Origin of the sequence: Desulfobacula toluolica Tol2 (genome assembly GCF_000307105.1) — a bacterium.
GTDB lineage: Bacteria > Desulfobacterota > Desulfobacteria > Desulfobacterales > Desulfobacteraceae > Desulfobacula > Desulfobacula toluolica.
Window position 1 is genome coordinate 5056444 of record NC_018645.1, and the last position, 57671, is coordinate 5114114.

48 protein-coding genes and 1 tRNA gene (2 of these 49 only partly in view) are annotated in these 57671 nt (G+C 42.5%); 25 read left to right on the plus strand and 24 right to left on the minus strand.

Features of this window, described 5'->3' with window-relative positions:
• On the minus strand, nucleotides 1-709 hold the 5' portion of the coding sequence (locus tag TOL2_RS22625; RefSeq protein WP_014959606.1) for a tyrosine-type recombinase/integrase. 167 nt of this gene lie to the left of the window's left edge; only the first 709 of its 876 coding nucleotides appear in the window; its start codon is at nucleotides 707-709; the stop codon falls past the left edge of the window.
• A 197-nt stretch (nucleotides 710-906) separates the two neighbouring features.
• Between TOL2_RS22625 and TOL2_RS22630 the strand changes: the two genes are divergently transcribed.
• From TOL2_RS22630 to TOL2_RS22670, 7 genes are all read left to right on the plus strand, one after another.
• Nucleotides 907-1848 carry a toll/interleukin-1 receptor domain-containing protein gene (locus TOL2_RS22630; protein WP_014959607.1) on the plus strand — a complete coding sequence of 314 codons (942 nt, stop codon included), beginning with the start codon at nucleotides 907-909 and terminating at the stop codon, nucleotides 1846-1848.
• 852 nt (nucleotides 1849-2700) lie between these two features.
• Nucleotides 2701-3693: a ParA family protein gene (locus tag TOL2_RS22640; protein WP_014959608.1), complete on the plus strand. Its 993-nt coding sequence runs from the start codon at nucleotides 2701-2703 to the stop codon at nucleotides 3691-3693.
• A gap of 647 nt (nucleotides 3694-4340) precedes the next feature.
• Nucleotides 4341-4607 (plus strand): HNH endonuclease, encoded by a 267-nt coding sequence (locus tag TOL2_RS26150; protein WP_158406165.1) that lies wholly within the window; start codon nucleotides 4341-4343, stop codon nucleotides 4605-4607.
• Between the two features lie 302 nt (nucleotides 4608-4909).
• The gene (locus tag TOL2_RS22655) at nucleotides 4910-5521 is read left to right on the plus strand and encodes a hypothetical protein (RefSeq protein WP_014959609.1); all 612 of its coding nucleotides are present in this window, start codon (nucleotides 4910-4912) and stop codon (nucleotides 5519-5521) included.
• Nucleotides 5521-6579, plus strand: coding sequence for a hypothetical protein (locus TOL2_RS23945; protein ID WP_014959610.1), 1059 nt, complete (start codon nucleotides 5521-5523; stop codon nucleotides 6577-6579). Before TOL2_RS22655 ends, TOL2_RS23945 begins: the two co-directional genes overlap by 1 nt.
• Complete coding sequence (locus TOL2_RS22665; protein ID WP_014959611.1) at nucleotides 6576-7100, plus strand: hypothetical protein; 525 nt, start codon at nucleotides 6576-6578, stop codon at nucleotides 7098-7100. The genes TOL2_RS23945 and TOL2_RS22665 overlap by 4 nt, the downstream gene beginning before the upstream one ends.
• A gap of 12 nt (nucleotides 7101-7112) precedes the next feature.
• On the plus strand, nucleotides 7113-7307 hold the full coding sequence (locus TOL2_RS22670; RefSeq protein ID WP_014959612.1) for a hypothetical protein: 195 nt from the start codon (nucleotides 7113-7115) through the stop codon (nucleotides 7305-7307).
• A 298-nt stretch (nucleotides 7308-7605) separates the two neighbouring features.
• On the opposite strand, the gene TOL2_RS22675 is transcribed toward TOL2_RS22670, so the two are convergent.
• The 7 genes from TOL2_RS22675 to tatA all read right to left on the minus strand — a co-directional run bounded on the left by TOL2_RS22675 (nucleotide 7606) and on the right by tatA (nucleotide 14285).
• Nucleotides 7606-7680: transfer RNA gene (locus tag TOL2_RS22675), tRNA-Glu, on the minus strand.
• 58 nt (nucleotides 7681-7738) lie between these two features.
• On the minus strand, nucleotides 7739-7945 hold the full coding sequence (locus tag TOL2_RS22680; protein ID WP_014959613.1) for a PLDc N-terminal domain-containing protein: 207 nt from the start codon (nucleotides 7943-7945) through the stop codon (nucleotides 7739-7741).
• An 11-nt stretch (nucleotides 7946-7956) separates the two neighbouring features.
• Entirely contained in the window at nucleotides 7957-8829 is an 873-nt protein-coding gene (locus tag TOL2_RS22685; RefSeq protein WP_232508006.1) for a lytic murein transglycosylase, read from the minus strand.
• 302 nt (nucleotides 8830-9131) lie between these two features.
• Nucleotides 9132-10544 (minus strand): type I glutamate--ammonia ligase, encoded by a 1413-nt coding sequence (gene glnA, locus TOL2_RS22690; RefSeq protein ID WP_014959615.1) that lies wholly within the window; start codon nucleotides 10542-10544, stop codon nucleotides 9132-9134.
• 117 nt (nucleotides 10545-10661) lie between these two features.
• Nucleotides 10662-11000, minus strand: coding sequence for a P-II family nitrogen regulator (locus tag TOL2_RS22695; RefSeq protein ID WP_014959616.1), 339 nt, complete (start codon nucleotides 10998-11000; stop codon nucleotides 10662-10664).
• Nucleotides 10987-13620, minus strand: a complete 2634-nt coding sequence (gene glnD / locus TOL2_RS22700; RefSeq protein ID WP_014959617.1) for a [protein-PII] uridylyltransferase — start codon at nucleotides 13618-13620, stop codon at nucleotides 10987-10989. Before glnD ends, TOL2_RS22695 begins: the two co-directional genes overlap by 14 nt.
• A 473-nt stretch (nucleotides 13621-14093) precedes the next feature.
• On the minus strand, nucleotides 14094-14285 hold the full coding sequence (gene tatA, locus TOL2_RS22705; protein WP_014959618.1) for a twin-arginine translocase TatA/TatE family subunit: 192 nt from the start codon (nucleotides 14283-14285) through the stop codon (nucleotides 14094-14096).
• 235 nt (nucleotides 14286-14520) lie between these two features.
• Between tatA and TOL2_RS22710 the strand changes: the two genes are divergently transcribed.
• Nucleotides 14521-15372 (plus strand): AAA family ATPase, encoded by an 852-nt coding sequence (locus tag TOL2_RS22710; RefSeq protein ID WP_014959619.1) that lies wholly within the window; start codon nucleotides 14521-14523, stop codon nucleotides 15370-15372.
• Nucleotides 15373-15385: 13 nt separating this feature from the next.
• Nucleotides 15386-16579 carry a vWA domain-containing protein gene (locus TOL2_RS22715; protein ID WP_014959620.1) on the plus strand — a complete coding sequence of 398 codons (1194 nt, stop codon included), beginning with the start codon at nucleotides 15386-15388 and terminating at the stop codon, nucleotides 16577-16579.
• A gap of 84 nt (nucleotides 16580-16663) precedes the next feature.
• Here TOL2_RS22715 and TOL2_RS22720 read toward each other — a convergent pair whose 3' ends face one another.
• The gene (locus TOL2_RS22720) at nucleotides 16664-17449 is read right to left on the minus strand and encodes a TatD family hydrolase (protein ID WP_014959621.1); all 786 of its coding nucleotides are present in this window, start codon (nucleotides 17447-17449) and stop codon (nucleotides 16664-16666) included.
• Nucleotides 17450-17730: 281 nt separating this feature from the next.
• On the opposite strand from TOL2_RS22720, the gene TOL2_RS22725 reads away from it, so the two are divergent.
• The 5 genes from TOL2_RS22725 to TOL2_RS23950 are packed head-to-tail and all read left to right on the plus strand — an operon-like array spanning nucleotide 17731 to nucleotide 23152.
• The gene (locus TOL2_RS22725) at nucleotides 17731-18426 is read left to right on the plus strand and encodes a cell division ATP-binding protein FtsE (protein WP_014959622.1); all 696 of its coding nucleotides are present in this window, start codon (nucleotides 17731-17733) and stop codon (nucleotides 18424-18426) included.
• Between the two features lie 17 nt (nucleotides 18427-18443).
• Nucleotides 18444-19319: a permease-like cell division protein FtsX gene (gene ftsX / locus TOL2_RS22730; protein WP_014959623.1), complete on the plus strand. Its 876-nt coding sequence runs from the start codon at nucleotides 18444-18446 to the stop codon at nucleotides 19317-19319.
• On the plus strand, nucleotides 19286-20716 hold the full coding sequence (locus TOL2_RS22735; RefSeq protein WP_083863852.1) for a peptidoglycan DD-metalloendopeptidase family protein: 1431 nt from the start codon (nucleotides 19286-19288) through the stop codon (nucleotides 20714-20716). Before ftsX ends, TOL2_RS22735 begins: the two co-directional genes overlap by 34 nt.
• A 2-nt stretch (nucleotides 20717-20718) precedes the next feature.
• Nucleotides 20719-22089, plus strand: a complete 1371-nt coding sequence (locus tag TOL2_RS22740; protein WP_014959625.1) for a S41 family peptidase — start codon at nucleotides 20719-20721, stop codon at nucleotides 22087-22089.
• Nucleotides 22079-23152 (plus strand): divergent polysaccharide deacetylase family protein, encoded by a 1074-nt coding sequence (locus TOL2_RS23950; protein ID WP_014959626.1) that lies wholly within the window; start codon nucleotides 22079-22081, stop codon nucleotides 23150-23152. Before TOL2_RS22740 ends, TOL2_RS23950 begins: the two co-directional genes overlap by 11 nt.
• Before the next feature lie 55 nt (nucleotides 23153-23207).
• On the opposite strand, the gene TOL2_RS22750 is transcribed toward TOL2_RS23950, so the two are convergent.
• Nucleotides 23208-24113, minus strand: a complete 906-nt coding sequence (locus TOL2_RS22750; protein WP_014959627.1) for an NUDIX hydrolase — start codon at nucleotides 24111-24113, stop codon at nucleotides 23208-23210.
• 236 nt (nucleotides 24114-24349) lie between these two features.
• Between TOL2_RS22750 and TOL2_RS22755 the strand changes: the two genes are divergently transcribed.
• Both TOL2_RS22755 and TOL2_RS22760 read left to right on the plus strand, forming a co-directional pair.
• Nucleotides 24350-26548 carry an acetate--CoA ligase family protein gene (locus TOL2_RS22755; RefSeq protein ID WP_014959628.1) on the plus strand — a complete coding sequence of 733 codons (2199 nt, stop codon included), beginning with the start codon at nucleotides 24350-24352 and terminating at the stop codon, nucleotides 26546-26548.
• A gap of 186 nt (nucleotides 26549-26734) precedes the next feature.
• The gene (locus TOL2_RS22760) at nucleotides 26735-27970 is read left to right on the plus strand and encodes a DEAD/DEAH box helicase (protein WP_014959629.1); all 1236 of its coding nucleotides are present in this window, start codon (nucleotides 26735-26737) and stop codon (nucleotides 27968-27970) included.
• Nucleotides 27971-27986: 16 nt separating this feature from the next.
• Here TOL2_RS22760 and TOL2_RS22765 read toward each other — a convergent pair whose 3' ends face one another.
• On the minus strand, nucleotides 27987-29105 hold the full coding sequence (locus TOL2_RS22765) for a substrate-binding domain-containing protein (RefSeq protein WP_014959630.1): 1119 nt from the start codon (nucleotides 29103-29105) through the stop codon (nucleotides 27987-27989).
• 374 nt (nucleotides 29106-29479) lie between these two features.
• On the opposite strand from TOL2_RS22765, the gene modA reads away from it, so the two are divergent.
• From modA to modC, 3 genes are read left to right on the plus strand one after another with little or no spacing between them, the layout of a single operon-like run.
• The gene (gene modA, locus TOL2_RS22775) at nucleotides 29480-30274 is read left to right on the plus strand and encodes a molybdate ABC transporter substrate-binding protein (RefSeq protein WP_014959631.1); all 795 of its coding nucleotides are present in this window, start codon (nucleotides 29480-29482) and stop codon (nucleotides 30272-30274) included.
• Nucleotides 30274-30975: a molybdate ABC transporter permease subunit gene (modB, locus tag TOL2_RS22780; protein ID WP_014959632.1), complete on the plus strand. Its 702-nt coding sequence runs from the start codon at nucleotides 30274-30276 to the stop codon at nucleotides 30973-30975. The genes modA and modB overlap by 1 nt, the downstream gene beginning before the upstream one ends.
• A gap of 7 nt (nucleotides 30976-30982) precedes the next feature.
• Nucleotides 30983-31696 (plus strand): molybdenum ABC transporter ATP-binding protein, encoded by a 714-nt coding sequence (gene modC, locus TOL2_RS22785; RefSeq protein ID WP_014959633.1) that lies wholly within the window; start codon nucleotides 30983-30985, stop codon nucleotides 31694-31696.
• A 54-nt stretch (nucleotides 31697-31750) separates the two neighbouring features.
• Here modC and TOL2_RS22790 read toward each other — a convergent pair whose 3' ends face one another.
• From TOL2_RS22790 to TOL2_RS22820, 7 genes are all read right to left on the minus strand, one after another.
• On the minus strand, nucleotides 31751-32746 hold the full coding sequence (locus TOL2_RS22790; protein WP_014959634.1) for a radical SAM protein: 996 nt from the start codon (nucleotides 32744-32746) through the stop codon (nucleotides 31751-31753).
• 5 nt (nucleotides 32747-32751) lie between these two features.
• Nucleotides 32752-34167: an amidophosphoribosyltransferase gene (gene purF / locus TOL2_RS22795; protein WP_014959635.1), complete on the minus strand. Its 1416-nt coding sequence runs from the start codon at nucleotides 34165-34167 to the stop codon at nucleotides 32752-32754.
• Between the two features lie 4 nt (nucleotides 34168-34171).
• The gene (gene carB / locus TOL2_RS22800) at nucleotides 34172-37402 is read right to left on the minus strand and encodes a carbamoyl-phosphate synthase large subunit (RefSeq protein ID WP_014959636.1); all 3231 of its coding nucleotides are present in this window, start codon (nucleotides 37400-37402) and stop codon (nucleotides 34172-34174) included.
• The gene (gene carA, locus TOL2_RS22805; RefSeq protein WP_014959637.1) at nucleotides 37389-38531 is read right to left on the minus strand and encodes a glutamine-hydrolyzing carbamoyl-phosphate synthase small subunit; all 1143 of its coding nucleotides are present in this window, start codon (nucleotides 38529-38531) and stop codon (nucleotides 37389-37391) included. Before carA ends, carB begins: the two co-directional genes overlap by 14 nt.
• A gap of 340 nt (nucleotides 38532-38871) precedes the next feature.
• Nucleotides 38872-39258 carry a secondary thiamine-phosphate synthase enzyme YjbQ gene (locus tag TOL2_RS22810; RefSeq protein WP_014959638.1) on the minus strand — a complete coding sequence of 129 codons (387 nt, stop codon included), beginning with the start codon at nucleotides 39256-39258 and terminating at the stop codon, nucleotides 38872-38874.
• Between the two features lie 95 nt (nucleotides 39259-39353).
• On the minus strand, nucleotides 39354-41357 hold the full coding sequence (gene tkt / locus TOL2_RS22815; protein WP_014959639.1) for a transketolase: 2004 nt from the start codon (nucleotides 41355-41357) through the stop codon (nucleotides 39354-39356).
• 30 nt (nucleotides 41358-41387) lie between these two features.
• Nucleotides 41388-42257 (minus strand): radical SAM protein, encoded by an 870-nt coding sequence (locus tag TOL2_RS22820; RefSeq protein WP_014959640.1) that lies wholly within the window; start codon nucleotides 42255-42257, stop codon nucleotides 41388-41390.
• A gap of 226 nt (nucleotides 42258-42483) precedes the next feature.
• Here TOL2_RS22820 and htpG point away from each other — a divergent pair, with 226 nt between their 5' ends.
• From htpG to TOL2_RS22845, 5 genes are read left to right on the plus strand one after another with little or no spacing between them, the layout of a single operon-like run.
• Nucleotides 42484-44406, plus strand: a complete 1923-nt coding sequence (gene htpG / locus TOL2_RS22825) for a molecular chaperone HtpG (RefSeq protein WP_014959641.1) — start codon at nucleotides 42484-42486, stop codon at nucleotides 44404-44406.
• Entirely contained in the window at nucleotides 44403-45731 is a 1329-nt protein-coding gene (rimO, locus tag TOL2_RS22830) for a 30S ribosomal protein S12 methylthiotransferase RimO (protein ID WP_014959642.1), read from the plus strand. The genes htpG and rimO overlap by 4 nt, the downstream gene beginning before the upstream one ends.
• Complete coding sequence (locus TOL2_RS22835; protein WP_014959643.1) at nucleotides 45728-46711, plus strand: polyprenyl synthetase family protein; 984 nt, start codon at nucleotides 45728-45730, stop codon at nucleotides 46709-46711. The genes rimO and TOL2_RS22835 overlap by 4 nt, the downstream gene beginning before the upstream one ends.
• Before the next feature lie 5 nt (nucleotides 46712-46716).
• Complete coding sequence (locus TOL2_RS22840) at nucleotides 46717-47997, plus strand: hypothetical protein (protein ID WP_014959644.1); 1281 nt, start codon at nucleotides 46717-46719, stop codon at nucleotides 47995-47997.
• Nucleotides 47998-48044: 47 nt separating this feature from the next.
• Nucleotides 48045-50678: a LuxR C-terminal-related transcriptional regulator gene (locus TOL2_RS22845; protein WP_014959645.1), complete on the plus strand. Its 2634-nt coding sequence runs from the start codon at nucleotides 48045-48047 to the stop codon at nucleotides 50676-50678.
• 22 nt (nucleotides 50679-50700) lie between these two features.
• Here the strand turns inward: TOL2_RS22845 and TOL2_RS22850 are convergent, their stop codons facing one another.
• From TOL2_RS22850 to TOL2_RS22860, 3 genes are read right to left on the minus strand one after another with little or no spacing between them, the layout of a single operon-like run.
• Complete coding sequence (locus tag TOL2_RS22850; RefSeq protein WP_014959646.1) at nucleotides 50701-52152, minus strand: DUF1302 family protein; 1452 nt, start codon at nucleotides 52150-52152, stop codon at nucleotides 50701-50703.
• 16 nt (nucleotides 52153-52168) lie between these two features.
• Nucleotides 52169-53032, minus strand: coding sequence for an outer membrane lipoprotein-sorting protein (locus TOL2_RS22855; protein ID WP_051012505.1), 864 nt, complete (start codon nucleotides 53030-53032; stop codon nucleotides 52169-52171).
• Entirely contained in the window at nucleotides 53014-55566 is a 2553-nt protein-coding gene (locus TOL2_RS22860; protein WP_014959648.1) for an efflux RND transporter permease subunit, read from the minus strand. The genes TOL2_RS22855 and TOL2_RS22860 overlap by 19 nt, the downstream gene beginning before the upstream one ends.
• A gap of 259 nt (nucleotides 55567-55825) precedes the next feature.
• Here TOL2_RS22860 and TOL2_RS22865 point away from each other — a divergent pair, with 259 nt between their 5' ends.
• Nucleotides 55826-56830: a methyltransferase gene (locus tag TOL2_RS22865; protein ID WP_014959649.1), complete on the plus strand. Its 1005-nt coding sequence runs from the start codon at nucleotides 55826-55828 to the stop codon at nucleotides 56828-56830.
• A 64-nt stretch (nucleotides 56831-56894) separates the two neighbouring features.
• Here TOL2_RS22865 and TOL2_RS22870 read toward each other — a convergent pair whose 3' ends face one another.
• The 3 genes in view from TOL2_RS22870 to TOL2_RS22880 are tightly spaced (at most 40 nt apart) and all read right to left on the minus strand, a layout consistent with a single transcriptional unit that may run on beyond the window.
• Nucleotides 56895-57146, minus strand: a complete 252-nt coding sequence (locus tag TOL2_RS22870) for a DUF4276 family protein (protein ID WP_014959650.1) — start codon at nucleotides 57144-57146, stop codon at nucleotides 56895-56897.
• A 35-nt stretch (nucleotides 57147-57181) separates the two neighbouring features.
• A complete protein-coding gene (locus TOL2_RS22875) occupies nucleotides 57182-57520 on the minus strand; it encodes a hypothetical protein (protein WP_014959651.1) in 339 nt (112 codons plus the stop codon).
• Between the two features lie 40 nt (nucleotides 57521-57560).
• On the minus strand, nucleotides 57561-57671 hold the end of the coding sequence (locus TOL2_RS22880) for a hypothetical protein (protein ID WP_014959652.1). The gene runs 321 nt beyond the window's last position; the window shows 111 of its 432 coding nt (coding positions 322-432); its start codon lies off the right edge, out of view; its stop codon occupies nucleotides 57561-57563.

Sequence of the window (57671 nt, forward strand, 5' to 3'; positions counted from 1 at the left end):
CATGGCGGAAGACATGAGGGTGAACATGTTTTTTAAACTTCAGGCGTTTCAAAGTAGATCGCAAAACGCCTTGAACCCCACTGTCACTGACATGATTTTTGGCATATTGAGCGTCCTTACCGCCATTGCGGCCCAAAGCAGGGAATATCCATTTTGAATTGCGATGGGTTTTATAGTATTTGCGCAACGTCAACAGGGTTATTTTGAGTAAAGGCACCGTCCTGTCCATGGCACCCTTTCCACCGTGAATATGCACAAGTCCCCTGTCGGAAAGAATATCTTTGACCTGAAGTGTTGTTGCCTCCCTTAAACGCAGTCCCATGGAATATAATGTCAAATAAAATGCATGACTTTGCACAGTGGGAAGGGCATAAATAATCTTTCTGACTTCCTCCAGACTCAGAATAGTCGGTAAGGTCTGCTCACGCTTCCATTTGATGTCGTTGAAAATGTTCCAGGACCGGACCAGCGTTTTGGTAAAAAAATGCTGAATACCAGAGTAACTGATCCGCAGAGTAGCAGCGCTCCAGCCGAATTCATTCTGGCAGCAAAGCCAGTATTGACGGAGCTGTTCTTCAGTGATATCTTCTAATGGTTTATTGTAAAAGCGCTGTAGTCTTAAAACCGAACTGGTATAGGATTGAATGCTCCTTTTTGCATAACCGGCAAGTTGGAGATCTTCTTTAAAACGTTTGATTAAATTGCTCATGGTATCTTCCTTTTTTCTTTAACCTTGTCGGGTGAAGATACCGACCTGCAAGCCGGTAACAAGATACCATGAGCAATGGAATTGAACAATGATGATACGGCTTAATCTGCCGCGCAGCGGCTTACTTGAACAAGACTAATTCAGCCGACGCAAAAAACTGCGCCCATTGAAGAATGCGTTACCAATAAAGGGGAATTATGAATCCAAAAACATTCATAAGTCATGCAAGTGAAGACAAGGATCGTTTTGTAATAGATTTTTCAAGCAAATTACGGAGCAAAGGCATTGATGCTTGGTTAGATAAATGGGAAATGTTTCCTGGTGATAGCTTGGTTGATAAAATATTTGAAGAAGGCATTAAAAATGCTGATGCTTTTGTAATCATTCTGTCTCAGCATAGTGTAAATAAACCCTGGGTCAGGGAAGAGCTTAATGCTGGATTTGTTAAAAGAATAAGCATAAAAACTAAGATAATCCCGATTGTTATTGATGATTGCGAAGTGCCAGAATGCCTGAAATCAACATTGTGGGAAAGAATTCAAAATTTAGAATCTTATGATGAAAACCTTAATAGAATTGTCCAGTCTATTTTTGGTATTTCAGAAAAGCCTCAATTAGGAAAACCGCCAAAACATATTAAAACAGTAATTGATGTACTTCCTGGGCTAACGAAAGTAGATACTATTATTTTTAATCAATCTTGCAAAATAACTATAGAGAAGGGCGATAAAAATATTAATTTATCAGAAATATATGATTCGTTAAAAGAGTATGGGATTTCAGATGATGAAATAGAAGAATCACTGGAAATTTTAGATTCAAGAGGATTTATAAAGGCGCAAAGAGTTTTGAAAGGCCGAATTCCTTTTTTTTTAATAACTCAATACGGATTTGATTTGTATGCTCGAAAAAATATCAATGATTATGATCTTATTGTGAAAGAAGTTTGCTTAAAAATATTAAATGAAAATTTAATGGTAAACCACCAAATCGCTGAGGCTACTAACACTCCAATTGCATTAATAAATCATATTCTTGAGACAATTGAGAGAAAGGGTTTAGTTAAAACAATAAAGGCCCTTAATGGCCTTTATCAAGTTCACTATGTGTCTCCAGAATTAAAACGTATGTTTAGATAACAAAGTTGCTAATCAGGTAGTTGAGGGGGCTCTTTCATTACCCGCAACCCGAAATGAAGAATCTTTGTATTAAGCCTGATTCAGTATTTCAAATCGTTCTCATTTTCGATAATCAAAACTATCCCCGCCCGTTTCCCGGGATGCATGGAATAATAAAGCGATTGCCCCAGGGCTTTTTGACCTTCAATGAGATGAAAAGGGAGTCGCATTAGCTGACACCCCTGGGGTGGTTAAGAGTGTATCACAAAGTGACACCCCCAGGCCCGGCAAGGGGGTGCAGATATTACCCTCCCTGGGGGTAATTGGATCTGGTGATGAACCTGCCCTACCTAAATGGGAGATCAGCTTAAAGGGGGAGGATTCTCCCCTTTAAATAGGATTTGAATCCCCTTTAAATATCGGCACGAGATGCCGATTTGCTTCAGCCATATCAATAACTTCTTGATAGGCTTCATCGGGAACGTTGTTTTGGGCAAGAAGGTAAAGGGCTTTGGGTGCAATATCAAAATGCGCGACGTGTCTCGCATTTGGAAAGGCTTCAGCGGTTTAAATGAATTGCTGTGCAGTCCTTTCACTCCATCGAGACTCAGCCTTCAACCATGGCAGCCAGTTGCCGTGGGCGATGGTGTGATGCAAAAAAAAATGCAAAATTAAGGATTTTCCCTGATTTACTTATGTCGTTCGGGGTGATATGAGACTATAAATTGATTTTTTAGGTTGGGTATCATTCAAATTTACATGCTATCCAGGTCGGTAGAATTATTTTTTTATACTTTAATTTACAATTTCATATGTATTGGCGTATTAAGATATTAAATCAAACCCATTTACACATCAATATTGGAGCAATACATGAAAATTTTTTCAATTTTTAATAATAAAGGTGGAGTTGGTAAAACAACATATATGTATCACATTGCTCATCTATTAGCTAAAAAAGACTTTAGCGTATTAATTGTAGACTTAGACAGCCAATGCAATTTATCAGCATATTCAATTTCTGAATCCGATTTGGAAAAAAGCTGGAAAACAGATCGAGGAAATAGTATTTGGAACGCTATTGAACCTGTTTATGAACGTTTAGGTGATATACGAAAACGTCAACCTTCAATTGTAAATCCAGAATACCCAAACCTTTACATTATTCCTGGGGATGTTCTTCTCAGCAACTTTGAAGATTCATTAGGCGACTCTTGGAATAGCGCAAAAGGTGGAAACCCTGGTGATCTTAGAGTTCAATCCGCAATATATCGCTATATACTTTGGGCTTCTGAAAAAGTTAATGCTGATATTGTCATGCTTGACTTGGGTCCTAATTTGGGTGCACTAAATAGAGCCGTGCTTGCTATTAGTGATTACTTCGTTGTTCCAATGTCTCCGGATTTATTTTCTATCCGAGGGACACAGAATTTAGGCTCAAAGCTTTGTACTTGGCGTAAAGAATGGGACCAATGCAAATCTGCATATAACGGAGATGCAATTGAACTACCTACAGGCGCACCTGTTTTTCTGGGATATGTAATGCAACAACATAATATACGTAAAAATTCAAAAGGAATGACACGTGGCTGGTCAATTTTTGGCGATAAAGTTGAAGATGCTGTTAGACACAATATTATTGATCGATTAATGCCCTTAAATCAAGTACATGATTGGGGAACCAATAATTGGAATATTGGCAAAATACCAAATTTGCATAGTTTGATACCATATTCTTTGGAGGCGCGTAAGCCCGTCTTCGATTGTGCATACAAAGACGGTTTGACAGGGGCTCACATTACGACCGCAAAACAGTCAGTTAAGCATTTTGAGCCCATAGTTAATAAACTATTGGAAGTTGTATAATCGGGTAGTCCTCCACAACACCCTGCATGCGGATCTGCATAGCGTGGTTCATTAAGAATACCGGGCAGTGCAAATGTCCCCCTAATGCAGATTTTGTTTTCGGTTCATACTTGTGTTAACAAAGCACATATTAACAGGATTTACTTATATGGGTTTTTCTCCCCATAAGTTCACGTCCATGTCGGGCGTGAAAACAAATCGGGCGTGAAAACAAAAAAGAAAAGAAACGTATAATGGAAGAATCAGCATATGCTTTTAATCTAAAGCTCTTATGTGGCGGTTACGCATATTATTTAACATACACAATGTTTAATTCCTTTTCTAAAAACGCAAGGGAAGTACGAGAGCCTTCTCGGATTGACAGCAATCGTTTCATAGAGTCACTGGATGTTCTTGGGCAATCAACAATAATGATTAATAACGTAGAAGACTATAACACTTGGTTGTATTTGAAAAGGGCTGGGCATTAGTTCCAAGTGACTTAGCAAGAGCATTAATGCATCAATGGCTGAAAAAAAATCTTGTCTCACATCACCAGTAGGTATATTTACGGATGTCGAACTCGTATCTCCATCGAGTCTAAAAAGATCATACTCACAACAAAAAAAGGAATATGTGATTAAACGTGACGGAGGCACCTGTTTATTGTGTGGCGCACAAATAATCTAACCATACAGCACATTAGGCCTTATTCTAAAGGTGGTGAAACTTCATCAAGAAACATGGTTACACTCTGCAACGATTGCAATCAATCGCTCGGAGCCGAGCATCTTTATGAACTCTATCGCTTGGGCGGCTTGCATTATAATTATGATCCGTCTTTAATACATAAAAAGAAAATGGATAATACAGCCTTTTACAAGGCCGTTCAGTTTTCAAAGAATCTCATGCAAACACGGTGTGAAGTGTGGTAATCATGGCATGTGCTAATCGGGTAGACGGGGGGTTTTAATCCCCCCCCACTTGCTTTTATCAATTATCCCCATTCAGACCATTTAAATCCCAAATCCCAAAAACCCCTTGACACCCTGCCGGGAATCTAAGACAATAAAGACCTCTCAAAACGATGACGGTGAACCGGGCCGTAAATCCGGTATATTAATTTGTATGAGCAAGTCCAAATATAATTGGGGTATGGTGCCGGGAATCCGAAAGGACCGGAAAGGCTTTCATCGGCCTTGAGACACCTAACCCCCATTCTGTTTTGGAGTTACAAATGAACACTCATCACAAGTTCCAACCCTCTATTGATCAAGAGAAAACCGAATCCTCCACCAGTATCAAAGAAAACCTGTCTCAAGACAACCTCAGATACTACATGCTTTTTGACCGCAACCCGGAGAAACAAACGCTGAACAGGATTGACAAGCAGATTTTGAAACAGGTCCGGGGGGAGATCAAAAGCAAATACCCTGGGCAAGACCTTACTCCTTTTGCAAAGAAAATCTTTGAAGCGTACCGGTCAGGGTATGCGCTGGGGAAATCCTGGGTAACAAACAAAAACAAACGACTCAAGACAGACCATGACCCCGGTGGAATATTTCCGGGATCAGGAGACACCATGCATGACCGGATGCAGTTTGCCGAGTTTTTTATTCTGTATCTGGATGAGTGGTACCGTGAAGGCTACAAGCTGACTATAGGACCCAGGGAGGCCTACCATCTTTTCCGGGCGGATCTGCTGGCAAGCGAGGTCGAAGCCCGCAAGAAAGAGAACCTGGGGAAAGATGCCTATGAAATCAGCCGGGATGTTTTACGGTATCATTCAGCTTACATGGAGGAGAAAGCGTTGGCTGTCAAGGAAACTTTGAACAAGGGGGGTGTATAATGATTATAAGATTTGAAAAAAAAGGCAATTACACGACAATTCCCAATGAGATCCTGAACAACCCGAATTTAAGCGCCAAGGCCAAGGGAATCCTTGTGCAATTATTATCGAAACCAGATTCCTGGAGGCTCAATGTTAAATATCTGGTAAACACAAATAAAGAGGGGCACTATGCTGTCAGAGCTGCTATCAAAGAACTGGAAGATCAAAACTATATCCACAGGATTGTGACCAGGGAAAAAGGAAAGATCACCGGAACCGAATATCTTATCTGTGACCGGGTCACTTCCAGGGCGAATGCTGAGGCATTGTTTTGTGGATCTCCCTGCAATGAGAATATTGATCAGTACCCAGATTTAGGCAGTGGGAAAGAGCAAGCCCATCAGGAAAATGAACCCGCCGCATTGGATGAAAACTGTTTGGATTTGTGCAGTGATACCCCTTTACCGGGTAAAGAAGAAAATGAAACCGATATATCCCCCACCCCTGTGGAAATCACAGCCAGTAAAGAAACCCGCATTGAAGATAACCGCATTCAGGTTATTAAGATGCAGAAAACCACGCCTATAATAAATACTGATAATAAGCAAATACTGAGGGTAACAACTACTGCTACGCCGGAGCCGGAATCAAAACCGGATATCAAGACTGAAGCGGATCAGGTCAAGCAGCCGTCGTCGTGTTCATCGGAATCCCTTTGTGAACTTATTCCTGAAAAACACAGAAAGCCAATGGTGATGACTTTTGTTAACAGGGCCTTAAACGCCTATACAGCCCCTGAGATCAAAGAGGCCATTGCTTATACCGCCGGTAATGTCCGGGGCGGGTCTATGCAGTTTAAAGCATACCTGGATAAGACCTTGAAAAACAAATGGGCTGAAGGATATCTTGACTCCATACCGGATCAGCAGGAATTGTCATGGTGGGAACCGGGCGGCTTTAACGGTTTTTCCGGAAGAATGCCCAACGGGACCATAACCGGATCTGCCAGAACGGATTCCAACCTGATTGCATGTCAGCAATTCATTGAAAGTTACAGCAGGAGGGCCGAAGCATGAACAGCAAAGATATTGTAAGGTTTTCAGAAATCATGATGGGGCTTGCAGAGAACTATCCCGGTACAAACCTTACCCACATCGGCCTGCAGTTGAGATTTGAAGCCCTGAAAGAGTATGGCATTGACCATATCTCAAGAGCGGCAACAAAGCTTATCAAAACCCGGCGTTACCATTCCATGCCCACAACGGCGGATATCATTGAAGCCATGGACGGGGACCCCGGCAAGATAAGCATGGAGTACCGGGCAGAGATAGAGGCTGGGAAAGTTCTTGATCATTTGCGGGGGTATGGCAAAAATATTTTCCCTAAATTTAAAGATCCGATCACCAGACATTTGATGACCACCCGGTGGCGGTACAACTCATGGGCTGCATATGTGACGGAATCAGAGTTGAAGTGGTGGCAACGGGAGTTTGTCCGGGCGTATCTGGCCCATGCTGTCGGAGCCAGGGCGGGGTATTGTCTCCCTGGCGTGCCGGAACTCAAACGCCTTGCCCATGGCATTGGACAATTCATGTAATCGGAGGTGCATATGAACCTGTTTAAAATTACGCCCAAAGAGGCCGGAATATTGTACAGGGTTTTATGTGGTAATGATGCTGGTACCATGGACCCTGACCGGTATTATGATGCGGATCAATTAAACCGAACATTTGATAAGCTGCGGTTTGTGCTGATGGAGATCCGGGACCATGAAAAAATGGTATGCAGACATTGCAGACATTGAAAACTTAAAGTCTGCAAAAGAAAAAACCCGTTAATAAAGGCGATACAGATTTTGCAGACATTACAGACAATTTTTAGGGGTAATATTTAAAAAATATTCCCCATGCAAGGTAAGAGAGAATCAACCCGGTCATATTCTGGCCGGGTTTTTTATTGGCTGAAATAATATTGCGGATAGGGTTTGAAATGTTCAATATTTCCCAAAAACACTTCCAAAGGTTGGAAATGCGGTTGGAAAACTCAACACTACTAAAGCAAAAAGGGTTTCAGAAAGACCCTGAAACCCTTGATAGTCTAAGTGGTGATCCCACGGGGAATCGAACCCCGGTTTCCGGCGTGAGAGGCCAGCGTCCTGACCGCTAGACGATGGGACCACAAAAAAGTATCTATATCTATATCAAACTGACTTTATTGTCAAATAAAATTACCATCTTATACAAGTTTCTTTTTTTTGCCTTTTTTAAATCCGAAGATAAGATAAATCAGCCAACCAAAGATTGGAATAATGGCAATGAAATGCCAGATAATTTTTGCTTTTATTGACCCGAAATCCTTAAGGATAATATCAATCAAGGCCAGCATGGTCAGACCGAAAGATATGGCACAAATAAGCAGGATATAAAAAATGGTTTGGTCCATATATAAAATAGTTACCCTTTTAATTTGTCTGATATTTTTAATAATGTATCCACATAATAATTGCTGTGGTTGTACCGGAACAAGACCTTATGCTGTTTTTGTCTTGCAATTCCCGGTTTCCAGCCATGATGTTTCAGGTAATTGGCTACACTGAAAATGGCATCTGCATGGCTGAACAGATTTATTTTTCCGTCATTATTTCCATCTTTTGCAAGCTTCAGCGCATTGGAAGGCATAAACTGGGAAATCCCCATAGCTCCGGCATATGAACCCCTTATTTTTTCAGGCGAAATTTTTTCTTGTTCTGAATATTTGATGAGCGCTTTGAGTTCTTCATACCCCCATTGGGATCGCTGTTCAGCTTTTTTGATAAAGGTTGCTTTTTTGGGCTTTTTTTTGTCAGGGATGGCATTCCAAATTCTTTCCCTTAACCGTTTATCTGTCAAAGCAGCCATTGTGGCAAGCGTATTCATCACGATTCGTTTCCCAAGATATGTTCCAAGCCGTGTTTCAACAAGTAAAATAGCGGTGATAATAGTTTTATCAACCCCGTATATTTTTTGTGCCTGTTCAAGTGTTATTTTATGTTCGGTTATATATTTCAACGCATTCTTAATGGATTTTTTTGATGTAAACTGGTTATAATCAAGGCTTGACTCAGAATGGACAAAAAAAAGTGAGACACCGTCCGGATCAAAAAACACACTTTCCCTGGAAAACAAAGCATCCATCTTTTCTTTTTTAAACCCATCATGGATAAGCTGCCGTACCAATTTGTCAAACTCATTGCCTTTCTTTATTTCCTGCCCGGATAAAGGGGATGATAAAATGAAAAAAAAAATGAAAATCAAATATTGAATCAGCTTTGTTTGTAATGACGGCATCTTTATATCCATGGATATTTTGTCTGCTCCCCTTTTGTTTTTTACCCGAATACAGCGATCCGAGATTATCATCATAGGATCACAATTTATATCTTATATCTTATATTTTTTAGGATTGCATTAAAAAAATATAACCGGAAACGGCAGAAGGCTTTTTATAATCAGGACAAGCCGGAAACAGACAGGTTTTCTGATTTTCTTGCCAAAGCAACAGGAAACTTAGAGATTATACACTAAAAACAAACCACCCGGTTACGATAGGTGAACCGGGTGGTTGTAAGGTTTAGGCATGACAAAAAAGATTAAATGTCATAATAAAGATAAAATTCATGGGGATGAGGACGACTGATAACCGGATTGACTTCATTTTTCATTTTATAGTCAATCCAGTATTCAATAACATCTTTGGTAAACACATCACCTTTCAGCAAAAAGTCATGGTCTTCTTTTAACGCAACCAATGCTTCTTCCAGAGAACCGGGTGCGGATTCCATTTCAGCAAGCTCTTCAGGGGGCAGGTCATAAATATTTTTATCCATTGGATCGCCCGGATCAATTTTGTTCTGGATGCCGTCTATCATGGCCATTGCAATGGCTGAAAAGGCCATATATCCGTTGCATGAGGGATCAGGGGTACGAAATTCAATGCGCTTGGCCTTGGGAGATCCAGAATACATGGGCAAACGGATGGCCGCACTTCTATTTCTGCTGGAATATGCAAGATTAATAGGTGCTTCAAATCCGGGAACCAACCTTTTATAAGAGTTGGTTGTGGGGTTTGTTATGGCACACAGGGCTTTGCAATGTTTCATGATACCACCAATGGCGTAAAGTGCCTCATCAGACATTCCCGCATACTTGTTGCCTGCAAACAAAGGGTTCCCGTCTTTCCAGAAACTCATATGGGTGTGCATGCCGCTTCCATTGTCACCATATAAAGGTTTGGGCATAAAAGTGACAGTATGATCATATTTGGCAGCCACATTTTTAAGGACATATTTGAACCATGCAAGATTGTCGCCCATTTTTAACAGGGAATCAAACCGAAGGTCGATTTCAGACTGACCTGCTGTGCCGACTTCATGATGCTGACATTCCATGGTAATTCCAAGATCTTCCATTGTGAGCATCATCTCTGTTCTCATGTCCTGGTATTGGTCATTGGGAGGGAGAGGAAAATATCCCTGCTTGGAGCGGATTTTGTATCCAAGGTTTGGCATTTCATCAGCACCGGTGTTCCAATGGGCTTCCGGGGAATCAATCTCAAAAAAGGAGGCATGAGGTTCTGAAGCATACCGGATATTGCTGAAGATAAAAAATTCAGGTTCAGGGCCGACATAGATGGTATCTCCAAGTCCAGTGCTTTTTATGTATTGTTCTACTTTTTTGGCAATGCCCCTTGGGTCGCGGCTGTAAGCTTCCTGAGTGATGGGATCATGAATATTTCCGATAATGGCAAGGGTAGGCACCTTGAAAAAGGGATCCATTTTAGCGGTTCCGGCTTCAGGAATAACAAGCATATCAGAGTTATCAATGGCCTGCCATGCCCGCATGCTGGATCCGTCAAATCCAAACCCGTCCTCAAATGCGGATTCTCCAAATTCTCCAAGCGGAACGGAAAAGTGCTGCCATGTTCCGATGAAATCCATGTATCTGATGTCAACGATTTTTGCTTTGTTTTCTTTCGCCATTGCGATTACATCTTTTGGTGTCATGTCTAATTCCTTTCTTAACACGATGTTTTTTATATGAAAGAACTTATAACTGTTTGGAATCAAAGTCCTTTCGTTTTTTTTGTGGCGGCTCAATCTGCCATGGCCGGTGATATTATGTTAAAGTGCTTCTGTACCAGTTTCACCGGTTCTGACCCGGACCACCTGTTCAACCGGCAGGATAAAAATTTTTCCGTCACCTATTTTTCCGGTATTGGCCGCATTCCTTACAGTTTCAACAGCTTCATCCAGCCTTTCATCGCTGACAACAATTTCAATTTTTATTTTGGGTACAAAGTCAACAACATATTCTGCACCCCTGTATATCTCCTTGTGCCCCTTTTGCCGGCCATAGCCGTTAACTTCCGTAACCGTCATCCCATAGATCCCGATTTCACTCAATGCTTCCTTTACATCGTCAAGTTTAAACGGTTTTATGATGGCTTCAATTTTTTTCATTACTAACCTCCTTTGCAGCTATTTGTGGAAGACTTTTTAAAATAGCGTTTTTAATCTGCTCAAGTCCTTGTTTTGTTTCAATCTTTGCATCATTTTCAATGCTTTTAACATAAAAAACATCCACTACCTGATCCACCTTTGTGGATACCATGGCAACATTGACATTAACATTACTTCTATACAATGCATTTGTAATGGAAAATAAAAGTCCTGGAAAATCATAGGTAAAAACCTCAATGATAGTAAAAAAACTGGATGTTTCATTGTCGATCCGTACGGTGTTGGGTTCTGGGTCTTGACCGGATGAAACCCTGATTATCCGGGGTATTTTTTTAAATTCGTTATCCAGGAAATGATCGTCTTCAATGGCTTTGATCAAATCGTTTTCCGCTTTTTCCCATTTTTCTTTTTCAAAAATCCTGTCTTTGGGCGGGATAACTTTGAAAATATCCAGTACATGCTCTTCCCCAAGAGAATACGCCTGGGATGCTACGATATCAAGCTTATTAACAAAGAAAACCCCTGCGATTTTTGAATACAGCCCGGGTTTGTCCTTTCCGCAAATGGATACTGTACGAATATCCGATCCATTCTCTTTGGCTATTTGCCAGATAAAACTTTTATCACCAAGATGCCTGTAAAGATTTATGTGGTCAACAATATTTTGAACAGGAACATATACCAGGTATCTTCTGGACATGGAGTCAAGCTGTTTGTTTATTTCGTCCTCTTGCCATCGTTTTTTTAATTGCTGCAGAATATCTTTTTTCTTTTTATCAATGAGGTGCCGGGCTTTCCTGGATGCCAGCTCTCCTTTTTTAAGAATACCCATTGTTTTTAAAAACAAATCTTTTAAAAGATTTTCAGTCCAGTCGTTCCATGCTTTGGGTCCGGTTGCTTTGGAATCTGCCACAGTCAGCAGGTAAAGCATTCTTAATAATCTGATTTTTCCAATTTTGTTTGCCATGTAAACTGCTGTTTCTTCATCAGAGATATCTCTTCGGGTTGCAGTTTTTGCAAGAATCAGATGATTTTCAATCAGAAAAACAGCATCCTGAATTTCAGTTGAATTAAATTTAAATCGTTCCAGAATCGGCTTTGCTATGCTTGCTCCTGTTTTTGAGTGTTCTTTTGCAGGATTTGATTTGCCGATATCATGAAGCAGGGCTGCAAAAAGCAGAACATTTTTGTTCCTGACTTCCTTAAATATTGAATAATACAGTGTATATGCAGTTGGTTCGGCACGTTCTTTAAAGCTGTTGATAATCTGGACACATCGAATAGAATGTTTGTCCACTGGAAACAGATGGTAATGGTTATATTGAATCTTGTTCACAATAGCTGAAAATTCCGGGATAAAATTCTCCAGGATGCCTGTTGCCAGCATGACATTAAGGACATTGAATTCCCAGTAGGACATGGACAGGATTTGTTTGAATATTTTAATACAGGCAGGATTTGTTTTGAGTTCATCATCCACAAGATGTAAGAATTCACTGACAATCCTCCTGGCTTCAATGGATAAGGGAATTTTCCTTTTGCCGCTTTCAAGGAATATTTTAAGCAGAAGATCCGGTTTTTGCAGGATAACAATGGTGTTGGCAAAATTGAGTCTTCGTTTTTTAATAATCAAACCATGGGTTTTTGTGGGATAAGGCTCAGTGGTTCCTTTTTTGATGCGGCGATTGGCAAAAAGATCTTCAAAAGTAATCTGGTTGATCTGTTTTAAAAAATCCATCCGGTTATGAAGATCACCTAAAAATCTTTCAACATCAGGATTTTGTTTTTTTGAGCGATATCCTAACAGACCTGCTAGTTCAGTCTGGTAATCAAAATGAAGTGTGTCGCATTTTCTTTTTGTGATGTAGTGCAGAAAATTTCTGATTTTCCAAACATCGGTCAAAGCCTCTTTGAGTGATAAATATTCAAAATAGGATAAAAATCCATAATATTCCAAGTCTCTTCTGGTTTTGATATCGGATTTTATTTTTGCGTACCATAAAAGAGTATGATAATCCCGAAGTCCTCCAAATCCGGATTTTAAATTCGGCGCGATCAGGTAGGTTGAGTCGCCAAAATCAAAATGTCTTTTTTCTCCATGTTCGAACAAATAATTTAATGTGTTTTTCAGGTGCTTGGCCGCTAAATCCGACCTGAATTTTTCCATAAAGGAAGTATAAATCAAGGATGCGCCGCAAATAAATCTGGCATCCAGAATAGTGGTTAAAATATCAAACCGCTCAAAGGCCATCTGGAGACATTCGCTGATATTTCGAATGGCATATCCGACCTCAAAACGGGCATCCCACAGCGGGTAAAGCAGTTCCTGCACAAATGCTTCAACTTCCGGGGGAATCGTATCTTTAAACAGGATCAAAAGATCTATGTCCGAATGGATGCACTGCTCTTTTCTGCCATAGCCTCCCAGAGCGATTATGGCAAAGGGGGTTCCCGAAATCGTCATTTTCCTTGCCGCAATGCTTTGTTCAAATACCGTAAAAATGTATTCATCTATGACAACTGCATGCTTTTCAATAAATTCAGGTTCATCCCCACTGAGAAAGCGCTCTATCAGTGCTTCTCGTTTTTTGATTAATATGTCTGTTTTTGATGTATCCATATCTTTTTTATGTGAAAGTCTTCAAAAATTCAAACAGTGACTTTCAATCTTTGTTGTGGCAGACCAATCTGCCATGGCCGTTATTAAAAATGTTTTTGGTTTAACATATAGCAATGAATTAGCAATGAACGTGCCAAGGCATGTATGGCCTGGCTTTCTCTAATAAATGCCAGAAATATGAGCAGAAAATTATTAGAACACAAGTTTTTATCACAAAAATGTTATAAAACCCATTAATTAAGTTTCATTTTTGTAATTTATTTAAATAGTGCTATGACACGCAAATAATATGGCTGCCATAACTCCCGTGGCAATTTAAACAACCACAACAAAATATGAAAAGGAACTGTTCAGATTTTTTTAAGACTTTCATACAAAAGTATAAAGAAAATATAGATCTATGAAAAGGCGTGATGCAGCCACTATTTTATCGAAAGGCAGCTGCAGTGAAGGATATGAAATATGTTGTTTTATCAGTCTTTTTCAATTTTTTCCGGTTCGTCTTCTTCTTTGTCCTCAATCTTGGGCTCCCGGGTTGCTTTTTTGAAGTTTTTAATTCCCTTGCCCAAACCGGCACCGATTTCAGGAAGCTTTCCAGCCCCGAATATAATGAGGATAATCACAAGAATAATTATTAATTCCGGCATCCCAATCCCACCAATCATAGCACACTCCTATTCACTTCATTGTGTTGTTAAGTTTAATAAAAAGTATTAACATTAAGCGCTTAACGTGTCAATATTTTAGAATTTCCACCTCAAATCGAGGAGTTACAATTTTGTAATATATTTTTTGTAATAAACATTTTTTAATAAAAAGCTTGTGAAAAGCTATTTTGTGATTAAAATTAACCTCTAAACTTAAATTGTGAAAACTAAAAATTATATATGGAGACGTTGTATGTATCAGGAACCGACCAATGAATTTCAGGGTGCAAAAAAATATGTCCTGGATCAGGAACTTGCCTCAATCGTTAATATATCAATGAAGCTTGAAATGCCGCTGCTTCTCAAAGGAGAGCCTGGAACCGGCAAAACCATGCTGGCCCATGCCATTACCGAAAGCCTAAACATGCCATTAATCGTTTTGAATGTAAAATCCAGCATGAAGCTGGTAGAAGCATTGTATCAATATGATACGCTCACCCGGTTAAATGATTCCAGGTTTGGTGATTCACAAAGAAATGTGAGCGACATTGATGAGTATATCAAGATGGGAAAAATCGGCCAGGCATTTTGTGCCGAAGAAAAAACCGTTCTGTTGATTGATGAAATTGATAAAGCAGATACGGATTTCCAGGATGATATGCTGGATGTTCTGGACCAGATGCAATTTGATATCATTGAAACCGATAAAACCATAAAAGCCAAAAACAGGCCGGTTATCATTATTACCTCCAATGCAAAAAAAGATCTTTCCGATCCTTTTTTAGGCAGGTGCAATTTTCATCACATTGCTTTTCCCGATCCCAAAATGATGAGAAAAATCATAGAGGTTCATTTCGAGAATATTGATTCAAAACTGGCGCAAAATGCAATTGATGCGTTTTACAGTATGCGGGAGATTGATTCTATTGAGAAAAAACCGGCCACAAGAGAATTAATCAACTGGATGAGGGCTTTGAATGCAGATCCTGATTTCAGGGCAAAAGATCTTGTTAAAGGCAAGCTTCCGTTTCTGGGCGTCCTGTTTAAAAAGAGTCCTGACTATGAAAGAGCAAGGAATATAGCGTCACGAAGACGAATGTTTTAATTTAAGGTGCTGTATGTTTGTAAAATTTTTCTATACCTTAAAAGAGATCGGGATACCCGTTTCTCCCACCTCTTTTCTCACACTTCAAAAAGCTCTTAACCAGGGGATTATCAGCAGCCTGGATGATTTTTATACCTGTGCTAGATCCATCCTTGTTAAAAGTGAGAAATATTTTGATCTGTATGATCAGGTGTTTGCTCACCATTTTGAAGGGGTTCCTCTGCCTGAAAACGACGGGTTTGAAATTGATGAAATTGCCAGGGGCATGCTGGATGAATGGCTCAAAGACCCTAAAAGAATGGCAGATGCTTTGGGTGTTGATGAAGAACAACTCAAAAAAATGTCGCCTGAAGAATTGATTGAATATTTCAAAGAACGGCTCAAAGATCAGGAAGGCGAACACCACGGCGGCTATAAATGGATCGGCACCGGCGGATATTCTCCGGTAGGTCATTCCGGGTACAATCCCGGTGGCATGAGGGTCGGCGGACGATCCGGCAACAAATCTGCTGTAAAAGTTGCCAATGAGCGGCGGTATAAAGATTATTCAACTGCCGGTCCTTTGACCCAGGCAAAAATCGGTGAAGCCTTGAAACGGCTGAGAAACATGATCCCGTCCGGACCCAGGGACACCCTTAATATTGATGACACCATCAAGGAAACCATGAGAAATGCCGGTGAAATCGAAATGGTGTTTGACAGAGCGTTAAAGGACAGGCTCAAGGTAATACTGCTTATTGATAACGGGGGCTGGTCCATGGATCCCTATATAAGGGTGGTGCAAACCCTGTTTGATTACGCCAGATCCCAGTTCAAGGAAGTTAAGACCTATTTTTTCCATAACACCATTTATGATCATGTCTGGGAAGACACGGCCCGGTATAAGAAGCCCAAGAAAATCATTGAGTTTTCACGGCTGGATACTGAAACACGGCTGGTCATTGTCGGCGATGCCAGCATGTCTCCATATGAACTTTTGTCCCATGACGGCTCCATCCATATCTCTGAAAGAAGCGGCAAACCAAGTATTGAGCAGCTCAATTTTATGGCCAAAACATTTCCCCATGCTGTCTGGCTGAACCCGGTTTCAGAAAATATGTGGGGATACACACACACCATTATGGCCATCTCGAAAATTTTTTCCATGTATGAATTATCCCTGGATGGCCTTGAAAAAGCAGTGACAAAACTCATGAGCAGAAATTAATGAGTCTATATCATGATATGTATCAAAAGAATAAGCACGGGTTCAGATAGAATTTTCCTATTGAAACCCGTTGCTTAATCATGGTCATAAATCAACATTATAAAGCGTTCTGGTGTTGTTAAAGATGGTTTGTGCAAGTGCTTTTGGATCAGACTTTCGAATTTCTGCAAGCTTCAGCAGAACTGATTTTACAAATACCGGCTCATTTCGGCGATTCTTATTTTTTTGAGGTGCAGGTGTAAGATACGGGGCATCGGTTTCAATCAAGATACGGTCTTCAGGAATAAGCGGTGCAAGAGTTCTTAAATATTCCCCCCTTTTTTGCAGGGTCAATATCCCGGTAATTCCAATATAGTATCCCAGGTCAAGATATTTAAAAAGCTCTTCTTTTGTGCCGGAAAAACAGTGTATGACACCTTTACGGCTTTTCGGACCGTCGGATTTTAAAATATCATAAAATCTTCCCTTGGAATCGCGCTCATGGAAAATCAAGGGCAGGTCAAGGTTGTCGGCAGCTTCAAGCTGGGTTTTAAAACAGTCTTCCTGATCTTTCTCCGGTGAAAACATCCGGTTATAATCAAGACCGATCTCCCCCCAGGCCTTTACACAGGAATTTTCCATAGCAAGCCGGATTAAGGCATTCATGGTATCTGCTGAACATTGTTTTGCATCATGGGGATGAATGCCTACAGATGTGATGATATGGTCATTTTCACGGGCTATTTCAATTGCCTTCAGCGAGGTTTCGATATCAATGCCGACAATCATTATTCCCTGGATATTTTCAGCTTCCGCCCTATCAATAACATCTTGTCTGTCTTTATCATAGCAATTGTCATCAATATGACAATGGGAATCAAATAATATCATTTTTGTTTTTTTACCTTATTTCAATGGGTTCCGGTAGCATTGTTAACAACGCAACTTCAGGACTTGGGCCTGGCCTCATTCAAACATTCAAATTTTGCAAACTTCGAAAGTTTAGTTAACAATATTAAGCCTTCACTGATTGGAAGAAGCCGTTTTACGGTAACAGTGAAGGCTTAAATGTCAGGAAAACTGTTTTCAGCACTCCTTGACACATACAATTTATAACAGTAAATTCAATTTCAGTCAATTAAGGGCGATGCAGGGAACGTGAATGCAAAGATATGAACAACAATGATACTAAAAATTTAATTATACGGCTGTTTAATGTCAGCAAAAAATTTGGAGGAGTGCTTGCCTTAAAGGACATTACTCTTGATATAAAAAAAGGTGAATTTGTTTTTATTTCAGGCCCTTCAGGCGCAGGCAAATCCACTCTCCTGAAAATATTGTGCCTGGCTGAAAAGGCATCAGAAGGGCAGATTCTGATTGACGGCATGAATCTTTCCAGAATCTCTTCATCAAAACTTCCTTTTTTCCGGCGGCGGTTTGGCATGGTATTCCAGGATTTTAAATTGATCCCCAACCGAACGGTTTATGAAAATGTAGCTCTTGTTTTAGAAGCTGCCGGTGAAAAATCTTCTTACATCAAAAAAAAAGTTATGCAGGTGTTGAGAACCACCGGCATGGAAAAAAAGTTTAAAGCCTTTCCGCCGACACTTTCAGGGGGGGAGCAGCAGAGAGTTGCAGTTGCCAGGGCAGTTGTCGGAGAACCATCCATCATTCTTGCCGATGAACCTACGGGCAGTCTGGATTCAAAATCAGCCCAGATAATATTTGATTTTTTAATGGAATACCATAAAAAAGGGAGTACTGTATTGATTGTCAGCCACAATTTAAATCTTCTTGACAGTACTATTAAAGGCAGAAATATTGAAATCAGTGAAGGCACGATAAAACGGACCGCAACCATGCTCTAGGACAAAGAAAAAAAACGATGACTCATTTTTTAAAAAAAGCGGTTGCAGATATTCGATCAAATAATTTCCTGAACCTGATTACGATTATGACGATTTCCCTTTCAATTCTGGTGGTAAGCGTTTTTTTACTTTTTTTTGAGAATATCGACCGGGTTATTGAATCCTGGAACCAGGGTGGACGAGCCATGATTTACCTGAAAAAAGAGTTCCGCCCGGACATGCTGCCCGAGTTAACAGCAAAGATCAATGCCCTGGGTGAAATTGATGAGATAGTCTATATTTCAAAGACCCAGGCCCTTGATAAGCTTAAAAAAGAGATCGCATCCAAAAGCGCTTTTTTAAAGACCTTGAAAAATAATCCTCTTCCGGATGCCCTTGAAATAAGAATGAAACCCTATAAGCGGTTTGAAAAAATTCAAACTTTTGCTCAAAACATAAAAGCCATTAACATTGTTGAAGATGTTGAATACGGCCGGAACTGGCTTGGTAAATTTTTAAAAATTTTTAATCTGTTCAAAATTACAGGGTATGCCATGTGCAGCCTCTTTTTTTTGATTGCCTTGTTTATAACTGCAAATACCGTTCGGCTGGCGTTTTACTCTCGTAAATTAGAAATCGAAATCATGCGCCTTGTGGGGGCTACGGAAACCTTCATAAAAACGCCTTTTTATGTGGAAAGTCTTGTCCAGGGATTTTTAGGCGGTATTTTTGGACTGGCAGCCCTTTTGATTATTTACCTGACGGCTTCATCGGGAATTATGCAAAGCCTTGCAGCCTATGTTTATTTTGATATAAGGTTCCTGTCCGTTAAACTCATCATCTTAATTATTGCCGGAAGTACATTTTTAGGTTGGTTTGGATGTTATCTGTCCTTAAAACAAATATTAAAATAATTTTTTTTATCGGGTATTTTGTCTTGGTCGTATCAAATGCCGGATTTACTGATCAAAACAGGGTACTGTATAAAGGCCATGTGAATACATTCAAATTGAATATCCGGGAAACCCCTTCAAATAATTCCAGGGTTGTTAATGTTGCTGAAAAAGGTGAGACAATTGATGTGATTCAACTGCAAGGAGATATCGGAGGATGGCTGACCATAGTTTATAAAGGGAGTAAAGGCTATATCCGCAATCGCCCCCAGGATATTCAGCTGATACCGATACCGAAGCAACAACCGTTTGAGCAACCGGAGAAACAAAACAAAAAATTGAAAAAAATAAAGAATAAGGAAAACCAGAAGATCCAGGAAAAAATTCAAAATCAGGAAAAAATAGTTGAAACTTTTTCCCAAAAAGAGATTGAAATTATAGAAGGATTAAATGAAATTGATTATGCATTGAACAAAGCCCGGGCAAAAGCCCTGGCTTTGTCCACGGAAATTATGCACCTGGAAGAGAGAATATTGCAGCTCAAGCATGACAGGGAGGTCTTGTCCAAAGATATTGAAATAAACCGTGAATATGCCGGAGAAAGGTTAAAAGCGCTTTATAAAATGAAGATGATCGGCAGGCTGAATATTGCTGGAATGCCAAGCCCCATATTTGATTTTTTTCTGGAGCAGCATTCAATGAAGCTGATAATTTCAGCGGATTATGATCTCCTTGAAAAACAGAATCTGGCCCTTGAAAAGCTTGAAATACTTGAACAAGAGTTTCAAAAAGAGATCAGGACAAAAACCGGCCTTGAAACAGAACTCAACGATCAAATACGGATGAATAAAACCGAAACCCTGAAAAAGGAAATGATTTTAAAACAGATTCGTCAAAAAAAAAAATTATCCCTTGCTGCGGTTGATGCTTTAAAACAGGCAGCGCTTCAATTGGATAACCGGATCAACTGTTTGCAAAAAAGTTCTGTCCTGACTCCGGGGGACGGTTCATTTTTAAACTATAAAGGGAGGTTAATCATTCCGGCAAGAGGTGAGATTGTTTCAATCTTTGGTACTTCCGGGGCTGAAAATTACAAGTCCTTCACTTTTCAAAAAGGAATTGATATAAAGGTGGAAAGGGGCGAACCTGTAAAATCCGTGTTCAAGGGAAAAGTCATGTTTGCCCAATGGCTCAGCGGCTATGGAAATTTACTGATTATCAATCATGGTGATAATTATTACACCCTGTATGCCCATGTTGAAGAAATTTTTAAAAAAAAAGGTGAAACCGTTGAAACCGGTGAAGTGATTGCCACGGCAGGTGATACAGGATCAATAAAAGGGATGTGTCTGCATTTTGAACTAAGGCACCACGGCAAACCCGTAAATCCTATGGAGTGGTTAAGAAAAGGAGCGTGAAGATGAAAACCAGATCTTACAATATATTCAAGTTCGGATTTTCCGTGGCAATTGCCGCTTGTGTACTGATATCCATTGCAGGCTTTAATCCCAGCTTGCAGGCTGATGACAATACCTATAAGTCATTAAAGTTGTTTACGGATGTGCTTGAAGAGCTGGAGAAAAATTATGTGGATGATGTAAATTCTGAAGAATTAATTCACAATGCAATTAAAGGCATGGTAGAAAATCTTGATCCGCATTCAAGCTTTATGCCTCCCGAGGCATTTGATGAACTTCAGGATGATACAAAGGGAGAATTTTCCGGAATTGGTATCGTGATCACCATGAAAGACTCAATCTTAACCGTGGTCTCCCCCATTGAAGGAACACCGGCATATAAAGCAGGTATCCAGGCCGGTGACATCATTATCAAGATTGATGACAAGTCAACAAAAGGCATGGCCCTGTGGGAGGCCGTTAATATGATGCGCGGTCCCAGACATAAAACCGTTATGATCACTGTTATCAGGCAAGATGAACCTAAATCCATTGAATTCTCACTTAAAAGGGACTTGATCCCCATGGAAAGTGTCAGAAGTGTGATACTGGAACCGGGATATGGATACCTTCGGATTACCAATTTCAGAATGAGTACTCTGGACGATATAAAAAATCATATGGAGGAACTGGAGTCTAAAGATAGTGGATTAAAGGGACTTATCATGGATTTAAGAGATAATCCGGGAGGACTTTTGGATCAGGCGGTTCAAGTAAGCGATTTGTTTCTTTCCCAGGGAAATATTGTTTCCATTAAAGGACGGCAGGAAAGCAATACACAGGTTTTTAAGGCATACCCAAGCGATGAAGACCGTGATTATCCTATTGTCGTTCTGATTAACGGCGGATCGGCTTCTGCTTCGGAAATTGTTGCAGGTGCGCTTCAAGACCACTCTAGGGCATTGATTTTAGGGACAACCTCCTTTGGAAAAGGCTCGGTTCAAACGGTTCGGCCGCTAAAAGAAGGGTTTGGCATCAAATATACCATTGCCAGATATTATACTCCCAATGGAAGATCCATACAGGCCAAAGGAATTGAGCCTGATATCGAAGTGGAATATGAAATTCTTGAAAAAAAAGAAAAAAAATCGTCTACATTTGACAGAATGATAAAAGAGAAAGATTTAAAAAACAGCTTAAAACCTGAGAAAATAAAAAAAACGGAACAAACCAAAAAGTCGAAAAAGACAAATCAACCGGAACAAACCAAAAAACAAAACGAAAAAGATCAAAGACTTCTTGATAAGGATCAGCTTCAGCATGATGCGCAAATTAAAAGAGCCCTTGATATTTTGATAAGCTATGGAGTCTTTAGTAAATTAAATGGCAGCTAAAAAAAAGGTTAGCGTACAAAAAAAAGTTACAGCCAAGAAAAAAGTCGCATCAAAGAAACAAAAAAACCATCGAAAAAACAAAAAATTTGTTATCCGTAATGAATTTAAAAAGATTTGTGTGGGGATTGCTGTTCTTGTTTCAGTGTGCCTGACCATAGCAATGATAGCCGATATTGTTTTTCAACCCGGACGTGTTGAGAAACAAACGAAAAACGTTACACCACAGTCAGACAAACCCCAAAAAAAACCCGTTCAGAAAAATACCTCTGAGGTAAAAAACAAAAAAATACTGACAGGTCTGAAAAACAAATCAGACAAGCCGATAAAATACGAAATATTTGAAGATATTGATGAAAAAATCATAGAAAAGCCAAGAGTACAGGCAAAGAATCAGATACCCAAAATAGCTATTATTATTGATGATATAGGGTATGATAGAAAAATAGCATTGGCCTTGTTTGATTTGGATTCAAATATTACCTTTTCAGTATTACCCTTTGCACCATTTGGGAAATATATTTCTGAAACACTGAATGCAAAAGGGGCGCAATTAATGCTTCATCTGCCCATGGAACCGGTTGAATATCCCCATATTAATCCAGGACCGGGTGCTATTTTATCCGGCATGCCGCCTGACATCCTTTTGGATCAACTGAGAAAAAACATTAAGGATGTTCCCTATATTGTAGGGGCAAACAACCATATGGGATCAAAGTTGACCTCCCATTCCGACCAGATGAACCAGATCTTCACTATTTTGAAAAAAGAAAATTTATTTTTTATCGATTCTCGCACGTCACCAATATCCCAGTGCAAGGCATCGGCACGGCTTTTTAAGCTCAAGTTTGCACAAAGAGATGTTTTTCTGGATAACTTTCAGAATACCACATATATCACAGGACAATTTAATGAACTTATAGATCTGGCGAAAAAACATGGATCGGCAGTTGGTATCGGTCACCCTTATAAAGCCACTTTGCAGGCTCTTTCAATTGAACTGCCAAAGCTGAAAAACAAGGTAAAAATTGTTCGTGCCGGTTCTTTGACAACTGTTCCAGGATAATGTTGCCGCCAAATGGGTTCATGGGCTGATATTTTGATCAAGCACTTTTTTCCTGCTATATGCCAACCGGTTTCCAGATCCCTTTATCACACCAGATTCTTGAAAACCATGATCCCGGGAGAAGCACTTTGCTTGAAAAATCAGAGGTGTCTATTTTACAATCAGTATGACATTCAGTATCCCAGGGTTCCAGAATAACAGGGCCGTTTGAAGACTGCACAAGACGGGGTGAAACAGGCTCACCCCAGGAACGGGTTTGAATCTCCTGTTTGAGATCATAAAGATTCTTGAATTTTAACAACTGGGTCAATGTTACGACTGTTGGCGGACTCAATGGAATTTGAGCTTCAAGATTTTGTTCAAGTGCTATTTTAGGCGTAACCCAGATGCCGTGTTTGGTTTCCATATTATCAGGTATGCAGATTTGGTTTTCAGGCATAAAGGCAATGAAAAACCGGGTATCAAATCTTTTTTTCATTAATTCTGGTGTAATCCAGTGAGACCATTTTCCAAGACTTGAAAAGGACAAGGTCCAGTTTTCGTCCATTATTTTTGTTCGGAACCAGGATTTTGGAAGCCCTTTTTTTAATCTAAACTTACAGATATCTTCAATATCTTTTTGAGTCTTATTATTGACGGATGCAATAAAAACACCGGCTTCTTCAAGGGTTTCCCTGATGGCGGCGACACTGAATCCAAGAGCATCTTCATTTGAAAACAAATGCCCTCCAAGTTGTTTTTCAATTTGATCGGGAACCATATCTATGTGAGGGGACCAGGAATCAAAACCATTGTCTTCCGGGTCTACCACTCCGCCGGGGAAAACATATAATCCACCCATAAATCCTGATTTTGTACTTCTTCTTAAAAGATAAACCTCAAGCTCTTGATTGTTTTCTCTTACAAGAATTACAGTGGATGCTTTTCTTAACGGTGGCGGTGCAGTTTTTTTATCAGTCATTTTATTTCCTGTTTACAGTTATTTTTTAAACCGAACAGAGTATATCGACCCATATTATCAAGTGTCAATGGTTAAGCGCGATATTTTTCAATCCCGGCCTTGACATCCGCACAAAAAGTGATATCAGGAACCATTGAGCATGTCTGTCCCGAGAAAAATATTTTGGTAAAACAGTTGATATGGATTCGGTATCAACCGGTATTTTCAATATTGTATTCAGTGGAGCAAAATGACAAATGAAACAAACAGATATTCAAGAACTGATTGATGCAAAATTAAAATCTCTTGCCAACTGCATAGCAGAAGATGAGGCAAAAAAAATATTTACCGTATTTGATATCCCGGTTGTGAAAGAACAGCGGGAAACAGATCTGCCACGGATACTGGATGCTTGCAAAAAAACAGGGTTTCCAGTGGTGTTAAAAGGCATTGGAAAAACTATTCTGCACAAAACAGAATCAGGCCTTGTGCGCGTCGGACTGAACACGGAAGAACAAGTTATTGATGCGGTCAAAGAGATGAAAGACTCTGCCCAAGAGACTATAGATGCCTTCTTGATCCAGCCTGTGATATCCGGCAAAAGAGAATTTGTAGCAGGCATGTTCAAAGATCCCCAGTTTGGACCGGTCATTGTGTTTGGCCTGGGCGGGATATATACCGAGGCATTAAAGGATATTGTCTTTAAAATTGCGCCGTTAAATGATGCAGATATGGAAGACATGTTTGAACAAATATCTTCAAAAAAACTTTTAAATGCTTTCAGGGGTGAAAAAGCCGTTAACAAACAGACTCTTAAAAAAATCCTCAAGGGATTATCAGATATGTCCATAGCCTACCCGAATATCAAAGAGATGGATATCAATCCTCTGATCATACAGCCGGACGGGTCTCCTGTTGCCGTGGACGGATTGATTGTGCTGGAAGAGATCAGAAAGAAAAAACACAAGGTCTGTGACATTGATTTAAATGTATTGGGGTCCTGTTTTTATCCAAAGTCCATAGTTTTTATCGGGGCATCAGCCACTCCGGGAAAATGGGGACATATGCTGCTGACCAACACTTTGTCCCGAGACTATAAAGGAGAGGTTTATTTTGTGAATCCCAAGGGCGGAAAAATAATCGGTCGGCATGTGTATAAATCAGTGATGGAAATTGAAGCGGATATTGAGCTGGCTGTTGTGACCATCCCGGCAAATAAAGTGATAGACCTGATACCGGATTTGAAAAAGAAACATGTCAAAGGAATCTTGTTAATTACTTCAGGGTTCAGGGAAGTAGGAGCCGCCGGGATAATCTTGGAAGAACAACTGGTGAGAGCGGCCCATGATGCAGGAATATTGATTCTTGGACCCAACACCATGGGGATATGCAATCCCCATATGGATTTTTATTGTTGTGCCGCCCATGCTTACCCTCTGCCGGGTTCCACCGCTCTTGTCTGCCAGTCGGGAAACATGGGTATCCAGCTTTTGGCCTTTGCCGAGCAGCAGGATATCGGAATCCGTGCATTTTCAGGGTCGGGCAATGAGGCCATGGCCACTATCGAAGATTATATGGAGGCCTTTGAAATTGACGATCTGACAAGAACAGTTGTGCTTTATATTGAGAGTGTAAAGGACGGTTCACGGTTTTTTAAAAGCGCGGCAAGGGTATCCCGGCAAAAGCCTGTGGTCGTACTCAAGGGCGGCAAAACAAAAACAGGTGAAAAAGCAGCATCCAGCCACACCGGGGCCATGGCGTCAGACATAAAAGTTTTTGACGCGGCATGCAGACAGTCAGGAATTATCCAGGTGAATCAACCAATTGAACTTCTGGATTTGTCTGCCGTATTTTCATCTTTGCCTCTGCCCCGTGGAAACCGGGTGGCCATAATGACCCTTGGAGGCGGCTGGGGCGTTATCACGGCAGATTTGTGTGCGGAACAAGGGCTTGAGGTTCCGGAATTATCACAGGATATCATTAAACGGCTCAACAAGATTCTGCCATCCTTCTGGAGCCACGCAAATCCTGTTGATATTGTGGGAGAAAGTGATCCTGATATTCCCAGAACCTGTATGGAAGAAATGCTCAAATGGGACGGGTGTGATGCGCTCATTCACCTGGGTATTCATGGAAAACGGGTGCATGCCAACAATATGATTGACTCGGTGTGCAAAGCAGATCCTGACTTTGATAAAGCCCTGGCACAATCAATTAAAAATGACTTACTGCAGGTTGAAGATGCCTATACAAAGCATGTAATTAAATTAACGCAAAAATATGGAAAACCAATTCTGGGGGTGAGTCTTTTGACAGATGAAATCAGCAGAACCCTTTACCGGCTTGACGGATATGAGTATAAAAGTGTGTTTTTCCCTTCTCCTGAAAGAGCGGTAAAGGCACTTTGGGGAATGTGCAGGTATAATGACTGGCGATGTGCCAACTTACAGCCCTGACGCATGCTTTTTTTTAAATGATCAGGCCTGTCTTTCCGGAAAATCTTAAAAAATTTTTCCTGAAATTGAAAACTTACAGAACAATGACACTCTGATGAGCATGTTAACATATTTGACACCTGCGGTTGTTTTTTTTTAAAATACCCTGTATTTTAAGCATTTAACCTCAAGCGCAGAAAAGAATCCATGAAATTTGAAACATACCATATATCCTCAGCCATAAAGAGAAATTTGTCCGATCTCGGATTTAAACGTCCCACAGATATCCAGTACAAAGCCATTCCTTCCATCATGAAAGGAGAAGATGTACTGGCAATTGCCCAGACCGGCACGGGGAAAACAGCGGCATTTGCCATTCCCATAATTGACAACATCCACAGGGCAAAAAGCTCCAGGCGATCCTGGGGAATCAAATGCATTATCATGGTGCCCACAAGGGAACTGGCCGCCCAGATCGGCAATGTATTTGATGAACTTTCAAAACACACCAAGGTAAAAGCATATGCTGTTTACGGCGGGGTTGAGCAGGACCCCCAGATCAAAAAGCTTGGCAATGGAATAGACGTGCTTGTGGCAACGCCAGGACGCATGTTTGACTTGATCAGCCAGGGGGCGATCAGTCTGAAACATGTGGATACACTTGTCCTTGATGAAGCCGACCAGATGCTGGACCTTGGATTTATAAAGGATATCAGCGCAGTCAAAAAAAAGCTTATTCAGCGGCACCAGACCCTGTTTTTTTCCGCCACCATTAATAAAGAGATAAAAAAACTTGCCTTTTCCCAGGTAAAATCGTCTGCCATCCGAATTCAAATTTCCCCGGATGATCCGGTCTCTAAAAATGTATCCCATTTTGTTATATTTGTTGAAATGGATGATAAACGGTTTTTCTTGCGAAGATTTGTTCATGACAATCCAAAAACTAAAATCATTGTTTTTGTCAGAACCAGAGTCAGGGCCGAAAGGGTGGCCAAAGCCCTTGAAAGGGACAATATAACATCTGCAACCCTTCACGGAGAAAAAGACCAGAAAGACAGAACCAGTGTAATGAACCTGTTCAAGCAGGGCGGCATAAACATCCTGATCGCCACGGATGTCAGTGCCAGGGGCATTGATATCCCCGATGTTAAGTATGTCATCAACTATGACCTTCCTGAAAAAAGTGAAAATTATGTCCACAGGGTGGGAAGAACCGGCAGAGGCGTTAAAAAAGGCATTGCCATCTCCTTTTGCAGCACGGAAGAAAAAGAACGCCTGGATGCCATTCAGCAGTTTTTAAGCAAACCAATAGAAACCATTTCCATGGGCAAAAAAGATTATGCCGAAACACTCAAAGTCTCCAGAGAAAGACAAAGCATCAAGGAGTTGATCGCGGAACAAGAAGAGTGGGAAAAAAACAAGAAAAAACGAAAGAAAAAATAAAAAAAATCTTGTGATCTTAAAATTTGGCAATAATTTTTCCGGTACACGAAGCATCATAACCTGGAAGACAGCTTAATTCGTTTCGAAAACTGCTCTTTTGCATTGTATCAAGGGCTGTTTTAACACCTGTGTGGATTAAAAAATCATGGGGTATGACAAGATCACATCTGACCCGGGTGATGGGAACAAAGTCAAGATCAAAGGCGGTGGCAACAGCACGCAGACCAAGCGCAACATCACAAATTCCATGTATTATTTTCAGGGCACCCTGGGAATGAGTGTTAACAATATCATTATAATCATGAATTGCGGAAAATGGGATATTTGACTTTAAAAGACAATCATCCAGAAGAGTTCTGAGTGCGGCGCCCTTTTCCCTGTTTACAAAACAGATCCCATCTTGGGCAAGGTCACTTGGTTTTCTGATGTCAAAAGGATTGCCCCTGGCAACCATCAACCCTTCTTCAAAAAAAGCAAAGGCCACAAGAAGACCTTTAAAATTTTTCAATCCTTTACGGATAAACTCCTGATTGCCGTCAATGGAACCTGTGTCATGCATGTGAATTCCTGCAATATGCGTATACCCGTCAGCCAATTGACAAATGGATTTTTTACTTGATGCAAAGCGGCAATGAAGAGCTGCATCAGTACGGTTTTTATGAACGTGGTGTCCAAGGATTGAAAAAGCAGGGTCACACCCCAGAAGCAGGGCTGTGTTTTCCAGCTGTTCATTGGATTTTAAAATCATCACCCTGTTGTTGCCGGGCGCCAGAAGGCCGTCGGCTGCCTTCATTTCCTCCATAATGGAATTTTTACCGGAAAGAGAATAAGCATAAAGCTTGTCGCGTATCTTTGCAATACTGACCCGGGGGTCGGTTATGGTCTGCTCATCAACCAGAGCAACGGGTTGATGCTCCTGGAGTTTTTCATAAAAAATATCTTCCACACTGGTATCCAGAACCCTTGCAAGCCTAAGTGCCACAGATGTGTTGGGCAAATATCGGCCCGCTTCCATATCATATATGGCCTGTCTTTTCAGTCCCACAAGATCTGCCAGTTGTGTCTGTGTAAAATTTTTTTTATTTCGAATTTCTTTTAACCTGCAGATAATATCCGGGGATTTGACTGATTTCATGTTTTTATCCTGAATTTTTTGATTCCTGATTTTTTTTTGATTCCTTAGCTTTTATGTTTAATTGCTTACTGTTATGGCTGATAAAATTGATTTTTTTTCAGGCTGTTATCCTGTTCTTCCCAAACCAGACTCAATATACCACAATATATATATTAAAAAAATAAAAATGAAATGTAGCTTTCAATTATATCTTGACGTGTGCAGACATGATTACTATAAAGAAGCTTTTAACAACCGCCATGGGCAGACTTGATTTTTCGTTCAGGTTCACCCACAGCAAAGATTGAAAGTTTCTGTGTGAATTTTTCAAGACTTTCACATAAAACATTAGAACGTTTTTTTTTAATTTCATAACATTGAAGGATGGTATAAAAATGATTTTTTCAAAAACGGCCAACAAAAATTTTCCCGCTATTTTTCTTTTGATAATGATTATCAGCCTTGGATTTTTTCATCCGGCAACTGCCAAAGAATCAAACAAAATTCTGGTTTTTGCAGCAGCATCAACCACCAATGCCGTTGATGAAATAGGGCAGTTGTTTTCCCAAAAAGAATACGGCAGGTTTGTACCGTCATTTGCATCTTCCTCAACCCTTGCAAAGCAAATCGCTTCAGGCGCTCCGGCAAATATTTATATATCTGCAAATCCCAAATGGATGACATTTCTTGATGATAAACACCTGATTGAAAAGGGAACACGCCGGGATCTGCTTGGCAACAGGATTGTTTTGATTGCACCTGCGGCAAGCAACATAAAAATTGATATTCATCCTGGTTTTGATCTTTTGCCGATAATAGGCACAGAAAAATTAGCCATGGGTGACCCGGATCATGTTCCTGCCGGCATTTATGGCAAACAGGCTCTAATGAATCTTGGAGTGTGGGATAAAATTGCCCCGAAAGTTGTGAGAGCAAAGGATGTTCGCACGGCCCTTGTGTTTGTTGAACGTCAGGAGGTCCCCCTGGGAATAGTCTATGCCACTGATGCTGCAATAACAGACAAGGTTAAAGTCGCGGGGATTTTTCCTGAAAACTCCCATCCGCCTGTGACTTACCAGGCCGCAATTGTAAAGGGCAATGATACCAAAACCGCCCGGGCATTTTACAACTTTATGGAATCTTCTGAAGCAAAAGCAATTTTTAATAAATATGGATTTTTTGTCAAATAATGTCCTTTTTAAAACTTACACCCTTTGAAATAGAGGCTTTGCTGCTGAGTCTCAAGGTCTCTTTCTGGGCTGTGTTTATTTCTTTTGGTCCCGGTATCGCTGCTGCATGGCTGCTTGCCAAAAAAAAATTTCCAGGAAAAGCCCTGTTTGACAGTTTGATTCATATTCCCCTTGTTCTTCCCCCTGTGGTAACCGGATATTTTCTCCTTGTCTGCATGGGCCGCAAAGGAGTTCTGGGTGAGGCACTCTTTAACCTTACGGGGATCAGCTTTGCCTTTAACTGGAAAGGAGCTGCCCTTGCATCTGCTGTGATGGCCTTTCCCTTGTTTGTCCGGGCGGTGAGACTCTCAATGGAAGGCATTGATGCCGGCCTTGAAGATGCAGCCCAAACACTTGGCGCAGGCAAAATAAAAATTTTTTTCACCATCACCCTTCCATTGATCGTTCCGGGAATTTTAACCGGCATGATCCTGGCCTTTGCAAGAAGTTTAAGTGAATTTGGTGCAACCATCACCTTTGTATCAAACATACCAGGTGAGACCCGCACCCTGCCACTGGCTTTGTATACCATGACCCAGATGCCGGATGGAGACTCAGGTGCCATGAGACTGTGTATCATTTCCATTGTAACGGCATTTTTTGCCCTCATGGCATCAGATTATCTGTCACAGAAACTATCCAAAATAGTTAAAGGAGATTAGTCAAACCATGATTGACATCAATCTTGCAAAACAATACAAAGAGTTTGAAATCAAGGTCAGGTATTCATGCCCGGATATCGGTATTACAGCACTCTTAGGACGATCAGGCTCCGGCAAGACTTCGGTTATCAATATGATAGCCGGGTTAACCAGGCCTGACAACGGGCACATTATTATAAATGACCGATGTGTCTACGATTCCGGCAAAAAAATTCATATTGCACCTGAAAAAAGACGGTTCGGGTATGTTTTCCAGGAAGGAAGACTTTTTCCGCATTTGTCCGTGATGTCCAACCTGACCTATGGGATGAAATTAGTGCCTGTGGATGAGCGATATATAGAGATTGACCAGGTGGTTGACCTGTTAGACCTTTCAAGCCTTCTCAACCGCAGGCCCGCAAAATTGTCCGGAGGTGAAAAGCAGCGGGTGGCAATGGGCAGAGCCCTTCTGACAAGCCCTTATCTCCTGCTCATGGATGAACCTTTAGCCTCGCTTGATGAAGCAAGAAAAAACGAAGTGCTTCCTTTTATCAAAAGACTTTCAACCAATTTGTCCATACCGGTTCTGTATGTAACCCACAGCATGGATGAAATCTTAATGATTGCCAAAAAAATTCTTGTGTTAAGCCATGGCAGCCTCAAGGCAGCCGGAAAAACCAGGGATATTTTAAGTATGGATTATTTCCAGGAAATAACAGGGGCAATGGCCTTGAAAAATTAACGATACAATTTATTTGATTGTGTCGCTTGATTGTATCGTTAATTTTATCTGCCGTTAAATGGAAATTTCCTCTTTGAGCATGCAGCAGGCAATCTTATGTTCAGGATCACCTGATTCATTATATGCAAGGTTCTGGGGCTGGATCATTTTGTTCATGACACAGCCTTCGGGAATGGTAAGATCAAACAGGTCTTTTTCATTGATTTTTGGTGTGGCAACCAGTTTGTTATGTTTGATTTCATAAGAATGCAAAGGAAAATCTTCACAGACAGGGCATTGGTATACCCTGCCATTGGGAAAAACAAAATAATTATCCGCCACATGACCGGCGCATTGAAAAGTTTCATCCTCATCAAGAAACACCTTTGGATAGGTCACAATAATACCCTGGGCCGCGATTGTTTCCGCCACCCCGGGAATAATGTTCAGCCAGGTTTCTTTTGAGACCTGAAGCTTTCCATCCGTTTTTGAGGATTTGCCCCTGATGCCGATCACCTGGATAAAAAAGCGGTCAATGTCCAGTCCCCTGACAATATCCGGCATAAGCTCAAGTTCATGAATATTTTGATCCGACACCGTGTAGATCATTGAGCAGGAAAAATTTCTGGCCCGTGCTTTTTGAATACCCTCCATAACCGTATCATAGGTTCCCTCTCCCCGGATGGCATCATTGGTATGCCTTGTGGCACCATCCAGAGAAAACGACAGAAAATCAATATCGTCGCAGCAAATTTTATCCAGGATATCATGGAACAGGTATCCGTTGGTATCAATGGTAATGGATTTAAATCCAAGGCCTTTTGCCGATTTGACAGCCAGATGAAGATCCGGGTGAAGAGTAGGTTCACCCCCTAAGAAAATAACATTGGTCTGGGCGGCTTTTTTTGAAAAAAGTGCGAGCCAGTCCCTGATGGTATCAATATCAAGGGTGTTGGCCCCGTGCTGTTCCCTGTTGATATAACAATGGGTACAAGACAGGTTGCACCTGGTCAGGATATGAAAGAAAAGGTTGGAAGAATCTTTTGAAAATGCCACGGTTTGTTTTTGCATATTATCTACCCCATACACTGCTTGGTAAAATTCGGATCAAAGGCAACCGGGTAGTTTCCGTCAAAACAGGCTTTGCAAAAATTTTGCTCCGGGTTTTTCACCCCGGATGCTTCCAGCATGCCCTCAATGGAAAGGTAGTGCAGAGAATCAAGACCCAGGTAGTCCCGAAGTTCTTCCACGGATTTTTGGGCGGCAATCAATTCTCCTTTGGAAGAAAAATCAATGCCGTAATAACAGGGAAATTTATGAGGAGGACAGGAGATGCGCATATGAACCTTTTTTACCCCAAGCTCCCGCAGTGCTTTAACCCGGGTCTTTGCAGTGGTGCCGCGAATAATGGAATCTTCAATAATAATAATATCCTTGCCTTTGATCAATTCCCTGACCGGGTTGAGTTTCACCCGGACGGCAAAATCCCGCATGGACTGGGTGGGCTGTATAAAACTTCGCCCAACATAATGGTTGCGAATCATGCCCATTTCAAAGGGAATGCCCGATTCTTTTGCATACCCGATGGCCGCGTAATTGCCCGAATCCGGGAACGGCATGACAAGATCGGCCTCCACAGGTGCTTCCTGGGCCAGCCGCCTTCCATGGGCTTTTCTCATCTCATAGACATTTTTTCCGTCAATAGTGGAGTCGGGTCTGGCAAAATAAATATATTCAAAGATGCACAAAGATTTATGCTCGGCAGCCTTGGGATGTCTGATGCTTCTGATACCGTCTTCATTAATGATGACGATTTCTCCGGGATCAAGCTCCCGGATGAATTCGGCCTGGATCAAATCAAAGGCACAGGTCTCTGAGGCCAACACATAATGGCCGTTGAGTTTTCCAAGGGCCAGGGGCCTGAATCCGTTGGGGTCTTTTATGCCGATGATTTCACCCTTGCAGGTTAAAAGGACCATGGAATAGGCCCCTTCAATTTTTGAAACCGCCTTTAAAATCGCACTCTCATAATCCCCTTTGATAAGGTTCTTGATAAACAGGTGCAAAAAAACCTCAGAATCCATGGTGGTCTGAAAGATGGAGCCCTGCTCTTCCAGCTCTTCTTTAAGAATATGGGCATTCACCAGGTTCCCGTTATGTGCCACGGCATAGGATCTGTGCCTGTGGTTTGCCACAAAGGGCTGGGCATTGGTCAATACTGAATCCCCTGTGGTGGAATACCGGACATGGCCTATGGCAGAGCCGCCTTCAATTCTTTCCAGATCCTCCATGTTGAATATTTCAGGCACAAGGCCCATGCCTTTATGAGAAAAAATCGCATCATCAACCCCCCGGTTAACTGAGATGCCTGCACTCTCCTGCCCCCTGTGCTGGAGGGCATACAAGCCGAAATAGGTTATTTTGGCCGCTTCGGGATGTTTATACAACCCGAATACCCCACATTCATCTTTGGGTCTTTCTTGTTTTATCATTAAATCATGCATGCTTGTTTTCCAGGTGATAATCTTGAATGGGCTTTACAGACAGGCCTTCTTTTTTCAGGGCCTCAATGGCACTGCAAATGGCCTTAGTTCCGTCCGTTGTCGTGGCATAAGGAATCTTATACTTGATGGCGGCCCGCCTGATTTCATATCCGTCCTGTTTGGTCTGGCTGGATGCACCAGTGTTTAAAATCAACTGAATTTCATTATTTTTAACGGCATCCACAACATGGGGACGGCCTGCCGATACTTTTTTGATCAGCTTTGCGGGAACATTGTTCTCTTCAAGAAAGCTTGACGTTCCCCTTGTGGCCATGATGGTGAATCCCATTTCATGAAAACTTCTGGCAACCGGCAGGGCCGCAGCCTTATCCTTGTCCTGAACACTGATAAAAACCGTGCCTTCAGTGGGAAGCTTTTGTCCTGCTGCAAGCTGGGCTTTGGCAACGGCAGCACCCAGATCCTTGTCAATCCCCATCACTTCACCCGTGGATTTCATTTCAGGCCCAAGCACCGGATCAACATTGTCAAACCGATCAAAAGGCATAACAGCTTCCTTGACACAATAATAGTGAGGAATCACTTCTTTGGTAATGCCCAGTTCATCAAGGGTTTTTCCCAGCATGACTTTTGTGGCAAGCTTGGCCAGAGGAACGCCAATGGCTTTGGAGACAAAGGGAATGGTTCGCGAAGCCCTCGGGTTGACCTCAATAATATAGACCGTGTCATTCATAATACCGAACTGGATGTTCATCAGGCCCCTGACATTGAGTTCTTTGGCAATGGCCCGCGCAGCATCTGCCATTTCATCAATATGGGTTTGGGAAATAGAATAGGGCGGCAGCACACAGGCAGAATCGCCCGAATGAATACCAGCCTCTTCAATATGCTCCATCATGCCGCCGATAACGGTTTTTTCGCCGTCCGAGATCACATCCACATCCAGCTCAAAAGCTTCTTCAAGAAACTTGTCAATAAGGACAGGCTTGTCTGGAGACGCCTGGACTGCCAGATCAAAATATTCTTCAAGATCACTTTCATCATATACGATTTTCATGGCACGGCCGCCCAGAACAAAAGAAGGCCGAACCATGACAGGATAACCGATATCCCTTGCCACTCGCTGTGCGTCTTCATAGCTGAAGGCAATTCCGTTTTCAGGCTGCCTCAGTCCCAGTTTGTTGAGCATCTCCTGAAAAAGATCCCGGTCTTCGGCCCGGTCAATGCTGTCCGGGCTGGTTCCTATGATGGGAACACCGGCTTTTTGAAGATCCGAAGCAAGGTTCAGGGGAGTCTGGCCGCCAAACTGAACAATAACGCCGTATGGTTTTTCCTTTTCAACAATGTGCAGCACATCTTCACGGGTCAGGGGTTCAAAATAGAGCTTGTCAGAGGTGTCATAGTCCGTGGAAACAGTCTCAGGATTGGAGTTGACCATGATAGACTCCACGCCTTCTTCTCGAAGGGCAAACGAGGCGTGAACACAGCAGTAGTCAAATTCAATGCCCTGCCCTATCCGGTTGGGGCCGCCACCCAGGATAATGACTTTTTTCCTGTCCGACACCCTGGCTTCACATTCTGTCTCATAGGTTGAATAATAATAGGGCGTGGCAGCCCTGAATTCTGCGGCACAGGTATCCACAAGTTTGTACACCGGAACGATGCCAAGGTCTTTTCGGGTCTGCTCAATCTGTTTGTCCGTCAGCTTTGTCAGGTATGCCAGCTGCACATCCGAGAACCCGTATTTTTTCGCTTTTTCAAACAAATCCCTGGGAAGGTCTTTGCCGGCAAGCAGAATCTGTTTTTCAAGATCCACGATCTGCTTCATCTGGTTGAGAAACCAGGGGTCAATGCCGGTCATTTCATAGATCATGGTAATGGGCATGTCGTGTTCAATGGCATATTTCAGGTAGAACAGACGCTGGGAATTGGGCGTGGACAGCTTGTACTCCAGTTCATTGCCCGCAACACTTCCGGGCAGCGGATCTTTTCCATCTCCGCCAAAACCGGCCCTGCCTATTTCAAGGGACCGTATCCCTTTTTGAAGGGCTTCCTTGAATGTCCTGCCAATAGCCATGGTTTCACCCACAGATTTCATTGCAGTGGTCAAAACATCTTCGGTTTCAGGAAATTTCTCAAAGGTCCACCTGGGAATTTTGACCACGCAATAGTCAATGGACGGTTCAAAACAGGCCAGGGTTTCTCCGGTGATATCATTGGTAATTTCATCCAGAGTATATCCAACCGCAAGTTTGGCTGCAATTTTCGCAATGGGAAATCCCGTGGCTTTGGAAGCAAGAGCCGAACTTCTGGACACCCTCGGGTTCATCTCCACCACAATAATATCCCCGTTTTCCGGATTAACGGCAAACTGGACATTGGATCCGCCCGTATCCACACCAATTTCTCTGATAATGGCGATGGACGCGTCCCGAAGCTTCTGGTATTCCTTGTCCGAAAGAGTCTGGGCCGGGGCCACTGTTATGGAATCACCAGTGTGTACTCCCATGGCATCAACATTTTCAATGGAACAGATGATCACAACATTATCGGCATGATCCCGCATCACTTCCAGCTCATACTCTTTCCAGCCGAGAACGGATTCCTCCAGCATCACCTGGGTGATTAGACTTGCGTCAAGGCCGGACTTTGAAAGACTGAGAACCTCTTCCATGTTATAAGCCACCCCTCCACCGGTTCCGCCAAGAGTAAAACTGGGCCTGACAATGATGGGAAAGCCGATACGCCTTGAAACGGTTTCCACTTCATGCATATTGGTGGCAAAACCGCTTTTGGGGATTCTCAAGCCGATTTTATTCATGGCATCCCGGAAAAGTTCCCGGTCTTCGGCTTTGTTAATGGCATCTTCAGACGCCCCGATCATCTCCACATTATATTTTTCAAGAACACCTGCTTTAGCAGCTTCAATGGCCGTATTCAAACCGGTCTGGCCGCCCAGGGTTGGCAAAAGGGCGTCGGGCCGTTCCTTTTCAATGACCTTGGCAACGGTTTCAGGTGTGACAGGTTCAATATAGACCCGGTCGGCAGTTTCAGGGTCGGTCATGATGGTGGCAGGGTTTGAATTGATCAGTATGACTTCATACCCTTCCTCTTTCAGGGCTTTACAGGCCTGGGTGCCGGAGTAATCAAACTCGCAGGCCTGGCTGATAATAATCGGGCCTGCACCAATAATCAGGATTTTTTTAATGTCTTCACGCTTTGGCATCTTCAATCACTTTTGCAAATTGGTTAAAAAGATAGGCTGAATCATGAGGGCCGGGGGATGCTTCTGGATGATATTGTACGGCAAACGCCTTGATGGTGTCATTGCTAAGACCCTCAAGGGAATCTTCATTCAAATTAATATGGGTCATGACGGAATGATCCTTGCCGATTGTATTTAAATCCACGGCAAAGCCATGATTCTGGGAGGTGATTTCAACCTTGTTGGTGGAAAGATTTTTAACAGGCTGGTTGCCTCCTCTGTGACCGAATTTGATTTTCATGGTTTTTCCGCCCATGGCAATGCCTAAAAGCTGCATGCCCAGACAAATTCCAAATATGGGAACAAATCCAAGAAGTGCCTTTATGGTGTCAACAGCATAAGTCACAGGTTCGGGGTCTCCGGGACCATTGGACAGAAAAACACCTTCTGGCCTGAGACTCTTGATGATATCTGCATCCGTCCTGGCAGGAACCACAAGGACTTCACATCCTGCTTTTTCCAGACACCGGATAATATTGTATTTTATGCCGAAATCAAGGGCCACAACACAATGTTTCTTGCCCCTGAACCGCCAGATTAAAGGGTCATTCAATTTATTGGTATCAATATAATCCGGCTGGTTATATTTCCAGAAATAGGGTTTTTTTGTGGTGACTTTTTCCACAAGATCGCTGCCCTGCATGGAAGGTATCTGAACGGCCTTTTGAACCAGGGAAGCTGGATCAAAATCCGAGGTGGAGATAATAGCACGCATGGCCCCGGATTTTCTGATGTGCCTCACCAGGGCCCTTGTGTCCAGATCGTGGATACCCAGCACATGGCCTTTGATCAGATAATCTGCCAGGGTTCCTCTGGATCTGAAATTGCTGGGAAAATCCTGGTATTCTTTTACAATAAATGCCGCCGCCTGAATCCTGTCGGATTCAATATCCTCTGGGCAGACACCGTAATTTCCAATCAACGGATAAGTCATGGTGACCATTTGGCCATGGTAGGAGGGGTCGGTCAGGATTTCCTGATATCCTGTCATGCTGGTATTGAAAACAACTTCTCCTGTTGCTTCACCAGGTCCGGTAAAACTTCTGCAGGGAAAAATTCTGCCGTCTTCAAGGGCTAATAATGCTTTCATAAAAATTTACACCTGTTAACCTTATGTATTGATATAAATAATCCGGGCCGAACCCGGATCATCGTTGCATCCTGCCTTTGTAAATTCAACCTGTTTAGATAACATAATTTGTGTAATTTTGGCAAGTTAGTTCTTTTCAGGCCGGACATTTGACCGGACATTTGATAAAAATAATAACTTCATTGGCCTGAAGTTAATTTTACTCCTTAAGCGATATTATTGCCGAGGCCGGGAATGATTAAATACCGTCTTACACCGGTGGCAAAGATGATTTACTGATATCAGAACAAAAGTCGAATAGATTGGCCTTGCCAGCAAAAACAAGGCATCTGCATAGTTATCAGATGATTTTGATATTCACCTTCCGGTTTCTCGGGCCGTCAAATTCACAAAAATAGATCCCCTGCCAGGTTCCAAGGACAAGTGAGCCGTTTTCCAGTGGGATGATTTCCGACGGCCCGAACAGGCTGACCTTTATGTGTGCCGCAGAATTGCCTTCCATGTGTTTGAAATGGTCATCCCAGGGAATCACCTTGTTGATGGTATTTAAAATATCGGTTTCAACGGCAGGGTCTGCATTTTCATTGATGGTTACAGCTGCTGTTGTATGCATGGAAAATACATGGACAAGGCCGTCTTTTATCCCGGATTCTATTACCGCATCCCGAACCTGGGACGTAATATCAACCATCTGGGTTCGGGCATTTGTTTTGACGCTGATCTGCATCATCAACCTCCTTTTGCGATTCCGGCCCGATGTTGAAACCAGGTTTCAGCACCGGGCCGGGGTAATCATTTAACAGGGTAATTCTTGAACGCGGATTATTTTAACAGGTCAAGAGCGTTTTTAACGATATTTTCCGGAGAAAATCCATAGGCATGCAGAACGGTTGAACCGGGTGCGGATGCCCCGAATTTATTAATCCCGATGATTGTTCCTTCCGTGCCTGTATATTTTTCCCATCCCATGGAGATACCGGCTTCAACAGCTATTCTTTTTGTCACACCGGACGGCAGAATTCTTTCCCTGTAGGCGGCAGGTGCTTTTTCAAACAATTCCCAGGACGGCATGGATACCACGGCTGCTTTGATGTTGTGAGTTTCTTCAAGAATTTGGGCAGCCTCCACACAAATGTGGACTTCAGATCCTGTGGCAATGAGAATCATTTCAGGATCTGATATGGCTTTTACCGTATATGCCCCGTACTGAAATTCACCGTCCCGCTGGGATACATCCAGGGTCGGCAGCTTTTGACGGCTCAGGATCAATGCAGTTGGCGAATCAAGCGTTTCCAGGGCCTTTTTCCAGGCAAAGGCTGTTTCATTGGCATCGGCCGGTCTGACAACGGTAAGGCCCGGGATGGCCCGCAACGATGCCAGGTGTTCAACCGGCTGGTGGGTGGGGCCGTCTTCTCCTACAGCCACGCTGTCATGTGTAAACACATAAATCAGCGGCAGGTTCATCAAGGTGGCCACACGGATGGCAGGGCGCATATAGTCGGCAAACACCAGAAAGGTTCCGCCAAAGGGCCGGATGCCGGAATGAAGATACATGCCGGACATAATGCCGCCCATGGCATGTTCGCGAACGCCGAACCGGATGTTACGACCGTCCCGGGCTTGGTTTTGAAAATCGGTTGAGCAGTTAAGATAGGTTTTGTTTGAAGGAGCAAGGTCTGCGGACCCGCCCATTAATGTTGGCAGATTTTCTGCAATGGCGTTCAATACCTGGCCTGATGCAGCCCGTGTGGCAACAGGGCCGTCTTCAGGATTAAACTGAGGAATCTTGGCATCCCAGCCCTGGGTTAAAAATCCACTGATGGCGTCTACAAACTCAGCTGTCTGCTCAGGGTATTCAATCTTGTATTCATCAAAAATTTCCTGCCAGGTTCGTTCAAACCCTTCTCCATAGTTCAGGGCTTTTCTGCAGTTTTCCAGAACCTCTTCAGGGACATAAAAGCTTTTGTCTTCAGGCACTCCGTAAAACAGTTTGACCAGTTTTATTTCTTCTTCGCCAAGGGGTGAACCATGGGCATCCGAGCTATCCTGTTTGCTCGGGCTGCCATAGGCAATGTGGGTTTTTATCTGTACAAGGGTGGGGCGGGCAACCGCGTCTTTACCGGCCTGAATGGCTTTTTGAATTTCATCCAGGTCGTTGCCGTCTTCAACCGTAACCACATGCCAGTTCTGGCTTTTGAATTTTGCTCCGACATCTTCTGTAAATGCAATGTCGGTTTTTCCTTCAATGGTAATGGAATTGTCATCATACAAAAGAATCAGTTTTCCAAGCCCCAGATGTCCTGCAAGGGAAATGGATTCAAGGGCAACCCCTTCCATCAAATCACCGTCACCGCACATCACATAAGTGTGGTGGTTGATCAATTCTGTTTCTTCCATATTAAATCGTGCGGCAAGATGACGTTCGGCAATAGCCATGCCCACAGCATTGGCAATTCCCTGGCCCAGAGGGCCTGTTGTGGTTTCCACCCCGGGAGTGTCGCCGTATTCAGGATGTCCCGGGGTTCTGGATTTCCATTGTCTGAAATTTTTCAGGTCATCCAGTTCAAGCCCGTAACCAAACAGGTACAGAAGGCTGTAAAGCAGAGAAGATGCATGACCGCCGGACAGCACAAAGCGGTCCCTGTCAATCCAGGCGGGATTTTTGGGGTTATGCTTTAAAAAGCGTTTGAACAAAACATATGCCGAAGGCGCTAAGCCCATGGGTGCGCCCGGATGTCCGGAATTTGCTTTTTGAACCGCATCCATGCAAAGTGTCCGGATAGTGTTTACGGTTAACTGATCAAGATTTGTTTCGGCTTGGGCCATCGTGTGTTTCTCCTGTAAAATAATTTTGTGTTACAAAGCTCTCATGGATTCCGGTCTAAGTGCCAGTTTTCCATTAAGGGCCTGTGAAATCAGTTCAAGGGTTTGTTCTTTTTCTTCGGGCAGTTTCGCCCGGATTGGAAGATAGTTGGAAGCATGGTTTGCATGGAAAAATCCGTTTGAAAGATGGGTTGAAGCAAACATCAGACCCAGTTCTTCAAGCATTTGCTTTGGGGTTATAAGTTCAAACTCTCCTCTTTCATACTGATCATGAAGTTCAGTGCCGGGAGTCAGCATAAGACTTAACGCCCCCACAAAATCAGGATCAATTGCAGACAGGACCCTTCCGGTTTCGCTGGCATGGATTTCAGATCTTTTTTTGCCCCCGATACCAATAATAACAGTGACGGACAATTTAATGCCGGATGCTTTAACCCGTTTTCCCATTTTGATCATTTTAGCGGAATCCGCACCTTTTACTATATCCTTTAAGACTTGGTCATCCCCTGATTCAAGCCCCATATAAGCTATTTTTACCCCAAGATCATGCAGCTGTTTTAATTGTTCGTCGGTTTTCATGCCAATCCCTTTGGTGTTGGCATACAGCCCCACTCTTTCCACCCAGGGCAGCCGGTCTTTTATCTGTTTGAGAATTTTGACCAGTCTTTTCTGGGGAACGATCATGGCATCCCCGTCGCATATAAACAACCGGTTTTGTCTCTGGCAGTATTTTCTTGCAAACTCAATATCTTCAAAAATAATATCGTCTTTTTTGATATTAAATCGTTTTTCCCGGAATGTACCGCAGAATGTACATTTATTATGGGAACAGCCCAAGGTGACCTGTAATAAAATACTGTTGGCCTCACTTGGCGGCCGTATCATCATACCTTCATAATGCATGTTGCTATATCCCTTAAAATTTAAAGTTTTTTAATAACAGGTATCTGCAAAAAATTCAATATGTTGATTTGTTTTGAATCTGCCATGGCAAAACTTTGGAGGGAGACCCAGGGTTTGTTTGCACAGGTGAAAATACCCCTGACCCGCCTTGACATTTTACTTTTTGCACCAATTATTATGAAAAAATAATTTATACCTAAATGATAATTAAGAAACAGGAGTAAACATGGGAACAAAAGAGACACATCAATTTAAAACCGAGGTGCAGCAGCTGTTACACCTGATTATCAATTCTTTGTATTCCAACAGGGAAATATTTGTTCGGGAGCTGATTTCAAATGCGTCTGATGCCATTGACAAGGCAAAATTCAAAGAACAGACAGACCCGGATCTGTTTGCCGATGACAATGATTATCATATCCGGATCTCCCTGGATTCTGAAAACAAGACGTTCCAGATTTCCGATAACGGAATCGGAATGACTCTGGAAGAGGTTAATGACAATATCGGAACCATTGCCCAGTCAGGAACGGCCGCGTTTATGAAGGCGCTTGAAAATTCCAAAAAAGAAAACACTCTTTCCCCTGAACTGATCGGTCAGTTTGGTGTGGGGTTTTATTCGGCATTTATTGTGGCTGACACGGTCACGCTGGATACAAAGGCTCCCGGCCAGGACATGGGTGTTCGATGGGAATCGGACGGCAAGGGATCGTACACGGTTCAGGAGATAGAAAAAGAAAATCGCGGCACAACCATCACCCTTCATTTAAAAGCAACTGAAGACGGGGACCAGGATTTCACAGAAAGCTATACCATCCAGCATATTGTGAAAAAACATTCTGATTTTGTGACCTATCCTGTGATCATGGAAGTTGAAAAAAACGAACCCCTTCCTGAAAATGAAATCATTAAAGATTCAGACGGCAAACCCATTGGGGATACCTTTAAAAAAGTCAAAAAAGACGAGACCCTGAACTCCATGAAAGCCATCTGGTCAAAATCCAAAGAGGATGTGACCGATGAAGAGCATGAGGAGTTCTACAGACACATCAGCCACAACTGGGACAAGCCCATGGAGGTCATCCATAAAAAATTTGAGGGCGTAACCGAATACGATGTTTTGATGTATCTGCCGTCCAAAGCGCCCATGGATATGTTCCGGCCGGAAAGAAAAAATGGAATGCAGCTGTATTGCAAGCGCGTCTTTATCATGGATGACTGCAAGGAACTGTTGCCCGAATACCTGGGATTTGTCCAGGGAGTTGTGGATGCCCCGGATTTGAACCTGAATGTGAGCCGTGAGATTCTTCAGGAAGACCGCCTGGTTCGAAACATCCGCAAAAACCTTGTGAAACAGATTTTTTCCGTTCTGGAAGGCATGGAAAAAGAAAAATATGAAGAATTTTATGTTGAGTTTGGCCAGGCCCTGAAAGCCGGTATTCCCACGGATTTTCAAAACAAGGAAAAACTGGCATCTCTTTTACGATACAAAACCACCAAGTCGGACGGCAAATATATCACCCTAGATGAATATATTGAAAATATGCAGGAAGACCAGAAAGAAATTTATTATCTGACCGGTGAAAGCCTGACATCACTTATGAATTCTCCTTTGCTAGAATCCTTGAAAGCAAAGGATTATGAAGTCATCTTAATGGTTGACCCAATTGATGAATGGGTCACTCAGTCCCTGCCCGAGTACAAGGAGAAAAAACTCAAGAGTGCGGAAAAAGGGGATCTTGATCTGGATAAAGTTGATGATGAAAAGAAAAACGAATACTCAGCCCTTTTGTCTTTTCTCAAAGGAAAGCTTGAAGCAAAGGTCAAGGATGTTGTGGTTTCCAACCGGCTTAAAGATTCGGTTTCCTGCCTGTCCGGCGATGACTGGGGCATGAGCGCATACATGGAAAAAATCATGAAAGCCTCGGGCCAGAAAACTCCTGACCAGAAACGGGTGATGGAAGTCAATGTGAATCATCCGGTCATGGGCAAGATGAAAGAAATTTTTGAGACCGACACCACCAACCCGGTATTAAAAGACTATAGTGATCTTCTGTTTGATATTGCCGTTATCAGCGAAGGCGGCAAGCTGGACAATCCTGCAAGATTCTCCAAACAACTCGGAGACCTGATGGCCAAATCAATATGATTGTTTTCCTTGAAAATCTTGGATGCTCAAGGAACCAGGTTGACAGTGAAATAATGCTGGGAAAACTTGTGGCGGCGGGTCACAGTGTAACTGATGACCCGTCCTGCGCCCGGGTGATCATTGTCAACACCTGTGGATTTATATCAACAGCCTCTCAAGAGGCTGTTGATGTTCTTCTGGAAATGGCAACATTCAAGCAAACGGGAAAGTGTGAGCGGCTAATTGCAACCGGATGCCTTGCCCAGCGGTATAAGGATGACAAAGATCTGTTGTCCACCCTGCCTGAAGTGGATGCGTTTATAGGGACTGCCGCGTGTGACCAAATTGTGGATGTGGTTGAAAACAAACAAACAAAGCCTTTGACCCTTTTTCCAGATCCAAGCACAAGAGCGTTCCAGGACAGTTTTGAACCAAGAGAACTGATCACCAAAGATTATGCCTATATCAAGGTCTCAGAAGGGTGCAACCGGACGTGTACCTATTGTATTATCCCCAAGCTTCGCGGTATCCAGCGCTCAAGGCCATTGGATGATATCTGTAAAGAAGCCAGGGATCTTGTTTTAAGAGGCGTTAAAGAAATTATCCTGACCGCTGAAAACACAACGGATTACGGTCGGGACCTTGAGGATGATACAGGGTTTGAACAGGTTCTCAGGGCTTTGGCCAGCACTGTTGAAAAAGACCATGCCTGGATACGGTTTTTGTATACCCATCCTGAAACAATTACACAACCCATTATACAGGCGGTAAAACAGCATAAAAACATCTGTTCTTATTATGATGTTCCAGTCCAGCATGCCTCGTCAGGCATATTGAAAAAAATGGGACGCCCCTATACGCGTGAAGATCTGTATGCCCTGTTTAAAACCATCCGGGCAATTGATCCTGATGCTGCCTTAAGAACCACTATTATCGTGGGGTTTCCGGGTGAAACACAAGAGGATTTTGAGACGCTGATGACGTTTATCAAGGATATCCGGTTTGATCACTTGGGTGTGTTCACCTATTCTGATTCCCAGGACTTAAAGTCTCATCTGTTAAAAAATCATGTTTGTGCTGAAATTGCAAAAAAAAGACATGACCTGATCATGGCGGAACAGGCCAAAATTTCAGAATCAGTGAATGAACGCTATGTGGGCAAGACCTTTGAAGTTCTTGTGGAAGAAAGCCCGGAACAAGGCGTTTACATTGGCAGGACAATGTTCCAGGCCCCGGAGGTTGACGGAATGACATTTATTTATGCAGACAAGCTTGAAATCGGCACCTTTGTTAAGGTAAGAATTACAGATGCTTTTGAATATGATATTGCCGGGGAGATTGCATGACAAAAGGGATAAAGCAAAGACTTGTTGAAATGGTGGCGACTGATCTTGAAAAAATTGAAATCGCGCTTGAACATCATTTGAATCCAAACCTGGAACTGGTAAGACAGATTGCATCCCACCTTCTGTTCAGCGGCGGAAAACGGTTAAGGCCGCTGTTGATGATTCACAGTGCCAGGCTTTGCGGTTATCATGATGAATTCGAAATAGTATTTTCCACAATTTTTGAATATCTTCATGCTGCTACCCTGTTACACGATGATGTGGTGGATGAGGCTGATATCAGGCGCGGGAAAAAAGCCGCCCACACCAAATGGTCTGCAGCCAAAGTGGTGCTGACAGGAGATTTTCTTTTGGCCAGGGCTCTTGAAATTGCGGCAAAGACACGAGAACCGGATATCATCAGTATCATTGCAAAAATTACCAGGGACATGTCCCAGGGGGAAATCGACCAGCTGGGAAAAAAAGGGAAATCAGATCTTTCAGAACATGAATATCTTGAGATTATTGAAAGAAAAACAGCAGTTCTGATTCAGGGCGCCTGTCAAAGCGGTGCCATTCTTGCCAAGGCACCAAAAGAAAAACAAGAGGCATTGAACCAATACGGGTTTCATTTGGGAATGGCTTTTCAGATGGCTGATGATCTTTTGGATTACACGGCAAGCGCCAAGCAACTGGGAAAAAATCCAGGGGCGGACATGCGGGAGGGAAAGCTGACCCTGCCGCTGATCCACACTCTTGCCAACGCTTCTCCAGAGGATAAGGCGTGGATAAAAGATGCCATAGCCGAGACAAAATTTGATTTGGATCAGTTTGAAAAACTCAAACAAAAACTGGTTGCGTATAAGGGAATAGAATATACTGAAAATCGGGCACAAGATCATATAAAAAAAGCAAAAGCCTGCCTTGATTATTTTGAAGAGTGTCCATCCAAAGAATTCTTATGTCTGGTTGCAGACTATGCCATTGAAAGAAAGGTTTGAAAAGGATGTTTAAGAAAACAGCAGCTGTCGGTTTCATGGTTTTATTCATCAGCAGCATCAGTATGTCAATATGCTTTGCTGCAAAAGATTCCGGGGTTTTAACGGGTGTGACCACAGCCAGAAGCATGGTGATTGATAATAATCTTCAGCAGGCCAGGCAGAAAGCAGTATCAGATGCCCTGGAAGTTGCTCTGCAAAATGCCTTTGCCGAACTTGTATCCAGACAAATTTTTGCTGCCAACCTTGATTTTTTTTACGACCGGGTGCTTTCCCATACGTCGGATTATATTGTTACATATCGGGTGCTTGGCGGCATTGAGAGCAATGACTATTATCTGGTGGGGGTTGAGTCCAAAGTCGATCTTGCACGACTTGAAAAAACATTGACCAATGCCGGGATACTCAATGCAAGTCAGGATAAACCCGTGATCCTGTTTTTTATTGCGGAAAAAACCCCGTCTGATCTTCTGCCAAAATATTGGTGGGGGAAAAATCCCATTCCTTATCAGTCTGTTGCAGAACAAACGATTATAACCGAAATGACGGGGGAGCAAGACAGATTTATTATTATTGGCAATGGCAAGGACCGTCCCGACCCTTCTTTGTATAATATCAGGTTTGATTCCATTTACGACACGGCAGCAGCCAGAAAGCTTGGCAAAGAAATGAAAGCCGACATGATTGTTTTCGGCAAAGCCGTTGCATCAGAAGCCATTAACCGAATGGGTGATGAAAAAACCTTTCATGCCGAAATAAATCTTGAAGGATATAACCTTGAAACCGGACAAAAAGTTATTAACTCACAATTACAGGCCGTGGTTAAAAACAATATGGCACAGCAAGGAAATGTTCAGGCGCTTGTTAAGGCCGCCCGTTTGTCAGCCAGGGATCTGGGTGACAAAATCAATGAATACTGGACCCGGAATTTGAGAAAAGAGCATACCTTTGATGTCAGGATGGAAGGGGCTCAGTTTCTGCCGCGGTTTATCGCATTAAAGCAACGATTGAAACAAATACCTGGGATTGAAAACATGCAGCCCAAAGAGAATGGATCAAGTTATGCGATAATGGAGGTCTTTTATAAGGGGCGATCTTCTCAGTTTGCCGATGCCGTCATGCTGAAAACCTTTGATTCGTTTGGGTTGGAAATTTCAGATGTGACTGAGGATCATGTGAATATCAAGTTTATTGAAAAAGAGCAGTCTCTTTTGTCGGATGATTCCCAAGGCCTGGAAAATCCGATTGACATAAATCAGGTTGAGGAAAATCAGATTACAGGAGAATAAGCGGTATAAAAGAATGCATATAAAGGACGATTCCCTGAATTGATAATATGCAACTGCTTACAACAAAATTTCATATTCCCGGATTTAAGGCTGATGCCGTTGTATCACGTCAAAGAATCCGCCGTCTTATTGATGAAAACAGTTCTATTGTGATCCTCTCCGCTCCTGCGGGATTCGGGAAAACCACATTGCTCAGTGAATGGGTGGAACATTGCAAAACCCTTGTGGCATGGGTTTCCCTTGAACAAAGTGAAAATATTCCCAATGTTTTCTGGAGGTATATGATCACGGCGGTTGCATCTGTTTTGAACCGTTGCGGTCAAAATTCACTGGAACAGATCAAATCTTCCGGAACATCTTTAATTGAAAACATTCTGATCGAAATGATCAATGAGATTGCCGCAGAGGGAACAAAATTCACCCTTGTTCTGGATGATTTTCATGTTATCTCAGATGGAAAAATCCATGAAGGGATGGAATTTTTAATGGATCATCTGCCGTCCAATATGCGGATGATCATTGCAGGCAGGGAAGCTCCCCGGCTTTCAATTTCAAAATTCCGGTTGTCGGGAAAACTGGTTGAGATAAATGCCCTGCAATTTCGTTTTAATACTCATGAAACCGAAGATCTGCTGAACAAAATCCATGGTCTTGACCTGACCCAAAAAGATGTTGTTTCTCTCACAAAGAAAACCGAAGGTTGGATTGCAGGACTTGTGCTTGCGATTCTGTCGATGAAGGAACAGAAGAATAAGCGGTCATTTATAGATGATTTTACCGGAAGTCACAGGTATATAATTGATTATCTGGTTGAGGAGGTTTTGTCCGGCCTTGGGGATGAGATCAAAAATTTCATGCTTAAGATCTCGATCCTGGAAAGATTCTGCTCCGAATTGTGCCGGGCTGTGACAACAAATCCCGACAGCCGCAGAATTCTGATGGCCATGGAGCAGAATAACCTTTTTCTGATTCCATTGGATAACAACAGGGAGTGGTTCCGTTATCACCATCTGTTCAGAGAGTTTCTCTTGAAGCATCTCATGGAAAAAGATCCCGGCAAGGTAAAGCATCTCCATGCAAATGCTTTTGTCTGGCTGAAGGATCAAGGGGGGGTGAGCGAAGCGTTTCATCATGGAGTGCTGGCAAAAAATTACAGGGCTGCAGCAGACCTGCTTGGGCAAAATGCGCCTGAGCTGTTCAGCCGGTCCGGCGGATTTGTTTTGAAAACTCTTATTGAGCGTCTGCCTGAAACCATCGTCAGCAATAATCCTGAGTTGTGCAGTTATTCGGTGTGGCTGAATGTCCTTGCCGGTGATTTTGAATCCGTTGGTCTCCTTGGCCGGGAGGTTTTCAAAAAAGATAAAACCGTGTCAGGATTTCTTTCCCTGATAAAAGGGTATCGCTATTTCTACCAGACCGGGGAATTTGAAAAAAGCATCAAAGAGATGAAAGAGTGTCTTCAGGCCCTGCCGGAAAAAGAGGGCCTGGTCCGTGAAATGGGAGAGCTTGTCCTGGGGCTTTCCATGAAGTATAGCGGTGATATCGGATCTGCATATGAATATATCAAAAAAATATCACAAGGAGATGATATTCCTGCTTTAAGGGCCATCAGCTATGCCGATATTCTCTGTGTTATGGGGAAGCTGAATATGGCATTTTCTTTTATCGACACAACCATTGAAAAAGGAAAGAAGCGATACGGGGAAACGCTTGTGCCGGAATACGGGTTTCTTTATATCCTAAAGGCCGATATCCTGCGGGAACAAAATGAGATCGGAGAGGCATTGAAAGCATGCAAAAAAGGATTATACCTTGCCAGAAACAATGAGTATGTTGAAATCATTTTTTTGGGCAACCTGGAATATGCCAGGATTCTTGCGGCGGACGAAAACCATGAGGAATCAGAAAAAGCAATGGCGGTTTCCATTGAGGCTGCCAGGGTGAGTTCTACATGGGGAGAGTTCATGTCAAGGGCATACGAAATTCGAATGCAGATCGCCCAGGGGAATATGGATGATGCCCAAGAGCTTATCAGGAAGATAAACCTGCAGTACCTGCAATTAGATCAGAACCTGGAATTGGATCAGGATCTGGCAATTCCCTATCATAAATATCATCTGTATCTCAGCCTTTGCAGGTATTGGCTTTGCAAAAAGCAGACCAGACATGTACATGGGATCACTGACGCCATGATCCGGGAGGATCTGCCGGTCAAGGGAAACGGGCGGTTGATTGAATGTTACGTCCTTAAGGCGATTGCATATCATGTGGAAAATGATATGGATAATGCCCTTAAAATTTTAAAAAAAGCATTTGTGCTTTCTGAAAAACAAGGTCAGGTAAGGGTTTATATTGACGAAGGGGAAGCTATTCTGACCTTGTTCAAACAAGCTTTGAAGCGGGGGATATTGCCGGAGTATCTGAAAAAATATATTGACCGTCCCAAAGGCAGTTGTGAACTTAGATCTGTGATGATCAATGAATTTAAAGAGACGTTTAATGACCGTGAAATCGAAGTTCTCAAATTGATGAAAAAAGGAGGCTCAAACCAGGATATAGCCGACACTCTTTTTCTTTCGGTCAATACCGTGAGGTGGTATGCAGGTCGTATTTTTGCAAAACTCAATGTGAAAAGACGGGGAGAAGCAGTTGCCTTTGCTGAAAAGTATGAGCTGATCTGACAAGTCGACAAGTCGACGGACTTTAAAAAAAGCTTTTAATTTCAAGGCTGATGCGGTCTTCCTTTTGATATTGCCACATCAGGCTGTCTTTATCCCTGGCATTGAAAACGGTATAATCAGCTATTATTTCAAGGCTGTCAGTCAGGTCATAGGTGAGTTGAAACCGATGGAACCTGTCTTTTTTTTGGACATGGCAATAAAAGTTATACTCAAAATCCAAGGTCTGATTTAAAAAATCTTTTTGAAACATATAGTAAAAAGCCGAATCTTTTTCATCACAATCTTGTGTCAGGCCTGATCCCCCTGAACGGATATGCCGGTTGGACAGCTCCACACTCATTTGGTATCGATCATTTGCATTGTATTCAACACCGATTGCAGCATCAATCACGTCTTTTTTTTCAACCCGAAAAAGCCCGTCTGCATCATTTCCCTGCAAGGCAAATCCAAACTTATATGCCAGTTCCATCTTGAACAAAAACTGCTGCCATGCATGGCTCAATGCCGCTCCCGCCATGGTGTAGGCGGGGTATGTCTTGGTTGCCACCGGTTTTGCATCCAAATCATATCCCTGATACGCATACCGGGCTGAATTGGAAAAAAACCGGCCGGCCATAAGGGAGACATCGGTCTTTGAAATAATTTTATCGATTTTCACCCCGAACTCAGAGTCGCCGAATTGGGGAGACTTTTCCAGGACGACAATCGTGTCTTGGCTTTCAGGCGCTCTGTCATACCTGGAATTTGTGGCCGGCTCCCGGTCTGTTTCCGGCAGGGGGCTGTAAAACAAAAAGGTATTAAAATAACGGGAATAAAAATTTCCCGAAATCATGAACTGGCCGAGCCTGGCATCTTCAAGCCGGATAAAGATGAATTCCGAAAGATCCCGTGCAGATACCACATCGGTTATGGCCACTGTATCCGCTTTTCCCCAGACATTGATCTGGTGACCGATTTTCAGGCTGAAATTGTCATATCCTGCCTGGACAAAAGCTTGTCTGACCCAAGCATCAACCAGCACATCACGTTCTTCGGCATCTGCCCTGTGATCGGTTTTCGGATGAACACTGCACTTGCCGTCAAATTTTAAGAAAAGATAATCCCGGAACAGGGTGTCGTATTCAAGGCGGACAAAAACGTTATTATCAATGATTTTCGGACCTGCTTCCACCCCGTGGGAAAACCTATATCCCAACGTGACGGTGGATTCTTCAAAAAAATGATCCGTCCAGGTTGGTTCCGGGTGCAGGGGATCATCCGGGGTCAAATGAGTTTTGTCTTCCATGTCCGGCAAATCTTCTTCTTGAAAGATGATCTGTTCATCATCGGTGTCAAACTGACTTTGGGCATAAGCTCTGCCGGCAAGTCCCGGGATAAAATCGGCAATAAGACCGGCAATAAAAAAACAGATCAGGCAGACAAACAGAAATAAACAGGGTACAGGGGGAAAAATCTTGTCCCTTGCAAGCTTCATTACAGCCTCCGATCTATCAATAAGCAGCCTGGTATTTTTTCAGGTTGCTTTCCCGGAACGCACCGTCGATAAGAGTTCTAACCGTTAAAAAGTCATCGTCCACCGGCAGATTCAAGGCGATCTTTTCATAGCTCATTACGGTTCTGCGGTGGGTCTCAAGATTGAGAACCATAATCTGCATTGGCACCAGGATATTGTTGATCTTTGTAATCTTGCCAAAATAGAACCGTTTGAATTTTTTACCCTGGCGGTTATAGAGGATGGATTTTAAAATCAGATTCCGGTCCTTATCCACCCAATCCAGGGCTTTTGAGTAATTGCTTTTGATCGCCCTCTCTTTTACCGGCACGGATTCAATCACATAACAGGCTCTGTTTGCATAGGTTTCTTCACCCAGGAGCCGATAGGTATAATCATCAATATGCCTTTTTTCCATATCTTCATAACTGAGTTCAGAGCCGAAAAAACTGCCGGTTTTCGGTTCTTGCTCATTGCCGGATACAATTCGTTTGACCTTTCCCAGGGCGGACAGGTAAAGCCACTGGTCAGTCTCTTTGCCTTTTTGCTCATAATCGTATTGCAAAAAACTGATCCCCTTTTCTCCGGCAGGTTCAATGATAATGGTGACGGTTTTATGGTCCTTTTCCCTGGGGCCGTAGTCTTTTCTGACCATATCCATGATTTTTACCCTGGGATTGGATTTGCAGACAATTGTTTTGTCTTTTTTTACAACACCGCAGGTGGACAGCCTGACCCGCCCGATCTCTGTGGTTCCGTCATCCCTGTCCAGGACGCTTTGAACAATTTGCCTGGCCTCGCCGGTCAGACCGTCTGAAATAAAAAGCACTGAAAGAATAAAGATCAAGCCAAGGATTCGCATCTGTCCACCTCTTTTAAAGTTCGGTTAAAATTAACATTACATACCCGGCACAATGCCGGCAGTAAAAAAAGATCCGATAGTAACGCCGTCAGAACGGCAATCGCGGCAAATATGCCAAAATGACTCAGTCCGTTGTGAAAGGACAGTAAAAACACCAGAAACCCCACCGAGAGAATCAATGAGGTGAACGCAATAGCCTGACCGGCTTCCCGGATCGATTGGATGGCGGCGGCGGCAATGTCTTTTGATTTTTCCATTTCAAGTCTGAAATGGGTCATAAAATGGATGGTGTCATCCACGGCAAGCCCGATGATGATCGGTGCAACCAGCAGCGTATCCGCATCCAGGGGAATATTAAAATACCCCATCAGCCCAAAAGTTGTCAGGATGGGAAACAGATTGGGGGCCAGTGCCACAAGCCCGGATTTGGACGACCCGAGAACCAGGAAAAGAATGACGGAAATCACCAGCAGCGCCAGGCCGAAACTCTTGATCTGGGCCCAGGCAATATAGTCCAGCATAATGGACAACAGCGCCATGTTCCCGGTCAACGTAACGTCCAGATCCGGGTAGGTCTGTTTGAGTCCGGCAAACCTGTGATCAATAAAGGCCTGAACTTTTTTCATGATCTTCAAAGCCTCTATGGACCCCACGTTAAGGGAATTTAGCCCGATCCTTGCCTGGGAATAATCATCAGACACCAGCCGGGTCCGGTCTTTTGGATTTGCATTCTCAAACAAGAATAATACCTGTTGTAAAATTGCTGGATCTGACGGTATGAGATATTTTTCAGGGGCATTGTCATGAAGTGCTTTATGGGATTCTTTTACCACATTCACCAGTGAAAGGGTTTTGACCACCCGGCAGGACTCATCTTCTTCCATAAAACCTTGCAAAGATTCCATGGCAAACAAAACCCGTGGGTCTTTTAACGCGTCTTCTTGTTTAAAATCAAGCATTACCTCCATATTGCCGGTGCCGCCCAGGTGTTCATCAACAATGCCATAGGCCTCTCTCAAGGGCATGCCTTTTTTTATAATTTCCACAAAGTTGGAATCCACTTTCAGCTGGAGTATGCCGAAAACCATGAAAATCCCTGCTCCGAAAAAAATCAGGATCATTTTCCAGGAATGGGAAACACTGACCTGTTCTATTTTTTTCAGCAGTTTGAGTATAAAATGATCTGTTTCACATGCTTTTGTTTTGGAAACCGGACTCCAGATGTCCAGCATCAAAGGCAGGAGAAGAACCGTGAAAACAAATGCAAACAAAACCGCAACAGCGGCAAACACACCAAAATTAGAAATCGGCTTCATGGGAACCAGAACCAGGGAAAAAAGTCCGACAGCCGTTGTCAGGCTTGTCAACATACAGGCCAACCCGGATTTTTTCATGACACTGCAAATGGCGTGTTTGTGATCAAGATTTTTATTCCTGAAATAAAGATATCCCGAAAGAATATGTACCGTATCCGCGATGCCCACGGAAAGGGCCAGGAAAATAATCACCTGCAGCATGGCTGTCATGGGAATCTTAAGCCAGCCCACAAGTCCCAGAACCCATATTATGGTCAGGATCACAATCACAACCGGCCAGAGAACTGCGGAAAAAGACCTGAAAAGAATCCACAGCATGATAATGATCAATAACAGCACCAGGGACATCAACCGGCCCATATCATTTATTACCGCTGTTGCAAAAAAATCCATCAATGCCGGGTTGCCCACGGGATAGAATTCAAAAGCTGCCGTATATTCCGGTTTGGCAAGGATGGCCCTGATCTTTTTCATAAACAGGGGATATTCCCTGATATCTTCTTTGCAAAGGGTTAGATCCCCTGCATCTTTGGAAATGTTTTTTTTTGCATCCATGGTGTCAAAAACAATGTCTTCATCATCAAACCCGGTTGAAATTTTTTTGCCGGTATCTTTTTGCCCAACAAGCGGTTCCAGGCGGGCATTAAAATCCGTACGGACAACAATGCCACCGTATTCGCTGTTTTCGGAAAGGTAGATCCGGGGATAATCCGGATGATTCAATGCTTTTTTTCTCAATTGTTCTTGCTGCGTATGATTTTGTGGCAGACGGTCACCAATAAAATTTCTTGAATAAAGCGTTTGATTCCAAGCTTCCATATATTTGACATTGATAAGGCTTTTCACCTCCTCAATATGATCCAGGGCCGAAGGGATTGTAGGCTCAAGATTCAACCGGTAATCGGCAAGGTCATGGTGGAGTTTTTTCAGTGCAGCCAGTGATGCACTGGAAAAGATATCCTTGTCCTTTGCCCGGTAAACAATATAGACATACTCATCCCCGCCGAAAATGCTTCTAAAATTATCATAGGCCTTTTTTACCGGGTCATCGTCTTGAAAATAAGAGGTCAATGATTCATCTATAACAACATTTTTAACGCCAAGACTCATAAAACCTGTGGCAATAACGAAAAAAAGCAGTACCCACCATTTTTTTTGCCGGAGCCTGTCCGGCAGGGCTTCAAAAAAAATATTTATTCCAGATAAGATTTGTCCCATATCCAACTCCTGTTTGTGTTATATTTCCATGTTTCCAGCTTTTTTAGGCCGGGGCACAACAAAAGTCACCATCCAAAAGGATGGAAAAGCAGATAAACAAAAAAAACAGGCTATATTCTTATGCAACTATGCATAGGTTTGCATAAGAATTGAAATTTATTTGTTTTTTTGTATATGATATGAGTAATGTGAGCAAGGCAATTAAATCAGATCGTTGTAAAAATTAGTATCTTGGAAAAAGATTGTAAAAGGAGGCAAAATGAACAAGGAGAACTGGAATCCTGGAACACTTCTGGACGTGTCGGGATATTACTGGAAAACATGTGCGCTTCACACCGGAGTAAAACTTGATATTTTCACGGCTATCGGCTCGAATGACTTGTCCTGTGATGAGATCAATGAAAAATTGAAGGTAGATAAAAGGGGGCTTTCCATGCTGTTAAATGCCCTGGCGGCAATGGAGCTTCTTGTGAAAAAGGATGAAAGCTATTCCAATACTTCTCCGGCCTTAACTTTTCTTTCAAAAGAGTCCAAAAAGTATGTCGGGTTTATGATCCTGCACCACCACCATCTCATGGAATCGTGGCATAAAATGGACAAAGCGATCATTGAAGGCAAACCCACCCGGATGAGGTCTTCTTTTTCCGATGAAGAACGTCGGGAAAGTTTTCTTATGGGCATGTTCAACATCGGCATGGCCATTGCCCCGGATCTGTCAAAAAAGCTTGACCTGTCAGGGTGTAAACGTCTCCTTGATTTTGGCGGAGGGCCCGGAACCTATGCCATTCATTTTTGCCTTGCCAATCCAGGATTAACAGCGTCTGTCTATGACCTTGAGGCCACCCGCCCCTTTGCCGAAAAAACAATCCGGCAATTTAATGTTTCAGACCGGGTCGATTTTATTTCAGGAAATTATACTGAAGAGGAATTTACTTGTCCTGACAGGTTTGATGCTGCCTGGCTTTCCCATATACTTCATGGCGAGGGGCCCGATCAGGCTGGTGATATCATTGGAAAAGCGGTTTCAGCACTAAAACCTGGAAGTAAAATTTTTATCCATGATTTTATTTTGAACGATTCCAAGGACAGCCCTTTATTCCCGGCTCTTTTTTCTCTTAACATGTACTTAGGAACACCCAACGGCAAATCTTACAGCGAAACCGAGATTTCAAACATGCTTACGGCACACGGGGTAAAAAATATCAAGCGGCTTTCTTTTGAAGGGCCGACTCAATCGGGGATTTTAAGCGGTATCACCTCATGAAAAGATGCTGCATCGGCCCAAGTTGAAATTTTGCATGACCTTTGCTGCTGTCAACTATCCTTATTTATGTTGCTGTTGATTGGGATTTTTTAGCCAAATTCAACATTTTATCCAAAAGTTCTTTGAGTTTAGGGCATTTTTGATATGCGATGTTTGGATCAAGTTTGCTGAAAAATTCTTTACCGTTCACAACCTTTTTGTATGACCGAGGCATATGCGAAGAATAAAGACGCTCCAGCAATTTTGCCGGCGGTTCATTAAAGTTAACAGTTTCCGGATTGTGAATCTTTGGCGGGAATGCTTTTTTAATTTTCAATGGGAAAATATCCGGTTGGCTTAAAAGCCATACCTCTACTTCATGAACTGGAAAAATTTTGGCTGCTCAACCGCCTTTTCCATATGTTTCTTGGCCCAATTGTAACGTTCTGTATATTTAGTTAAGCGCTTGGGATAAAAGGTCGGGCCGTAAAGATCCAGTAAAGAAATTACTGCAATAATATCGTATTTAGCCGGACCGTTCAGATGCATTCGAGCTTTTAAAGGGGCGTCTTTTAACAGCTGTGCCCACCCTTCAAAGCAAACGGTTCTAATTCCGACAGGATCAGTTAATCTTGGATCAAGCCATTTTTTTAAAAATTGCGGCAATGTCTTGTCTTCCGTATAACCTTCAACAAAAAGAATAAATCTCATTTCATTTGCTCCAGCTCTCCTGATTTAAAAAGAGACCCAATCAAAGTCTGTAGAATTGTTTCACCATATCATCGCCAAATGCAGCCTGCATGGCTGAATTAATGTCGGTTTTAAAATCACGATCTCCTGTGTAAAGCGTGTGCATGACAGA

Excerpts from the sequence above, each read along its gene's own strand:
- TOL2_RS22630 (WP_014959607.1), top strand. The coding sequence starts at position 907 with ATGAATCCAAAAACATTCATAAGTCATGCAAGTGAAGACAAGGATCGT.
- TOL2_RS22640 (WP_014959608.1), top strand. The coding sequence starts at position 2,701 with ATGAAAATTTTTTCAATTTTTAATAATAAAGGTGGAGTTGGTAAAACA.
- TOL2_RS22655 (WP_014959609.1), top strand. The coding sequence starts at position 4,910 with ATGAACACTCATCACAAGTTCCAACCCTCTATTGATCAAGAGAAAACC.
- TOL2_RS23945 (WP_014959610.1), top strand. The coding sequence starts at position 5,521 with ATGATTATAAGATTTGAAAAAAAAGGCAATTACACGACAATTCCCAAT.
- TOL2_RS22665 (WP_014959611.1), top strand. The coding sequence starts at position 6,576 with ATGAACAGCAAAGATATTGTAAGGTTTTCAGAAATCATGATGGGGCTT.
- TOL2_RS22670 (WP_014959612.1), top strand. The coding sequence starts at position 7,113 with ATGAACCTGTTTAAAATTACGCCCAAAGAGGCCGGAATATTGTACAGG.
- TOL2_RS22680 (WP_014959613.1), bottom strand. The coding sequence starts at position 7,945 with ATGGACCAAACCATTTTTTATATCCTGCTTATTTGTGCCATATCTTTC.
- TOL2_RS22685 (WP_232508006.1), bottom strand. The coding sequence starts at position 8,829 with ATGCCGTCATTACAAACAAAGCTGATTCAATATTTGATTTTCATTTTT.
- glnA (WP_014959615.1), bottom strand. The coding sequence starts at position 10,544 with ATGACACCAAAAGATGTAATCGCAATGGCGAAAGAAAACAAAGCAAAA.
- TOL2_RS22695 (WP_014959616.1), bottom strand. The coding sequence starts at position 11,000 with ATGAAAAAAATTGAAGCCATCATAAAACCGTTTAAACTTGACGATGTA.
- glnD (WP_014959617.1), bottom strand. The coding sequence starts at position 13,620 with ATGGATACATCAAAAACAGACATATTAATCAAAAAACGAGAAGCACTG.
- tatA (WP_014959618.1), bottom strand. The coding sequence starts at position 14,285 with ATGATTGGTGGGATTGGGATGCCGGAATTAATAATTATTCTTGTGATT.
- TOL2_RS22710 (WP_014959619.1), top strand. The coding sequence starts at position 14,521 with ATGTATCAGGAACCGACCAATGAATTTCAGGGTGCAAAAAAATATGTC.
- TOL2_RS22715 (WP_014959620.1), top strand. The coding sequence starts at position 15,386 with ATGTTTGTAAAATTTTTCTATACCTTAAAAGAGATCGGGATACCCGTT.
- TOL2_RS22720 (WP_014959621.1), bottom strand. The coding sequence starts at position 17,449 with ATGATATTATTTGATTCCCATTGTCATATTGATGACAATTGCTATGAT.
- TOL2_RS22725 (WP_014959622.1), top strand. The coding sequence starts at position 17,731 with ATGAACAACAATGATACTAAAAATTTAATTATACGGCTGTTTAATGTC.
- ftsX (WP_014959623.1), top strand. The coding sequence starts at position 18,444 with ATGACTCATTTTTTAAAAAAAGCGGTTGCAGATATTCGATCAAATAAT.
- TOL2_RS22735 (WP_083863852.1), top strand. The coding sequence starts at position 19,286 with ATGTTATCTGTCCTTAAAACAAATATTAAAATAATTTTTTTTATCGGG.
- TOL2_RS22740 (WP_014959625.1), top strand. The coding sequence starts at position 20,719 with ATGAAAACCAGATCTTACAATATATTCAAGTTCGGATTTTCCGTGGCA.
- TOL2_RS23950 (WP_014959626.1), top strand. The coding sequence starts at position 22,079 with ATGGCAGCTAAAAAAAAGGTTAGCGTACAAAAAAAAGTTACAGCCAAG.
- TOL2_RS22750 (WP_014959627.1), bottom strand. The coding sequence starts at position 24,113 with ATGACTGATAAAAAAACTGCACCGCCACCGTTAAGAAAAGCATCCACT.
- TOL2_RS22755 (WP_014959628.1), top strand. The coding sequence starts at position 24,350 with ATGAAACAAACAGATATTCAAGAACTGATTGATGCAAAATTAAAATCT.
- TOL2_RS22760 (WP_014959629.1), top strand. The coding sequence starts at position 26,735 with ATGAAATTTGAAACATACCATATATCCTCAGCCATAAAGAGAAATTTG.
- TOL2_RS22765 (WP_014959630.1), bottom strand. The coding sequence starts at position 29,105 with ATGAAATCAGTCAAATCCCCGGATATTATCTGCAGGTTAAAAGAAATT.
- modA (WP_014959631.1), top strand. The coding sequence starts at position 29,480 with ATGATTTTTTCAAAAACGGCCAACAAAAATTTTCCCGCTATTTTTCTT.
- modB (WP_014959632.1), top strand. The coding sequence starts at position 30,274 with ATGTCCTTTTTAAAACTTACACCCTTTGAAATAGAGGCTTTGCTGCTG.
- modC (WP_014959633.1), top strand. The coding sequence starts at position 30,983 with ATGATTGACATCAATCTTGCAAAACAATACAAAGAGTTTGAAATCAAG.
- TOL2_RS22790 (WP_014959634.1), bottom strand. The coding sequence starts at position 32,746 with ATGCAAAAACAAACCGTGGCATTTTCAAAAGATTCTTCCAACCTTTTC.
- purF (WP_014959635.1), bottom strand. The coding sequence starts at position 34,167 with ATGATAAAACAAGAAAGACCCAAAGATGAATGTGGGGTATTCGGGTTG.
- carB (WP_014959636.1), bottom strand. The coding sequence starts at position 37,402 with ATGCCAAAGCGTGAAGACATTAAAAAAATCCTGATTATTGGTGCAGGC.
- carA (WP_014959637.1), bottom strand. The coding sequence starts at position 38,531 with ATGAAAGCATTATTAGCCCTTGAAGACGGCAGAATTTTTCCCTGCAGA.
- TOL2_RS22810 (WP_014959638.1), bottom strand. The coding sequence starts at position 39,258 with ATGCAGATCAGCGTCAAAACAAATGCCCGAACCCAGATGGTTGATATT.
- tkt (WP_014959639.1), bottom strand. The coding sequence starts at position 41,357 with ATGGCCCAAGCCGAAACAAATCTTGATCAGTTAACCGTAAACACTATC.
- TOL2_RS22820 (WP_014959640.1), bottom strand. The coding sequence starts at position 42,257 with ATGCATTATGAAGGTATGATGATACGGCCGCCAAGTGAGGCCAACAGT.
- htpG (WP_014959641.1), top strand. The coding sequence starts at position 42,484 with ATGGGAACAAAAGAGACACATCAATTTAAAACCGAGGTGCAGCAGCTG.
- rimO (WP_014959642.1), top strand. The coding sequence starts at position 44,403 with ATGATTGTTTTCCTTGAAAATCTTGGATGCTCAAGGAACCAGGTTGAC.
- TOL2_RS22835 (WP_014959643.1), top strand. The coding sequence starts at position 45,728 with ATGACAAAAGGGATAAAGCAAAGACTTGTTGAAATGGTGGCGACTGAT.
- TOL2_RS22840 (WP_014959644.1), top strand. The coding sequence starts at position 46,717 with ATGTTTAAGAAAACAGCAGCTGTCGGTTTCATGGTTTTATTCATCAGC.
- TOL2_RS22845 (WP_014959645.1), top strand. The coding sequence starts at position 48,045 with ATGCAACTGCTTACAACAAAATTTCATATTCCCGGATTTAAGGCTGAT.
- TOL2_RS22850 (WP_014959646.1), bottom strand. The coding sequence starts at position 52,152 with ATGAAGCTTGCAAGGGACAAGATTTTTCCCCCTGTACCCTGTTTATTT.
- TOL2_RS22855 (WP_051012505.1), bottom strand. The coding sequence starts at position 53,032 with ATGCGAATCCTTGGCTTGATCTTTATTCTTTCAGTGCTTTTTATTTCA.
- TOL2_RS22860 (WP_014959648.1), bottom strand. The coding sequence starts at position 55,566 with ATGGGACAAATCTTATCTGGAATAAATATTTTTTTTGAAGCCCTGCCG.
- TOL2_RS22865 (WP_014959649.1), top strand. The coding sequence starts at position 55,826 with ATGAACAAGGAGAACTGGAATCCTGGAACACTTCTGGACGTGTCGGGA.
- TOL2_RS22875 (WP_014959651.1), bottom strand. The coding sequence starts at position 57,520 with ATGAGATTTATTCTTTTTGTTGAAGGTTATACGGAAGACAAGACATTG.